The sequence below is a fragment of the Flavobacterium sp. PL002 genome (assembly GCF_054165825.1).
In genome coordinates, this window is record NZ_CM135110.1 from 521,543 (window position 1) to 579,213 (window position 57,671).

General features: G+C 32.3%; 56 protein-coding genes, 4 tRNA genes and 1 pseudogene (2 of these 61 running past the window's edge). 34 read left to right on the top strand and 27 right to left on the bottom strand.

Going from position 1 to position 57,671, the window contains the following annotated elements:
- On the bottom strand, positions 1–2,098 hold the 5' portion of the coding sequence (locus ACVEGE_RS02175; protein ID WP_192501920.1) for a valine--tRNA ligase. It extends 536 nt beyond the left edge of the window; only the first 2,098 of its 2,634 coding nucleotides appear in the window; the start codon lies at positions 2,096–2,098; the stop codon falls past the left edge of the window.
- Between the two features lie 227 nt (positions 2,099–2,325).
- Between ACVEGE_RS02175 and ACVEGE_RS02180 the strand changes: the two genes are divergently transcribed.
- Positions 2,326–2,715 carry a DUF1573 domain-containing protein gene (locus tag ACVEGE_RS02180; RefSeq protein WP_173852979.1) on the top strand — a complete coding sequence of 130 codons (390 nt, stop codon included), beginning with the start codon at positions 2,326–2,328 and terminating at the stop codon, positions 2,713–2,715.
- Between the two features lie 57 nt (positions 2,716–2,772).
- Here ACVEGE_RS02180 and ACVEGE_RS02185 read toward each other — a convergent pair whose 3' ends face one another.
- Positions 2,773–4,101: a PDZ domain-containing protein gene (locus ACVEGE_RS02185; protein ID WP_192501919.1), complete on the bottom strand. Its 1,329-nt coding sequence runs from the start codon at positions 4,099–4,101 to the stop codon at positions 2,773–2,775.
- 182 nt (positions 4,102–4,283) lie between these two features.
- Between ACVEGE_RS02185 and ACVEGE_RS02190 the strand changes: the two genes are divergently transcribed.
- The 8 genes from ACVEGE_RS02190 (at position 4,284) to ACVEGE_RS02225 (ending at position 11,814) form a co-directional block, all read left to right on the top strand.
- The gene (locus tag ACVEGE_RS02190; RefSeq protein WP_173857104.1) at positions 4,284–5,246 is read left to right on the top strand and encodes an IS30 family transposase; all 963 of its coding nucleotides are present in this window, start codon (positions 4,284–4,286) and stop codon (positions 5,244–5,246) included.
- A 118-nt stretch (positions 5,247–5,364) separates the two neighbouring features.
- Complete coding sequence (locus ACVEGE_RS02195; protein WP_173852977.1) at positions 5,365–6,558, top strand: pyridoxal phosphate-dependent aminotransferase; 1,194 nt, start codon at positions 5,365–5,367, stop codon at positions 6,556–6,558.
- Positions 6,559–6,793: 235 nt separating this feature from the next.
- On the top strand, positions 6,794–7,465 hold the full coding sequence (gene folE / locus ACVEGE_RS02200; RefSeq protein WP_173852976.1) for a GTP cyclohydrolase I FolE: 672 nt from the start codon (positions 6,794–6,796) through the stop codon (positions 7,463–7,465).
- Between the two features lie 128 nt (positions 7,466–7,593).
- Positions 7,594–9,072, top strand: a complete 1,479-nt coding sequence (gene cysS / locus ACVEGE_RS02205; protein WP_192501673.1) for a cysteine--tRNA ligase — start codon at positions 7,594–7,596, stop codon at positions 9,070–9,072.
- A 23-nt stretch (positions 9,073–9,095) separates the two neighbouring features.
- Entirely contained in the window at positions 9,096–9,341 is a 246-nt protein-coding gene (yidD, locus tag ACVEGE_RS02210; protein WP_173856307.1) for a membrane protein insertion efficiency factor YidD, read from the top strand.
- 100 nt (positions 9,342–9,441) lie between these two features.
- Positions 9,442–10,392 (top strand): prolipoprotein diacylglyceryl transferase, encoded by a 951-nt coding sequence (gene lgt / locus ACVEGE_RS02215; protein ID WP_192501672.1) that lies wholly within the window; start codon positions 9,442–9,444, stop codon positions 10,390–10,392.
- A gap of 166 nt (positions 10,393–10,558) precedes the next feature.
- Entirely contained in the window at positions 10,559–10,930 is a 372-nt protein-coding gene (locus ACVEGE_RS02220) for a hypothetical protein (RefSeq protein ID WP_192501671.1), read from the top strand.
- Between the two features lie 80 nt (positions 10,931–11,010).
- Entirely contained in the window at positions 11,011–11,814 is an 804-nt protein-coding gene (locus ACVEGE_RS02225) for an endonuclease/exonuclease/phosphatase family protein (RefSeq protein WP_192501670.1), read from the top strand.
- 36 nt (positions 11,815–11,850) lie between these two features.
- Here ACVEGE_RS02225 and ACVEGE_RS02230 read toward each other — a convergent pair whose 3' ends face one another.
- The 12 genes from ACVEGE_RS02230 to tgt form a co-directional block, all read right to left on the bottom strand.
- Complete coding sequence (locus tag ACVEGE_RS02230) at positions 11,851–12,762, bottom strand: glutaminase (protein ID WP_192501669.1); 912 nt, start codon at positions 12,760–12,762, stop codon at positions 11,851–11,853.
- A 26-nt stretch (positions 12,763–12,788) separates the two neighbouring features.
- Complete coding sequence (locus ACVEGE_RS02235; RefSeq protein WP_192501668.1) at positions 12,789–14,051, bottom strand: asparagine synthetase B; 1,263 nt, start codon at positions 14,049–14,051, stop codon at positions 12,789–12,791.
- A 396-nt stretch (positions 14,052–14,447) separates the two neighbouring features.
- A complete protein-coding gene (locus ACVEGE_RS02240) occupies positions 14,448–15,107 on the bottom strand; it encodes a response regulator transcription factor (protein ID WP_173852968.1) in 660 nt (219 codons plus the stop codon).
- Between the two features lie 3 nt (positions 15,108–15,110).
- Entirely contained in the window at positions 15,111–15,902 is a 792-nt protein-coding gene (locus ACVEGE_RS02245; protein WP_192501667.1) for a sensor histidine kinase, read from the bottom strand.
- A 3-nt stretch (positions 15,903–15,905) separates the two neighbouring features.
- Positions 15,906–16,532 (bottom strand): hypothetical protein, encoded by a 627-nt coding sequence (locus ACVEGE_RS02250; protein WP_225738170.1) that lies wholly within the window; start codon positions 16,530–16,532, stop codon positions 15,906–15,908.
- A gap of 9 nt (positions 16,533–16,541) precedes the next feature.
- Complete coding sequence (locus tag ACVEGE_RS02255) at positions 16,542–16,916, bottom strand: hypothetical protein (RefSeq protein WP_173852966.1); 375 nt, start codon at positions 16,914–16,916, stop codon at positions 16,542–16,544.
- 152 nt (positions 16,917–17,068) lie between these two features.
- Positions 17,069–18,613 carry a replicative DNA helicase gene (gene dnaB, locus ACVEGE_RS02260; RefSeq protein ID WP_192501666.1) on the bottom strand — a complete coding sequence of 515 codons (1,545 nt, stop codon included), beginning with the start codon at positions 18,611–18,613 and terminating at the stop codon, positions 17,069–17,071.
- 142 nt (positions 18,614–18,755) lie between these two features.
- Positions 18,756–19,709: an acetyl-CoA carboxylase carboxyltransferase subunit alpha gene (locus tag ACVEGE_RS02265; protein ID WP_192501665.1), complete on the bottom strand. Its 954-nt coding sequence runs from the start codon at positions 19,707–19,709 to the stop codon at positions 18,756–18,758.
- A gap of 186 nt (positions 19,710–19,895) precedes the next feature.
- A complete protein-coding gene (locus ACVEGE_RS02270) occupies positions 19,896–21,830 on the bottom strand; it encodes an LTA synthase family protein (protein ID WP_173856299.1) in 1,935 nt (644 codons plus the stop codon).
- A gap of 66 nt (positions 21,831–21,896) precedes the next feature.
- Positions 21,897–22,799: a DMT family transporter gene (locus tag ACVEGE_RS02275; RefSeq protein WP_173856298.1), complete on the bottom strand. Its 903-nt coding sequence runs from the start codon at positions 22,797–22,799 to the stop codon at positions 21,897–21,899.
- The gene (locus ACVEGE_RS02280) at positions 22,786–23,874 is read right to left on the bottom strand and encodes an LptF/LptG family permease (protein ID WP_173856297.1); all 1,089 of its coding nucleotides are present in this window, start codon (positions 23,872–23,874) and stop codon (positions 22,786–22,788) included. Before ACVEGE_RS02280 ends, ACVEGE_RS02275 begins: the two co-directional genes overlap by 14 nt.
- Before the next feature lie 66 nt (positions 23,875–23,940).
- Entirely contained in the window at positions 23,941–25,071 is a 1,131-nt protein-coding gene (gene tgt, locus ACVEGE_RS02285; protein WP_173852960.1) for a tRNA guanosine(34) transglycosylase Tgt, read from the bottom strand.
- A 610-nt stretch (positions 25,072–25,681) separates the two neighbouring features.
- Between tgt and ACVEGE_RS02290 the strand changes: the two genes are divergently transcribed.
- The 6 genes from ACVEGE_RS02290 (at position 25,682) to ACVEGE_RS02315 (ending at position 31,122) form a co-directional block, all read left to right on the top strand.
- The gene (locus tag ACVEGE_RS02290) at positions 25,682–27,310 is read left to right on the top strand and encodes a long-chain fatty acid--CoA ligase (RefSeq protein WP_173856296.1); all 1,629 of its coding nucleotides are present in this window, start codon (positions 25,682–25,684) and stop codon (positions 27,308–27,310) included.
- A gap of 323 nt (positions 27,311–27,633) precedes the next feature.
- On the top strand, positions 27,634–28,164 hold the full coding sequence (locus ACVEGE_RS02295; protein WP_173856295.1) for a hypothetical protein: 531 nt from the start codon (positions 27,634–27,636) through the stop codon (positions 28,162–28,164).
- A gap of 63 nt (positions 28,165–28,227) precedes the next feature.
- Positions 28,228–28,653 (top strand): YidH family protein, encoded by a 426-nt coding sequence (locus ACVEGE_RS02300; protein WP_192501664.1) that lies wholly within the window; start codon positions 28,228–28,230, stop codon positions 28,651–28,653.
- A gap of 338 nt (positions 28,654–28,991) precedes the next feature.
- Positions 28,992–29,909: an ABC transporter permease gene (locus tag ACVEGE_RS02305; RefSeq protein ID WP_192501663.1), complete on the top strand. Its 918-nt coding sequence runs from the start codon at positions 28,992–28,994 to the stop codon at positions 29,907–29,909.
- Entirely contained in the window at positions 29,906–30,586 is a 681-nt protein-coding gene (locus tag ACVEGE_RS02310; protein ID WP_192501662.1) for an ABC transporter ATP-binding protein, read from the top strand. The genes ACVEGE_RS02305 and ACVEGE_RS02310 overlap by 4 nt, the downstream gene beginning before the upstream one ends.
- Positions 30,587–30,765: 179 nt before the next feature.
- On the top strand, positions 30,766–31,122 hold the full coding sequence (locus tag ACVEGE_RS02315; RefSeq protein WP_192501661.1) for a DoxX family protein: 357 nt from the start codon (positions 30,766–30,768) through the stop codon (positions 31,120–31,122).
- A 141-nt stretch (positions 31,123–31,263) separates the two neighbouring features.
- Here the strand turns inward: ACVEGE_RS02315 and ACVEGE_RS02320 are convergent, their stop codons facing one another.
- Positions 31,264–32,106: an alpha/beta hydrolase family protein gene (locus tag ACVEGE_RS02320; protein WP_192501660.1), complete on the bottom strand. Its 843-nt coding sequence runs from the start codon at positions 32,104–32,106 to the stop codon at positions 31,264–31,266.
- A 412-nt stretch (positions 32,107–32,518) separates the two neighbouring features.
- Here ACVEGE_RS02320 and ACVEGE_RS02325 point away from each other — a divergent pair, with 412 nt between their 5' ends.
- The 4 genes from ACVEGE_RS02325 (at position 32,519) to ACVEGE_RS02340 (ending at position 36,519) form a co-directional block, all read left to right on the top strand.
- Positions 32,519–32,815 (top strand): hypothetical protein, encoded by a 297-nt coding sequence (locus ACVEGE_RS02325; protein ID WP_192501659.1) that lies wholly within the window; start codon positions 32,519–32,521, stop codon positions 32,813–32,815.
- A 97-nt stretch (positions 32,816–32,912) separates the two neighbouring features.
- The gene (lgt, locus tag ACVEGE_RS02330; RefSeq protein WP_192501658.1) at positions 32,913–33,746 is read left to right on the top strand and encodes a prolipoprotein diacylglyceryl transferase; all 834 of its coding nucleotides are present in this window, start codon (positions 32,913–32,915) and stop codon (positions 33,744–33,746) included.
- Positions 33,747–34,364: 618 nt separating this feature from the next.
- Positions 34,365–34,691, top strand: coding sequence for a DMT family transporter (locus tag ACVEGE_RS02335; protein ID WP_173852951.1), 327 nt, complete (start codon positions 34,365–34,367; stop codon positions 34,689–34,691).
- Between the two features lie 124 nt (positions 34,692–34,815).
- Complete coding sequence (locus ACVEGE_RS02340; protein ID WP_192501657.1) at positions 34,816–36,519, top strand: amidohydrolase; 1,704 nt, start codon at positions 34,816–34,818, stop codon at positions 36,517–36,519.
- Positions 36,520–36,537: 18 nt separating this feature from the next.
- Here ACVEGE_RS02340 and ACVEGE_RS02345 read toward each other — a convergent pair whose 3' ends face one another.
- Positions 36,538–37,374, bottom strand: coding sequence for an alpha/beta hydrolase (locus tag ACVEGE_RS02345; protein WP_173852949.1), 837 nt, complete (start codon positions 37,372–37,374; stop codon positions 36,538–36,540).
- Between the two features lie 137 nt (positions 37,375–37,511).
- Here ACVEGE_RS02345 and ACVEGE_RS02350 point away from each other — a divergent pair, with 137 nt between their 5' ends.
- The 5 genes from ACVEGE_RS02350 (at position 37,512) to ACVEGE_RS02370 (ending at position 40,448) form a co-directional block, all read left to right on the top strand.
- The gene (locus ACVEGE_RS02350) at positions 37,512–38,060 is read left to right on the top strand and encodes an RBBP9/YdeN family alpha/beta hydrolase (protein WP_192501656.1); all 549 of its coding nucleotides are present in this window, start codon (positions 37,512–37,514) and stop codon (positions 38,058–38,060) included.
- A 480-nt stretch (positions 38,061–38,540) separates the two neighbouring features.
- Positions 38,541–39,308: a COG4705 family protein gene (locus ACVEGE_RS02355; RefSeq protein WP_173856285.1), complete on the top strand. Its 768-nt coding sequence runs from the start codon at positions 38,541–38,543 to the stop codon at positions 39,306–39,308.
- Positions 39,271–39,678, top strand: coding sequence for a DUF1003 domain-containing protein (locus tag ACVEGE_RS02360; protein WP_192501655.1), 408 nt, complete (start codon positions 39,271–39,273; stop codon positions 39,676–39,678). Before ACVEGE_RS02355 ends, ACVEGE_RS02360 begins: the two co-directional genes overlap by 38 nt.
- A gap of 170 nt (positions 39,679–39,848) precedes the next feature.
- The gene (locus ACVEGE_RS02365) at positions 39,849–40,136 is read left to right on the top strand and encodes a rhodanese-like domain-containing protein (protein WP_192501654.1); all 288 of its coding nucleotides are present in this window, start codon (positions 39,849–39,851) and stop codon (positions 40,134–40,136) included.
- The gene (locus ACVEGE_RS02370) at positions 40,137–40,448 is read left to right on the top strand and encodes a rhodanese-like domain-containing protein (RefSeq protein WP_173852944.1); all 312 of its coding nucleotides are present in this window, start codon (positions 40,137–40,139) and stop codon (positions 40,446–40,448) included.
- Between the two features lie 146 nt (positions 40,449–40,594).
- Here ACVEGE_RS02370 and ACVEGE_RS02375 read toward each other — a convergent pair whose 3' ends face one another.
- The 3 genes from ACVEGE_RS02375 to ACVEGE_RS02385 all read right to left on the bottom strand — a co-directional run bounded on the left by ACVEGE_RS02375 (position 40,595) and on the right by ACVEGE_RS02385 (position 42,910).
- Positions 40,595–41,689, bottom strand: a complete 1,095-nt coding sequence (locus ACVEGE_RS02375; protein WP_192501653.1) for an alkene reductase — start codon at positions 41,687–41,689, stop codon at positions 40,595–40,597.
- A gap of 20 nt (positions 41,690–41,709) precedes the next feature.
- Positions 41,710–42,225 (bottom strand): hypothetical protein, encoded by a 516-nt coding sequence (locus ACVEGE_RS02380; RefSeq protein WP_173852942.1) that lies wholly within the window; start codon positions 42,223–42,225, stop codon positions 41,710–41,712.
- Positions 42,226–42,328: 103 nt separating this feature from the next.
- Entirely contained in the window at positions 42,329–42,910 is a 582-nt protein-coding gene (locus ACVEGE_RS02385) for a Crp/Fnr family transcriptional regulator (RefSeq protein WP_173852941.1), read from the bottom strand.
- A gap of 198 nt (positions 42,911–43,108) precedes the next feature.
- Here ACVEGE_RS02385 and ACVEGE_RS02390 point away from each other — a divergent pair, with 198 nt between their 5' ends.
- Complete coding sequence (locus tag ACVEGE_RS02390) at positions 43,109–43,957, top strand: transketolase (RefSeq protein ID WP_173856281.1); 849 nt, start codon at positions 43,109–43,111, stop codon at positions 43,955–43,957.
- 86 nt (positions 43,958–44,043) lie between these two features.
- Positions 44,044–44,997 (top strand): transketolase family protein, encoded by a 954-nt coding sequence (locus tag ACVEGE_RS02395; RefSeq protein ID WP_173852939.1) that lies wholly within the window; start codon positions 44,044–44,046, stop codon positions 44,995–44,997.
- 138 nt (positions 44,998–45,135) lie between these two features.
- On the opposite strand, the gene ACVEGE_RS02400 is transcribed toward ACVEGE_RS02395, so the two are convergent.
- Positions 45,136–46,032: a hypothetical protein gene (locus tag ACVEGE_RS02400; protein ID WP_192501652.1), complete on the bottom strand. Its 897-nt coding sequence runs from the start codon at positions 46,030–46,032 to the stop codon at positions 45,136–45,138.
- 345 nt (positions 46,033–46,377) lie between these two features.
- Positions 46,378–47,373 (bottom strand): FKBP-type peptidyl-prolyl cis-trans isomerase, encoded by a 996-nt coding sequence (locus ACVEGE_RS02405; RefSeq protein WP_192501651.1) that lies wholly within the window; start codon positions 47,371–47,373, stop codon positions 46,378–46,380.
- Positions 47,374–47,451: 78 nt separating this feature from the next.
- Between ACVEGE_RS02405 and ACVEGE_RS02410 the strand changes: the two genes are divergently transcribed.
- Both ACVEGE_RS02410 and ACVEGE_RS02415 read left to right on the top strand, forming a co-directional pair.
- Positions 47,452–47,838: an RNA-binding S4 domain-containing protein gene (locus ACVEGE_RS02410; protein ID WP_173852937.1), complete on the top strand. Its 387-nt coding sequence runs from the start codon at positions 47,452–47,454 to the stop codon at positions 47,836–47,838.
- A gap of 67 nt (positions 47,839–47,905) precedes the next feature.
- Entirely contained in the window at positions 47,906–48,406 is a 501-nt protein-coding gene (locus tag ACVEGE_RS02415) for a phosphoribosyltransferase domain-containing protein (RefSeq protein ID WP_173857638.1), read from the top strand.
- On the opposite strand, the gene ACVEGE_RS02420 is transcribed toward ACVEGE_RS02415, so the two are convergent.
- On the bottom strand, positions 48,398–48,916 hold the full coding sequence (locus ACVEGE_RS02420) for a shikimate kinase (RefSeq protein WP_173857639.1): 519 nt from the start codon (positions 48,914–48,916) through the stop codon (positions 48,398–48,400). The genes ACVEGE_RS02415 and ACVEGE_RS02420 overlap by 9 nt on opposite strands.
- Positions 48,917–49,044: 128 nt before the next feature.
- Between ACVEGE_RS02420 and ACVEGE_RS02425 the strand changes: the two genes are divergently transcribed.
- From ACVEGE_RS02425 to ACVEGE_RS02440, 4 genes are all read left to right on the top strand, one after another.
- Positions 49,045–49,117, top strand: a tRNA-Lys gene (locus ACVEGE_RS02425).
- Positions 49,118–49,153: 36 nt separating this feature from the next.
- A tRNA-Lys gene (locus ACVEGE_RS02430) sits at positions 49,154–49,226 on the top strand.
- A 43-nt stretch (positions 49,227–49,269) separates the two neighbouring features.
- Positions 49,270–49,352: transfer RNA gene (locus tag ACVEGE_RS02435), tRNA-Leu, on the top strand.
- 64 nt (positions 49,353–49,416) lie between these two features.
- Positions 49,417–49,489: transfer RNA gene (locus tag ACVEGE_RS02440), tRNA-Lys, on the top strand.
- Positions 49,490–49,600: 111 nt separating this feature from the next.
- Here the strand turns inward: ACVEGE_RS02440 and ACVEGE_RS02445 are convergent.
- From ACVEGE_RS02445 to ACVEGE_RS02465, 5 genes and pseudogenes are all read right to left on the bottom strand, one after another.
- Positions 49,601–49,702 (bottom strand): annotated as a pseudogene (locus tag ACVEGE_RS02445) (ISAon1 family transposase); the annotation flags it as partial.
- 48 nt (positions 49,703–49,750) lie between these two features.
- Entirely contained in the window at positions 49,751–50,734 is a 984-nt protein-coding gene (locus ACVEGE_RS02450) for an ISAon1 family transposase (protein WP_192501650.1), read from the bottom strand.
- A complete protein-coding gene (locus ACVEGE_RS02455) occupies positions 50,718–51,080 on the bottom strand; it encodes an ISAon1 family transposase N-terminal region protein (RefSeq protein ID WP_458008540.1) in 363 nt (120 codons plus the stop codon). Before ACVEGE_RS02455 ends, ACVEGE_RS02450 begins: the two co-directional genes overlap by 17 nt.
- Before the next feature lie 56 nt (positions 51,081–51,136).
- Complete coding sequence (locus ACVEGE_RS02460; RefSeq protein WP_458008647.1) at positions 51,137–52,024, bottom strand: ISAon1 family transposase; 888 nt, start codon at positions 52,022–52,024, stop codon at positions 51,137–51,139.
- Positions 52,008–52,370 (bottom strand): ISAon1 family transposase N-terminal region protein, encoded by a 363-nt coding sequence (locus ACVEGE_RS02465; RefSeq protein ID WP_458008540.1) that lies wholly within the window; start codon positions 52,368–52,370, stop codon positions 52,008–52,010. Before ACVEGE_RS02465 ends, ACVEGE_RS02460 begins: the two co-directional genes overlap by 17 nt.
- Before the next feature lie 417 nt (positions 52,371–52,787).
- Between ACVEGE_RS02465 and ACVEGE_RS02470 the strand changes: the two genes are divergently transcribed.
- Entirely contained in the window at positions 52,788–55,661 is a 2,874-nt protein-coding gene (locus ACVEGE_RS02470) for a helix-turn-helix and ligand-binding sensor domain-containing protein (protein WP_225738198.1), read from the top strand.
- A gap of 387 nt (positions 55,662–56,048) precedes the next feature.
- Positions 56,049–57,671, top strand: partial view of a glycosyl hydrolase family 8 gene (locus ACVEGE_RS02475; protein ID WP_192501994.1) — the 5' portion only. Its footprint extends 258 nt past the window's final position; only the first 1,623 of its 1,881 coding nucleotides appear in the window; it begins with the start codon at positions 56,049–56,051; its stop codon lies beyond the right edge, outside the window.

The following is a 57,671-nucleotide window of genomic DNA, read 5'->3' on the forward strand; positions in this document are numbered from 1 at the left end:
AAATCTCTTCGGTCAAGAACGGCATAAACGGATGCAATATTCTTAAGTTATTTTCAAGCATTTCTATCGCTTTCGCAAAAGTTACGCTGTCAATAGGCTGTTGGTATGCTGGTTTAATCATTTCAAGGAACCAAGAACAGAAATCATCCCAAACTAATTTGTAAGTTCCCATTAATGCTTCTGAAATCCTGTATTTCTCGAAGTTATCTTCAATTTCTAAAAGCGTTTGTTGCAACTTGGCTTCGTACCATTCGATTGCTACCTTAGAAGATTCTGGTTGCGGTATCGCATCCGAAACTTCCCATCCTTTAATCAATTTAAAAGCATTCCATATTTTATTGGTAAACCCTTTTCCTTGATTACATAATTCTTCATCAAACATGATGTCATTCCCTGCAGAAGCGCTCAAAAGCAATCCTACACGAACTCCATCGGCACCAAATTTTTCAATTAAATCTAGTGGATCTGGTGAGTTCCCTAATGATTTAGACATTTTACGTCTTTGTTTATCACGAACTAATCCCGTTAAATACACATTGGTAAATGGTTTTTTACCTGTGTATTCATATCCTGCAATAATCATTCTCGCAACCCAGAAAAATAAAATATCCGGGCCCGTAACTAAATCATTTGTAGGGTAGTAGTATTTAAAATCTTCGCTTTCTGGATCCATGATGCCACCAAAAACCGACATTGGCCACAGCCAAGAAGAAAACCAAGTATCTAAGGCATCCACATCTTGTTTTAAATCTTTTGTTTCAAGTTTAATGTTTAAAGTTTTCTCACGTGCTAACTTTAAAGCATCTTCAATATTTTCGGCAACTACAAAATCCTCTTTCCCATCTCCGTAGAAATAAGCAGGAATTTGTTGTCCCCACCATAATTGACGAGAAATATTCCAGTCGCGTATGTTATTCAACCAGTGTGCATAAGTATTATCAAAACGTTTTGGATGTAATTTAATATCTCCATCTACTAAAACTGATTTGATCGCTGGTTTTACTAAATCTTCCATTTTTAAGAACCATTGATCTGATAATCTTGGTTCGATTACTGCTTTGGTTCTTTCAGAGGTTCCTACTTTATTTAAATGCGTTTCTGTTTTTGCAAGAGCTCCAATTTTTTCTAATTCTGCAGCAACTTCATCACGAACAACAAAACGATCTTTTCCTTGGTAATGCATACCAAAACTATTCATAGTCGCATCTTCATTGAATATATCAATGATTTCTAAGTTGTGCTTCTCTCCTAGCGTTTTATCATTCATATCGTGGGCAGGAGTCACTTTTAGGCATCCTGTTCCAAATTCGATATCTACATATTCATCTTCGATAATAGGAATCACACGACCACAAATAGGAACAATGGCTTTCTTTCCTTTTAAATGAGCAAAACGTTCGTCATTAGGATTGATACAAATAGCGCTATCTCCAAAAATAGTTTCTGGACGCGTTGTTGCTATCGTTAAAAAGTCTTCACTTCCTTCAATTTTGTATTGTATGAAATATAATTTTCCTTGTCTTTCTTCAAAAATAACTTCTTCATCAGATAAGGTTGTTTTCGCTTCGGGATCCCAGTTTACCATTCGGTACCCACGATAAATCAATCCTTTGTTGTATAAATCAACAAAAGAGCGAATTACAGAAGCTGACATGTCTGGATCCATCGTAAACTTAGTACGTTCCCAGTCACAAGAAGCTCCTAGTTTTTTTAATTGTTCTAGAATAACGCCACCATATTTGTCAGTCCAATCATAAGCATGTTTCAAAAACTCCTCACGAGATAAATCTGCTTTATTGATTCCTTCGGCTTTTAATTTAGCCACAACTTTAGCTTCGGTAGCAATAGAGGCGTGATCTGTACCTGGTACCCAACAAGCGTTAAACCCTTTAAGACGAGCTCTTCTAATTAAAACATCTTGAATAGTATTATTCAACATATGCCCCATGTGCAAGACTCCTGTTACGTTAGGTGGAGGAATTACAATAGTATAAGGTGTTCTATGATCTGGCTCTGAGTGGAAATAATTGTTTTCCATCCAGTAGGCATACCATTTATCTTCAATAGTCTTAGCGTCAAATTGTGCAGGAATTGTCATTGTATAGTGGATTCGATTAATCATTAAATTGGTGATCAAAGTACTTAATATTTAACTGACACGCAAGCTATTGAAGTGTCATTAAACGTACTTATTGTACTTTGGTCTAATTATTGTAATTCTTATAGGGAACAAAAGTAAATAATTAAGTAGACTATAAAAAGAGAAATAAAAATTTGTGTAGTAATTAAAAGAAACTATATTTACTTTAACAAATACATTTAAAAATGAAAAAAATAGCAACAGTAATAGCAGTCGTATTATTTAGTAGTATTGGGTTTGCACAAAGCGGAGCTAAAATTGAGTTTAAAGATGACAACAATACACTTGACTACGGAACCGTATCAAAAGCCCAAGATAACGGTGTAAGATCATTTGTTTTTACTAATACAGGAAACGCTCCATTAATTATAACAGGAGTACAATCTACTTCTAGCTGTACGATTTTATCAAAACAAAATGACAGTGTATTACCGGGAAAATCAGGCAAGATAGAGGTTAAATACAATATGGTTCCAGGACCAATTAGGAAAACAATTACGGTAGAGTCTAATGCCATTAACTATCCTGAAGGTAGAATTCCTTTAAAAATTAAAGGGGAAGTTGTAGCCAATTAATCCTTATTAAATAATAACACCAAAGCTTCTTGACATAAAATCAAGAAGCTTTTTTTATTACAGCAAATTTTTTAATTGAAAGCTAAATTTCAATAATTGACTGTTACGCTCTACTTCTAAACTGATCCACTTTTCCTCTTCTGATTTTAAAAAACGACTTAGCTCCTGTAATGAAAAACGGTGTGTGAGTTTCTCATTTATTTTTATCAAAATATCTCCTTCCTGCAAACCGCAAATTTCGGCAGCTGATTTCCTTCTTATGTTGCTAATTACATAGACTGGTTTGAGTTTAAATTTATACTGAAAATCTGTTTTCTTTTCTTGGATTGCAATTTCTTTATATTCAGTAATTTTAGGTTCTAATTTTAGATGAACGGTTTCCTTGACCCATTGCATTCCAATATGCTTAATTTCTACACCACTCTTATTATAGGTAAAAGGTGCACTATAGCTCCTATTCTTTTTTAAAAACAATGCTTCATTTTTATAATCTAAAACAACTGTGAAACGTTTAAAAATTTCTCCCCCTACAGACCCTAATCGATCAGGAACCATCTTGACATGTTTGGTAGAAACACTATCAGGGAATGCTGTTATAGGATTTTCAAATTGGAATCCTGCCATTTCAAAAGCTTTTATTTTAGCTCTTTTACCTATAACTTCGCCACTAAAACCTTGACCTAGATAATCTTCAAAGTTTTTTGGAGGCAACTCAATCGTTGCTAATTTATGTTGAAAAAGCCAAACAGCATCACTGTTTCCTATATCTACTAATAGTTTAACGGGGATTTTATAATTTTCTAAAACTACATTACTATATACATATGGCTTAGCACCTTCTATAGTTATAGGCACTTTAGTAAATTTTCTATTTATTCTTTTTCTCCGTTTAGCTGTTTCTTTATAAAAGAATATTTTACGTTTTTGATAATTAATTTCGATGAGATTATTTTTAAAAAATGAGTAGCCTATTATTCCGTTCACAGGAATTCCAACATGCGAGGACAAATTAAAATCCTGATCTAGTATTACATATAAAAGGTGGTTTCTAGAAATCATCCCTTTTGTTTCAAGAAGATTTCCTGTAGATTTTAATCCTTCAATTTTCTCTTTACTTCCTAAACCTACAAGACTTACAGTTTCTTTATTTTTAAGATCAAGTCCTTTTGTGTCTTCTAAACTGAACAAAATAGTTTCTTCGACTCCTGAATCGAGTAAAAAAGTCAATTCGACTCCATTGACCACTAACGGAATAAATACCAGATTATTAATTGATTGAAATGGAATTCCAACTTTATTCACGTCTTTTTTAAATAAAAAACCAGATTGAGCAGTAAGAGTGCCATTGGATAAAAATAAAAAAACAAATAAGATGATTTTCTTCATAAAGGATCATTTTCATAAATTTAGCAAAAATTAGTCTCTTAGATTCAAGTGATAAATGCAACACTCCTTATTTGTTTAAATAAAGCCTACTGATAAGTCTTGAAGATCTAGATCTTCAAGACTTATCAGTAGGCTACGAAAAAAATTTCTCTTATTTTTGGGTTACTAAGCACAAAAAAAAGATGTCACATTTAACGATTGAACAAAGATACGAAATTGCTACACTTCGTTCACAAGGATTTTCAATGAGTAAAATTGGAGAGGTTATAGGTAGAGATAAATCTGTAATTTCAAGAGAGCTATCCAGAAATTCCGATCAAAGAAATAAAGTTTATAAAGCTAAATTAGCCCAAAGTAAAGCCAGTATTCGACAGCATGAAAAAGCTAAGAAAATACGCTTTACTGAACAGATAAAAGCACATGTTATTCATCTTTTAGAAGAAGATTTCAGTCCTGAACAAATAGTAGGATATTGCAGTGATAAAAACTTTGAATGTGTTTCGATTGAAACAATTTATCAATTCATTTGGAGCGACAAAAAGAAAGGCGGACAACATTATAAGCACCTACGCACAAAAGGAAAGCGATATGCTAAAAGAGGGGCTTTAAAAGGCTCAAGAGGTATTATTAAAGATAGAGTTGGTATTGAAAACAGGCCGTTGGTTGTAGAAGAAAAGCAAAGAATTGGGGATTTAGAAATTGATTTGGTAATAGGTAAAAATCACAAAGGAGCTTTGTTAACAATAAATGATAGAGCATCAGGTGTGCTTAAAATGGCTAAAATAAACAGTAAGGAATCACAAGAAATTCAGGAGAAATTAATTGAATTATTAATGGATTGGAAACCCATTTTGCACACCATCACATCTGATAATGGGAAAGAGTTTGCAAACCATAAAAAAGTATCTGAAATACTAGAAATCTCATACTTTTTTGCCAACCCATATTGTAGTTGGGAAAGAGGTGCTAATGAAAATTTAAATGGTCTAGTAAGACAATATTTTCCAAAAAAATATAACTTTGATTTAATAACAGAAGAAGAGGTTTTAAGAGTAACAAATAAATTAAATAACAGACCCAGAAAAAGATTTGGTTTTAAAAGTCCAAATGAAATTTTTGAGCAAAAACTTAAACAATGTGCATGAGGTTGCATTTGTTAATTGAATCCACCTCTTATTAATTCTTATTTAACACTAAATAGATAGATTACGAATTTTAAGTTCGAAAAAAAAATCGCAAATTTGCAATTCAACAATTAGAAATATGCCAAAGATATCAAACAAAGGTGCTAAAATGCCTGAATCACCAATACGTAAATTAGTACCTTATTCAGAAATTGCTAAGAAAAAAGGAAATAAAGTCTACCATTTAAACATAGGTCAACCGGATATTAAAACTCCTGAAGTTGCCATGGAAGCTGTAAAAAATATTGATATAAAAGTATTAGAATACAGTCACTCAGCTGGTTTTGAAAGCTATAGAAATAAATTATCTGAGTTTTATAAAAAATCAGGATTACCTATCAATCCAGAAGACATTATCGTTTCAACAGGTGGCTCAGAAGCCTTATTGTTTGCAATGGGTAGTACTATGGATCAAGGTGATGAAATCATTATTCCAGAGCCATTTTACGCAAATTACAATGGTTTTTCTACTGCATCTGGTGTAACTGTAGTTCCTGTTATTTCATCAATTGACACAGGTTTTGCATTGCCTCCTATTGCTGATTTTGAAAAATTAATCACACCAAAAACAAAAGCTATTCTTATTTGTAATCCAGGAAACCCAACCGGTTACTTGTATTCAAAAGAAGAAATGATGCAACTTGCTGAAATCGTGAAAAAACATGATTTGTTTTTGATTGCTGATGAAGTATATAGAGAATTTACTTATGATGGAGATATTCACTATTCTGTAATGAATATCCCTGGACTAGAAGAAAACGCAATCATGATTGATTCGGTTTCAAAAAGGTACAGCATGTGTGGCGCAAGAATAGGTTGTATTGTTTCTAAAAACAAAGAACTTATGGCTACTGCAATGAAATTTGCTCAAGCAAGATTAAGCCCACCTACATTTGCACAAATTGCAAGTGAGGCAGCTCTTGATACACCACAAAGTTATTTTGACGAAGTAATCTCAGAATATAGAGAACGTAGAGATACACTTATAACCGAACTTAAGAAAATTGAAGGCGTAAAAGTAGCCAACCCAAAAGGAGCTTTCTACTGTATCGCTGAACTTCCTATTGACAATGCAGATCATTTTGCACAATGGCTTTTAGAAAGTTACGATTTTAACGGAGAAACAGTTATGGTAGCGCCTGCAGCTGGTTTTTATTCTACTCCTGGAGTAGGTTTAAACCAAGTAAGAATTGCTTATGTATTAAAGAAAGACGATTTGATCAAAGCAGTACGAATCTTAAAAGAAGCCATTACTACCTATAACGCAAGATAAAAAAGACTTAGTTTACTTTTATAAATACAATTTACTAAGCTATTTTTAATATCATAAAAGGCAATAACATAATTACTGTTATTGCCTTTCTTGCTTTTATCGAACGACCCAAAATCCATGCATTTAATCTGGCTTTAAAAAGAGATCATTAATTAATAAAACCTTTAGAAAATCTTTAGTTTTTATTAATTATCTTTACGCCCTGAAATTATACACAAAATAACAGTAGCTTTTAATGATAAATAAGGAAGAATTACATGATGAAATAGGTGATAATCATATCGCTTCATGTGCAACAAACCCAGTAAGAGACGACGCATTTGACATTACTGACGAGGAAAAAATTGAAAAAATAAAGAAAGACGTTGAAAGCATTCTATTGACTTTAGGAATGGATTTAACTGATGATAGCATGAAAGGCACGCCTAATCGTGTAGCAAAAATGTTTGTTAAAGAGATTTTTGGTGGATTGAATCCTGCTAAAAAGCCCAAAGCATCAACATTTGACAACAATTACAAATACGGAGAGATGTTAGTAGAAAAAAACATCACTTTATATTCTACTTGTGAGCACCATTTATTGCCTATTATTGGTAGAGCACATGTTGCTTATATTTCTAATGGGAGAGTAATTGGTCTTTCAAAAATGAACCGTATTGTTGAATATTACGCTAAGAGACCACAAGTACAAGAGCGTTTAACAATGCAAATAGTTCAAGAACTACAAAATGCATTAGGAACAGAAGATGTTGCTTGTGTAATTGATGCGAAACACCTTTGTGTAAATTCAAGAGGGATTAACGATATTGAAAGCAGTACGGTAACCTCTGAATTTGGTGGTAAATTTAAAGATCCTCAAGCAAGAAGAGAGTTTTTAGATTATATTAAATTAGAAACAAAATTCTAGATTAAATAAATTATTTGATTAATTAAACAATAGCTTAGACCTGAATACAGTGTAAAATCCTTTATAATTTTTCATCAAAAATAAAAAGAATTGAAACAAAATGCAGGAATAGCTACTAAAAAACAAACATGCCTTTATATACAAGTCAAACACTGAAAATATACAATTCTCTTTCGGGAGAAAAAGAAACTTTTGTACCTATCAACGAAGGAAATATTGGAATGTATGTTTGTGGCCCTACGGTTTACAGCAATGTACACTTAGGAAACGTACGAACATTCATGTCATTTGATGTGATTTTCAGGTACCTGTTGCACCTTGAATATAAAGTGCGCTATGTACGCAATATTACAGATGTAGGACATATTGTGGATGACGCAGAGGATGGTGAAGATAAAATTGCTAAAAAAGCGCGTTTAGAACAATTAGAACCGATGGAAGTTGTACAACGCTACACCATTGATTTTCATGAAATTTTAAAAGCTTTTAATTTCTTACCTCCCAGTATTGAACCTACTGCAACAGGACATATCATTGAGCAAATTGAAATTATTAAAAAAATCATTGACTCGGGAATAGGTTATGAAGCAAATGGATCTGTCTATTTTGATGTTGTAAAATTCAATAAAACAAATCATTACGGACGTTTGAGCGGAAGAAATATTGAAGACATGTTAGCTAACACCCGCGATCTTGACGGACAATCTGACAAGAGAAACCCGCAAGATTTTGCCTTATGGAAAAAAGCCGAACCGCAACACATCATGCGTTGGCCTTCTCCATGGAGTGATGGTTTTCCAGGATGGCACTTAGAGTGTACTGCAATGAGTACTAAATACCTAGGAAATCATTTTGATATTCACGGTGGTGGAATGGATTTAAAATTTCCTCATCATGAATGCGAAATTGCTCAAAACGAAGCTTGTACGGGTCAAACACCAGTAAATTACTGGATGCATGCTAATATGCTTACGCTAAACGGTAAAAAAATGGCAAAATCTACTGGTAATAATATTTTACCAAGAGAAATCTTGACTGGAGAAAATACAATTCTTAGCAAAGCCTTTTCTGCATCTGTAGCACGTTTTTTCATGTTGCAAGCACATTATCGTAGTATTCTTGATTTTTCTGATGATGCTATTGTAGCTGCCGAAAAAGGATACAAAAGATTAATGGAATCTCTTGACACTCTTAAAACTTTAAACAGTAGCACTAAAAGCTCACTAGATATTGCAAGTTGGAAACAAGCTTGTTACGATGCAATGAATGATGATTTTAATACCCCTATTTTAATAGCACATTTATTTGAAGGGGTTCGTTATATCAACTTGATAAACGACAATAAAGAAACCCTAACTACTGAAGATTTAGCTTCTTTAGCAGCTACGATGCATGCTTTTATATTTGATGTTTTAGGTCTAGAAGATGAAAAAGTAGCTGACAGTAGTACTGATAAGTTAGAAGGAACTGTAAACATGCTTATTGGTATGCGTAATCAAGCGCGTGCTGATAAAAACTTTGCTTTGTCTGACCAAATTAGAGATCAATTAATTGCTATAGGAATTCAATTAAAAGATGGTAAAGAAGGTACTACTTTTACTGTATAGTACTAACTGTAATTAAGAAAAAAATGTTGAAAAAAATACTCATATTTCCATTTTTAGTACTGGTTCGTTTTTATCAACTTGTTATATCACCTTTAACACCCGCTGCATGTAGATTTGAACCTACTTGTTCTACTTATATGATTCAAGCTTTGAAAGAACATGGTTTATTTTACGGTGGATTTTTAGGCTTAAAAAGAATTGTGAGTTGCAATCCATGGGGAAAAACAGGTTATGATCCTGTTCCTAAAAAGAAATGTACTCATGAGTAAAAATCACAATGTAACTTTGAAAATTAAAGTCAATTTTTAACGTAAATTTCATACCGAAACTCTTGACAAAAAATGTATTTTTACATAAAATAAAAAAATAATGACACACGCTTTAAATATAGTTTGGAACCCATCAGAAGGAATTGATCTTGGTTTTTTTATGATTCGTTTCTACAGTCTTATGTTTGTAATCGCATTTGGGTTGGGATGGTATATCATGAAAAACATCTTTGAACGTGAAGGTGAATCTATTGAAAAATTAGACTCTCTTTTTATCTGGACAGTACTTGCTACTTTGTTGGGGGCTCGTTTGGGTCATGTATTTTTTTACGATTGGGAATATTTTCGCAATCATTTAATTGAGATTCTTTTACCAATAAGAGAAGACATAAATGGTCTATTATTTGGCTTCATACCTGGTTGGGAATTCACAGGTTTCCAAGGATTAGCAAGTCATGGCGCAGCTATTTCAATTATAGTAGCAATGTATTATTTTAGTAAAAAAGTACTACACAAGCCACTATTATGGATTTTGGACCGTGTAGTCATCCCAGTAGCTAGTGGTGCAATATTTGTAAGACTAGGAAACTTTTTCAACTCTGAAATCATAGGTAAAGAAACAACCTCACCTTTTGGAATCCGATTTATTCGTGATCAGTTTAGCCCTAGAGATGTAGTAAACGCTACAAAAATGGCTAACCCAAATGATGCTTATAAAGCAATAGTACACGATCCGCAGTTTGCGAGTTATTTAGCGCAAGTTCCAGTTAGACATCCTGCTCAATTATACGAAGCTTTTTGTTATGTATTTGTATTTGCAATTCTGTTCTTCTTATATTGGAAAACAGAGGCAAGACTTAAATCAGGATACTTATTTGGTCTTTTCTTAGTATTGTTATTTACAGTTCGTATGATTGTAGAATCGGTTAAAGAAAGTCAAGGAGGTTTTGAAAGTGATTTAGGTAATATTCTTTCAACAGGACAATGGTTGAGTATTCCTTTTATATTAATTGGACTCTATTTTGTCTTAACTGCAAAAAAAACAGCGTAAATTTAACTGCCGCATATTTTAAAAAAAGCTTGTAAGATCTATTCTTAGAAGCTTTTTTTTATTCCTTATAACAAGCTAAGAAAATTATTTTCGAAAAAAAAATACCAAAATGAGGTTTCCCGTAAAGTAAATCTTTTTCGGCGTCGTATTTTTGCGAAAAAACAAAATGCAAACCTCTAATATCATTATAAAAACAATACTATTATTAGTTATATTCACAAATATTAGTTGTGAACACAAAGAAAAAAATAACGACAAACCGCCTGAAAGACAAGTACCTATAAAAGAAACTAGTCAAGTTACGATTGACAGTTTTACAACTCCTAATTCAGTCACCATAACGGGTACTGATGAAAGCGGAAACACAGTTCACGGAGAAGGAATTATTGAAGGGAATACTGGTCTTGGAACGCTAATACAAAAAGATGGAAGAAAAAAAGATATTATTTTTGAACAAATAAACGCCAATAATATTATCGCTACTGATGATGATGGTTTCAAGTACAAACTAAAATTAGTTCTTAAGGTTAAAAAATAATATTAACCTGTTGTTTAACTGTTTTTGGATTTAAAAAGTATTAAGTTGCATACTTCCAAAATTAGCGACCAATACCCACAATGAAACAATACTTTAGCCTTTTATTTTTCTTTTTTTATGTAATCCTTTGTGCGCAGACAAAATTACTTTCATGGAATATTGAAAATATTGGTCGTTCAAAATCACCCGCAGAAATTGAGTTCATTGCTACAATTGTTCGTGATTATGACATTATTGCTATTCAAGAAGTTGTTGCAGGTTACGGCGGTTCACAAGCAATTGCAAGACTCGCTGATGAATTGAATAGAAAGGGAAGTAAATGGAATTATGAAATTAGCGAACCCACAACTAGTAGCGCCTATAAAACGGAACGATATGCTTTTCTTTGGAAAACAGCAAAAGTTAAAAAAATAGGCAATGCGTGGCTTGAGCAAAAATACCATTTACAAATTGACAGAGAGCCATTTTACTGCACCTTTGAAAGTGAAGGAAAACAATTTACCGTTGTGAATTTTCATGCAATTACTAAAAATAAACAACCAGAAACTGAAATTAAATATTTTAAATTCCTTCCAGAAGAATACCCTAATTTGAACCTGATTTTTGCGGGTGATTTTAACTGTCCGCAATCGCACTCTGTTTTCAACCCATTAAAAAAAAGTGGCTATTTACCAAGTTTGGTAAACCAAAAAACGTCATTAAAACGTGCTTGTAAAAAAGGAAAATGCTTGGCATCAGAGTACGATAATATTTTTTACAATACTTATAAAATTAATAAGAAAAACAGCGGTAGCATTCATTTTTACAAAACCTTCCGTTCACTTTTAGAAGCTAGGAAAATTTCAGACCACATTCCTATTTGGCTGGAGTTTAATGTGCGATAGATAAACTTCAATTGTAAATTACATCAAGATAAAAGTCTAAAAAATAGACATTTCTGTTTTTGTTGTCAATAATTCCAAAGCATGCATCCCTAGCTCTGAATTGCCTTTTTTATTTAATTTAGGTGACCATGTTGCTACTACAAAGTTTTTAGGATACAGCGCTACGATTCCTCCGCCTATTCCGCTTTTCCCTGGCAAACCTACTTTATAAGTAAACTCACCTGATTCATCATAAAAACCACAAGTTTGCATAATGGCATTTAATCTTTTTACCTGACTTGTTGTTAAAATTGATTTTCCATCTCTAGTCTTGCCTTCGTTTGCAAAAAAGAAAAAAGCACTCGCTAGTTCTACACAATTCATCTCAATAGAACATTGATAAAAATAAAAATCTAAGACTTCATCTACATCATTTTCGATATTACCAAAAGACTTTAAAAAATTACCTAAAGCAGCATTCCTAAATCGTGTGTCTTTCTCTGATTGTGCTACTGAGAGATTAAAATCAATGTTTGGGTTTCCAGAAATCAATCTAATAAATCTTAAAAAATCATCTTTTGGATTTTCTAAACAAGAAACAAGCATATCTGCAATTACGATTGCTCCTGCGTTAATAAATGGGTTTCTTGGAATTCCTTTTTCATATTCAAGTTGTATTAGCGAATTAAATGCAGTTCCCGAAGGTTCAACACCTACTCGCTTCCATATTTTTTCACCTAAAAATGAAAAAGCTAAGGCAACTGTTAAAGCTTTAGAAACACTCTGAATCGAAAATCGCTCCTGACTATCCCCTATTCCAAAATCACCTCCCTCAATAGTGGTTAAATGAATTCCGAATTTATCTGGGTTTATTTTCGCTAGTTCCGGGATGGTGTTGGTAACCTGACCTACCGTAGTATAACTTTCTAACTCAAGAGTAATCTCTTCTAATATTTTCGAATAATTCATTGTAATCCTTTGTATTTAAATCTAGTCTAGGTTTTTTGTTTTTTCTTGCGCGCTGCAGGAAACAAAACGTTGTTCAGGATTAATCGATAGCCTGGTGAATTTGCGTGTAAGTCTAAAACAGTAGGCGAATCACCCACTCTATGCTGAAAATCTTCAGGATCATGGCCACTATAAAAAGTAAACATTCCTTTTCCTTTTTCACCATGAATGTAACGCGCTTCTCCATTCAATTCACAACTCCCCATCACTAAAACATTAGACTTAATCACTGCAGGATTAAAAGCTGTAGTTTGCCCCATAAACCCTTTTATAAGCTGTGTATGATTTTGACACAACATACTCGGAATAGGATCCCACTTAGCTGAATATTCCATTAACGTAAAATAATCTTTCTCCATAGGAATTCGTCGGGAATCAGTATCATCAATATCCGAGAACTCGTATTTATCCGGTCTGCGTTCTAAGATAAAATCTTTAAACGCAAAAGAATTGTTATAATCTAACTTGGCTTGATAGTTAGGATCACTGCTATCGCCATCAAACATAGGCTCGCAAATATCAACACCATCAGCAGCTAAGGCAATATCAAAACTATCCGTTGCAGAACACATTGCAAACATGAATCCGCCCCCAATTACAAAGTCTCGTATTTTTTTGGCTACAGCCCCCTTTTCCTCAGCAACTTTAGCATAATTTAATTTGTGTGCTAGTTCTTCGGCCGCATTTTTTTGTTCTATATACCAAGGTACATTTTTATAAGAACCATAAAATTTACCGTATTGACCTGTAAAATCTTCATGATGTAAATGCAACCAATCGTATAGAACTAGTTGATCACTTAAAACTTCTTCATCATAAATAGCGGTAAAAGGAATTTCAGCGTAAGTTAGAACTAAAGTTACAGCATCATCCCAAGGTTGTTTTCCTTTAGGAGTATAAACTGCAATTTTAGGCACGCGTTCTAAAATAACGGTCTCCATATTTTGCGATGGACTTGCTATTTCATTACTGATTTTCTCTTGTTCGCTGTCTGATAAAATTTCAAAACTTACACCTCGAATTTGGCATTCTTTTCTGATTTCTTCAGCATCAGGAAGCAAAAAAGAACCTCCTCTATAATTTAACAACCAACTCGCTTTATAATTTTTATTCAGACACCAATAGGTAATTCCGTAAGCTTTAAGATGATTTTTTTGAGTAGTTTCATCCATTGGCAACAAAATAAAAGAAGCCTTAACAGTGGCAGAAATCAGAATAAGGAATAAAAAAAGAATTCTTTTAGCAATCATTATTTTTATTTTTTATCAAATATAAAACTAACTTGATACAATCTACTAATTATACCAATACTATTTATAAAACAGATCAATTGTCAATTTGAGCAAAGTTGAGAACCACTATTGCTTTACCACAATATTCGATCCTACACAATTCAGCTTGTAGTATAATAAAATACTGAAATAAACAGCTATAGTAATAAAATCAGGTATTTATACGCTTACACATTTTAAGTTAAAACAATAAATTTGAATATTATTTAACTAAAGTAATAAGAGTATGGAAAATTCTAAAAGTATTTCAGAAACAAGACTTATGAAGTTTATAAAAAAAGGTGGCTTGTGTTTATTAGTAATGACTATCATTTTATATTTTATTTTAGCCATTAAATTTATGATTGCATAAAATCAATCATAAATAAGAATTATTTTATTTTGAATGGCAAAAACCACTAATCCAGCGATATTTTTTGACGTTGTTTTTAGTAATAAGTTATTACGGTGTCCTTCTACTGTTCTTGGGCTTAGGAATAATATTTCGGCTATTTCGGCTGTGGTTTTTTGATCACAAATTAACTGCAGCACCTCATTTTCTCTATTCGTAAGAACAATTTCAAAAGGTCTTTTATTAGCACCATCTAAAACTGTTTCTTTGATGACTTCCATCACGTAATTATTATAATAGAAACCCACGTTATGAACTTCTCGTATCGTTTTTAATAACTCTTGTGGAGTAGCGTTTTTAACTAAATAAGATACTGCTCCTACATCAATCATATTTGCTACAAAAGATTTCGAATCGTAACTTGACAAGGCAATAATTTTAATATTAGGAAAATTAACGTGTATTAACTTAGTTGCTTCAACACCATTTAATAAAGGCATTTTTAAATCAGTAAGAATAATATCAGGATGTTCAGTAGTAGTTTCTAAAAAATCAATCAATTCTTTTCCGTTTGAAGCTTCGTAGACAACTTCAATATCTTCTTCTCTTTCTAGAATAAAGGCAATTCCTTTTCTAAAAAGCACCTCATCATCAACCAATAACACTTTAATATTATTTTTCATAAATTAAAATTTAAAAACAACTTGCACCCCATGGCCCACAGCCGATTCTATTTCAATAGTTCCTTTTAAAACACTAATACGGCTTAAAATATTTTTCATTCCCAATCCATGTTGATTTTTAGCATCTGTAGTATCAAAACCTTTCCCATTATCCTTATAATGACAAACCACATGCCCTTGTTCTTCTTCAAAAAGCAACGAAATTGAAGAGGCTTTACCATGACGCAACGAGTTGTTCATCAATTCTTGTAAAACTCTAAAAACATGTAAATGCTTGTCCTTATCATTAACCGCAAACACCGCTTTATTATGATAATCAACCTGAACTTGCTTGCTGCTAGTAAACTCTGAACACAATTCTTCAATACCAGCATGGAGACCAAATTTATCTAAAACAGCTGGTAATAAATCATGAGCAATACGTCTTGTACTTTCAAGCGCTTTAGCAGTTAAATTTACAATATTTGAAGTGATTTCATTCGTTTCCTGTACTGTTAAATTTGGCGTTTTTAACAAATGACTGTTTAACGAAACAACATTAAGCTTAGAACTAATATCATCATGAAGATCTTGAGCAATGCGTTTACGTTCCTCTTCTTGTGTAGTAATTATAGCATGAAGTTGTTGTTGTTGAAAATGTATCTCTAAATCTTTTTTCTCTAATTCCTTTTTAATAATTTTCTTTCTCGAAAAATAGAAAAACACTACTAATCCAACGGCTAGAATTATAAAAAAAAGAGAGGTGTACAAAATAATTGCAACAATTTCTTTTTCATAGAGTTGGTTTATTTTCATTTTTTAATATTGATTTATATAAAAACTTTTTTTCCATTCGAATAGAATAAATAGCTGGTAAACGATAATCAAGAGCGCATTTAAAGTCCAAGGCAATAATTGGTATTCTTTACTCAAAAGAGCCGATAAATTACCTACAAAAAAAAGAACTGTACTACTAAATAGATAAAGTAGCATTCCTACTGTACAATAATAAAACACTTTTTTTTCTGTCAATAAATTATATAAATGTACTACAGCTAATATGATAATTAAAAAAGAAGTTAAAAATATTTCGAATAAATTAAATCTAAAAAAAACATTAGGACTTAAAGAGTATTGAACTGCTAAAACAGCTATTCCAATTAATAATATCCAATTTGCCAATAATTTTTGTTTCTTTATTTTAAATAAGCTCTTAAAAAACAAACTCAACATCACAAACTGACCTATAAAATAAAAATGAGATAAAAAAAGATTATCATTATTTAGCATCAAAAGTGTTTTTGATGCTATTTGAATTAAAACTGTGCCTAAAAGATAAACTGTAAAAATTTTAAAGGTTTTTCCTTGATTAGAAAAACCTTTAAAATAGAGTACCGTATTCATTAATAATAAGGCATATCCGATATTAACGAAAAATAAATTCAAAATAGTATTTTAATTTAATGGACTTGTATTATCCGGTTTACAAGGAGGACTTGGTTCCGAAAAATCGTAAACAACTTTTGATGCTGCACCATCAGCTCCCATAACCTCTGATCCAAAAACATCACGATAAATACCTGTAGCTTTATCTAATTCTGATCCTACAAAAATTAATGTTTTTTCTTTTTTATCATTTACTCCCACATAAGCTCTCACTTTAGAGGTACCTAACTTCAAAACCATTTCTAATGTTTCTTTTGGTATCAAATAAGAATCTACTCTTTTTTTAGAACCTTCATCAGAAAAATTATCTCGGTGATTTTTTGTCCAAACTTCTGCAGTTGATAAAGGAATTGCAACATTTTTAGGTGATTTTTCTTCTGCCATTTTTTGCGTTTTATTGGTTAATAGTTAAAAGGTTTGTTAATAGTTGTGCTAAACTACAAATTTTTAGCGTTTCAACACACAAAAAGCAGCTATTTACACAGTTAACTATTAATTAAACGTAAAAAAAGCTTAAATTAATAAGCTTTTTTTTTCTAAAACGGCATATCATCGTCGTCGTCGTCGTCATTTAAATTACTTCCAAAAGCTTCATGTGCAGAAGGAAGACTTTTAGTGATGGCTGAATTATCATCCTGATTCATTGAAGACGGTAAATCATCATAACCCCCTGTAAAGTCTTCTAAGTTGTCAAATTTACCAAGATGTCCTATAAATTTAAGTCTCACGTTTTCAATACTACCATTACGGTGCTTTGCAATCATAATCTCTGCTTGGCCTGCTGTAGGGGAAGCTTCATCATCATCCCATTCGTCTATTTTATAATATTCTGGACGGTATAAGAACGATACGATATCGGCATCTTGTTCGATAGCTCCTGATTCACGAAGGTCAGATAGTAACGGTCGTTTACTTGATCCACGTGTCTCTACCGCACGCGATAGCTGGGATAATGCAATAACAGGAACATTCAATTCCTTTGCTAATGCTTTTAAGTTTCGGGAAATTGTAGAGATCTCTTGTTCACGGTTTCCTCCTCCTTTACCGTTCCCACCTGCAGTCATTAATTGCAAATAATCTACGATGATAATTCTGATTCCGTGTTGTGATACTAATCGTCTTGCTTTTGCTCTTAAATCAAAGATAGAAAGCGATGGCGTATCATCTATAAACAAGGGGGCTTTTTCTAAGTTCTTTACTTTAGTACTTAATTGCTCCCATTCGTGTTTTTCTAATTTTCCAGTACGTAATTTTTCAGAAGACAAACCTGTTTCTGACGAAATTAAACGCGTAATTAACTGTACCGATGCCATCTCCAGAGAGAATAATGCGACTGGCATCCCAAAATCAATAGCCATGTTACGCGCCATAGACAATACAAATGCTGTTTTTCCCATTGCAGGTCTCGCTGCAATGATAATTAAATCACTTGGTTGCCATCCTGAGGTAATTTTATCTAATTTTTCAAACCCGGTTGCTACACCACTTAATCCTTCTTGACCAGCAATTTCTTCAATACGTTTCTTTGCTTGCAATACTAAACTTTGTGCCGTTTCTGAACTACGTTTGATATTCCCTTGGGTAACTTCGTATAGTTTTGATTCGGCTTTATCTAATAAATCAAATACATCAGCAGAGTCATCATAAGAATCTTCGATAATTTCTGATGAAATACGAATCAAACTCCTTTGAATAAATTTTTGAAGAATGATACGGGAGTGAAATTCAATATGTGCCGATGAGGATATCTTTTGCGTAAGCTGGATTAAATAAAAATCACCACCCGCTAAATCTAATTTTCCGTTTTTCTTTAATTGTGCTGATACAGTCAATAAATCGATTGGCTGTGTCTCTGTAAACAATTGTACAATTGCTTCAAAAATATGCTTGTGTGCGTCTTTATAAAAGGCATCTGGTTGTAGAATATCAATTACATCATCAACCCCTTTTTTATCAATCATCATTGCTCCAAGAACTGCTTCTTCAAGTTCAAGTACTTGTGGTGGCAATTTTCCTTTTTCTAAGCTAATTATTGTTGTTTTATCAACCTTTACAGGGTTTATATTTTTGAAATTCTCCATACTGCAAAAGTAACATAAATTTAAAAATTATTTCTTTTGAGTTATTACAAAAAATTGTTTATAAGTGCTTTATTTTTGTTCATAACTCCAAAAAAAAATCCGAAACTAAAGAGTTTCGGATTTAAATTTAGTTTGTAACATATTATTCTTTGTATTCACCCATTTTACTGTATTTATCCATCCTTTGAGTGATTAATTTTTCTGTTGACAAGTCTTTCAACTCACCGTATGCTTTTAAAACATATTCCTCTACAGCCTTAAATGTGGTAGGTCTATCATAATGAGCACCACCTAATGGCTCAGGGATAATATCATCAATAAGTTTTTGTCTTTTCATATCAGATGAAGTCAATTTCAAAGCCTCAGCAGCTTGTTCTTTGTACTCCCAACTTTTCCATAAAATAGAAGAGCATGACTCTGGTGAAATAACCGAATACCAAGTGTTTTCTAGCATATAAACACGGTCACCTACACCTATTCCTAAAGCTCCTCCAGAAGCTCCCTCACCTACAATAATAGTAATGATAGGTACTTTTAATCGTACCATTTCAAAAATATTTCTAGCGATCGCTTCTCCTTGTCCACGCTCTTCGGCTTCAAGACCTGGATAAGCACCCGGAGTATCTATCAATGTTAGTACTGGAATACCAAATTTCTCTGCCATTTTCATCAAACGCAAAGCTTTACGATATCCTTCAGGATTTGCCATCCCAAAATTTCTATATTGACGTGTTTTAGTATTGTATCCTTTTTGTTGTCCAACAATCATAAATGACTGTCCGCCTATTTTACCTAAACCACCTATCATGGCTTTGTCATCAGCAAAACCTCTATCACCATGAAGCTCTAAGAAAGTTTCTCCACAAAGTGCTTTTATATGATCTAAAGTATAAGGTCTACTAGGGTGTCTTGATAATTGTACACGCTGCCAAGCAGTCAAGTTCTTATAAATATGCTTTTTAGTATCTATAAGTTTCTTATTGATTTGTTTGCAAGTAGTTGAAACATCAACATTTGATTCTTGACCAATAACTTGACACTTTTCTAACTGATCTTCTAGTTCTTTTATTGGAAGCTCAAAATCTAAATATTCCATAGTATTTGTGCGTTTTAGTTGTTTATTTGGACTGCAAATATAAAATATTAAATCATTTACAACCTCTTATTTTTTACTTTAGTACGTGACTATAAAGATACAATCAAAACAATTGCTCTTTGTTAAAACTGGTTTAAAAGAATAAAACACTAATAATCAGTCTTAAAACACGTATTTATTATCGTTTTATTTTTGTTCTTTAGTCTTGTATTTTCGCTCTTTATACAAATAAGAAGCTGCCGTAATATGTGCCAAAGCATCTTTTGCCATTTCTGGATTTAGTTTTGTTGGTATCAAAACAGTATCATTTTCCATTTTAAACTGCAATGGTTCTTTATTAGGCTGTAAAATTACAACTTCATTACCTACTCTAAAAGCATTATTGTTATGAAACTGCATAATCGCCCTTCCAGTTGTGGTTGCAGGTAATTTCATCAGGTTTCTACCTGGCATTGGATTATTTAAATCCATCCCTATAAAATTCAATAACGTAGGAGCAATATCAATTTGACTACACAATTTTGCATAATCAACTCCTTTAGGAACATCTGGCCCTATAATTAATGCTGGAATATGAAATTTATTAATAGGCACTAAATTTTTACCGTAAGTACGCGTATTGTGATCTGCTATAATTAGGAAAATAGTGTTTTTAAAATAAGGCTCCTTCTTAGCCATTTCAAAGAACTTACCAATTGAGAAATCAGCATATTTCATTGCATTATGGACGGTATTTTTCTCTTTATCATATAATTTAATTCGGCCATCAGGAAATTCAAATGGTTCGTGATTTGAAGTTGAAAACATCAATGAAAAGAAGGGTTTATCACCTTGAGATTTAAAATATTCATTTGCTTTCACTACTAAATCCTCATCAGAATATCCCCAAGTCCCTTTAAAAGCAGCTTTTTTACTATCGTAATCATTTTCTTCAATTATTTTCGAAAAACCATTTCCATTAAAAAAGGAAGCCATATTATCAAAGTTAGCCATACCACCGTAAATAAAACTCGTTTGGTATCCTTTTTCTTTAAAATTTTGCGCAAGCGTATAAAAACCCGTTTGAGAGTTACTCAATTTCACCACACTTTCAGATGGTGATGGCAAGAAACCAGTAATCACCGCTTCGATTCCGCGAACACTTCTCGTTCCTGTTGCATACATGTTTGTGAATAACATTCCCTCTTTAGTTAGCTTATCAAATTCTGGCGTTAACGGCAATCCACCAAGACTCCCTACATATTCCGCTCCTAAACTTTCTTGTAAAAAAACCACTACATTGTAAGGTCTAGCAATAGCACTATCCGTTTTTTGTAAGTGCATTAAAGGCAAATCGGGATCGGTGAAGGCGGCTTCATCAACATTCATATATTTCTTCACACGAGATAGCGCTTCATTAGCATCCATCTTACCATACATTTTTTCAGCATTTCCTTCATTCTTTATTGAATACAAAGCAAATCCTACTGTGTAAAGTGAATTCAATCCTAAATTATTAGTCAATTGGTCTGTAGAAAATATAGCATTACTAGCGTTTATAGGTCGCTTAGAAATTAAACTAGATCTTGCTCCCAAAAATAACAAAAAAGCAACTAAAGGAAATAACATTAATTTTGTACGATACATTGTAAATTTTGGAAAGAATAATACCCCCGCTTTTTTAATACTAAAGTATAATGCTACGGTTAGCAACAAGAAAGAAAAAATCATAGATCCTAAATAGCTTTTTACCAAAGTGCCCATTACTTCTTTAGGATAAATTAGATAGTCAATAAATAATTTATTTGGTCGCGTATCGTATTCATTAATAAAATCGTGACTCGCTAATTCCATAAACAGAATTAAAAACAAAAAAGTCAGAAAATAAACTGTAAAAAAACGTTTGATTTTTTGCAAATAATTATCTGGCAAAACAGATAATAATAAGGCTGGTAAAAACGAAATATAAGATAACAAAATGATATCCATACGCAAACCTATTGGAAAAATCATCCAATAATCTTCTGTTTGTACCACACGGTCCTTAAATATAATAAAGAGAACAAACCTACTTAAAGTTGTGATCAGTAATCCAATTAAAAAGAAGTTTAATATTGGTTTTAAAAAAAAGAGTTTTTTCATTATAAAAATTTTTGTTTTTAGTATTGATATATTAAAAAATTCAGACCAGACATTCAGTAACAACTATTAATTGCTTACAACTGGAGTGTTTTTTGGTTTTATTCGGTGTTTTATAATTCCGTTAAGGATAACGGTTATGATAATTATGACGGCACCTACGTAAAAGGAGAAACTCATTTTTTCTTTTCCTCCAATGATAAAATAAGCTAAAATGATTCCGTAAACAGGCTCTAAATTTGTAGTCAGCATCACTGTATATGGACTTAATTTCTCCATTACTTTAACCGAAGCAGTAAAAGCATAAGCAGTACAAATTGAAGCTAGAACTAACAACAACGCCCAATTTTTAAGGTTGATTTCAAAAAAGTCTGCTGTGAATTTATTTTGGAATAAAAAGTAAATAGTTATGAAAAAAACTCCCGCCATGAATTCGTAAAACGATATAACTGCTGAATCATGTTTATGAATCAACTTGCCATTCATAAGCGTGAATAAAACCCCTAATATTATGGATATTAATGCAAAAACCATCCCTTCGTAATAATTCACTTCTACTTTCATAATCATCGCAAGACCAGCGATAATGATAAGTCCAAAGAAAACTTCGTACCAGAGTATTTTTCGACCATAAAAAAGTGGCTCCAATAAAGACGCAAAAAAAGCCCCTAATGAAAAAATTGATAAGGTTATAGAAACATTAGAAACGTGAATGGCGTGAAAAAAAGTAATCCAATGCAAGGCAATCAATAGCCCAACAAAAACGAGTTTAAAAAAAGCCGTAGTAGGAATTTTAAAAGATTTTTTCTTAAAAATAATAAACAACCCTAGAAAACCTCCAGCTAATAACATTCTAAACCATACAATAGCATCAGCACTTATGGTTATCAACGCCCCTAAAATGGCTGTAAATCCCCAAATAAACACAATTAAATGAAGGCTTAGGTAACTTTTGAACTTATCGTTTTGCATTGCGTAATAAAAATATAGCTAATATTCCGAAAAAGATGTTGGGAAACCAAACCGCTAAAAAGGGTGAAAAAGTAGATTTCTCTGCAATGGTTCCAAATATCTTGTCAAAGAAAACATATCCGAAAGCAATAGCAATCCCAATGGTTAAATTCATTCCCATCCCTCCCCTTCTTTTCATAGAAGAAACCGAAACAGCAATAATGGTCAAGATAAACGCCGAAACAGGCACACTGTATTTTTTATACAAAACCACCATATATACATTGATATCTGAGGAACCTCGTTTTTTTTGTTTATCAATAAATTTATTTAATTTATCTAGACTCAACGTTTCTGCAATATAGACAACAGGAGTCAAGTCTTCAAGATCAAAAGTAAACTTCGTCTTTTTCTCAGGTGATTTTTCAATCTTATCTCCTAACGCACCTATCGTCCTTTTGGTATAATCAAACATCGTGTAGGTACTGTCCTTTGGGTTCCATTTTATCCTGCTAGCAGTAATTTTAGAAACTAATTTCTCTTTTTCAAATCGCTCTAAAGCAAAATTAAAAGCTACTTTAGACTCTGTATTGAAACTATTGACATAAATAAACTCATTATCATTAATTTGCCGGTAGACATCCGTATTATTCCCCATCATGGCTTGTTTACCGCCTCCTTTAAGATAAGTGTACCTAAAATAATTAAACCCTTCACTGGATTTAGGAACAACATAAAAACCCATAATCAGTACAAATACTGAAATAATTGAAGCCCCTATAATATAGGGTCTTAAAAAACGTGTAAACGAAATTCCGGAACTTAGAATAGCTATAATCTCTGTGTTGTTAGCCAATTTTGAAGTAAACCAAATAATGGATAAAAACAGGAATATAGGAAAGAGCGAATTAGCAAAATAAATAGTGAAATGATAGTAATAGATCGCAATTTCCATCAACGGAATCTTGTTCTCTATCATTTTATTCACTTTCTCTGAGACATCAATAATAATCCCAATAGGAATAAACATCAACAACATAGCCGCAAATGTGGTTAAGTATCGTTTCAGGATGTATCTATCTATTATTGTTAACATAGGAAAATTTAATCGTTTATTTTTTTCATCATTTAACCGCATAACGATGAAACAAATCAATATATTTTAAAGTCTTTGATCCATATTTTTTACCATCATTTCTTTCCAAGGCTTAAAATCACCTGCTAAGATATGTTTTCTAGCTTCACGAACCAACCACATATAGAATCCAAGATTATGAATCGTAGCAATTTGTTTTCCTAAGTATTCATTAGCGGCAAAAAGATGACGCAAATACGCTTTAGTATATTCAGTATCTACAAATGTAATTCCCATCTCATCAATAGGAGAAAAATCAGCCTCCCATTTTTTATTTTTGATGTTAATCGTACCATTTGCCGTGAACAACATTCCGTTTCTTGCATTACGCGTAGGCATTACACAGTCAAACATATCCACACCTAACGCTATATTCTCTAAAATATTAATAGGTGTTCCTACTCCCATTAAGTAACGTGGTTTATCCTCAGGCAGGATTTCACAAACTACCTCAGTCATGGCATACATTTCCTCAGCAGGCTCCCCTACAGAAAGTCCTCCAATAGCATTTCCTACTTGGTTTGAATTTGCAATATACTCCGCTGATTGCTGGCGTAAATCTTTATAACAACTCCCTTGAACAATAGGGAAAAACGCTTGGTCATAACCATATTTTACAGGCACTTTTTCAAGATGATTCACACAACGGTCTAACCATCGGTGCGTCATTTTCATAGAGCGTTTAGCGTAATTATAATCGCATGGGTATGGCGTACATTCATCAAAAGCCATGATAATATCAGCACCTATGGAACGCTGAATTTCCATTACATTCTCTGGTGTAAAAAAGTGGTAAGATCCGTCAATATGTGATTTAAACTTTACTCCTTCTTCCTTAATTTTTCGGTTAGCCGATAGTGAATACACTTGGTAACCACCTGAATCAGTCAAAATATTGCGATCCCAATTCATGAATTTATGCAATCCGCCCGCTTTTTCTAAAATTTCAACTTTCGGACGTAAATATAAATGGTACGTATTTCCCAAGATAATATCTGGGTTAATATCTTCTTTTAATTCTCTTTGGTGCACCCCTTTTACCGAAGCTACAGTACCTACAGGCATAAAAATAGGCGTTTCAATAACCCCGTGATCCGTAGTAATACTTCCCGCTCTGGCTTTAGACAACGGGTCTTTTTTTAATAAATCAAATTTCATAGTAACGTTTTTCTCCCGATAGTTCGGAAGCGCAAAGATAGGTTAATTACACAATTTGAAAATTACATAACAACAAAAATTAATTAAGATTTAGCAATTACCCTAAAAACTAATACGCAATGCCAATTTATTCGCATTTTAAGATACTCCTAAACATCCAAAAATTCAACAATCAAAAACCACTATTTGATTAAAACCTCCTTTTGGGCGTTCCCTGCCTTAGCGCTTTGTCGTCCCTCCACGCTGCTAAGTTGGGCGGGCTATCCACTATATCTTTGTGTCGCAAAAAAGCGACACAAAGGATGCCGTTACTATCCCTAACGCAAAACTACACTATTACAATTAAAAATAAGTCTTCAAAGCCAAAACGACAATTTGAACTAAAAAAGTTTTTAATGCTACTGAATTTATTTTTAAAAATAAACTTAGCAGCAAATTTTGATTCCTATTCTTAACCTGATTAAAAAATGACTAAATTAGCAAGAGGTATCATAAATTTGACACTACTAACAGTAAATAATTACTATCGTTAAAGTCAAATAGAAAACCGATTGCGTATTCTACAGCAATTATCATAATGGGATTGAACACTAATTTTAATTTTTTTGGAATGGAAAGCTTAATGATGAATTATCCACTTACAACTACAACTATTCTTGAATATGGCAACAGCGTTTACCATCATAAAAAAATAATAACCTATCTGCCTGACGGAACTCGACACGAGTATCTTTTTAGCGATATGTACAAGCGCTGTAAAAAATTAGCTAATGCGTTGACAAAAAAATTAGGAATCAATCCTGGAGATATAGTCGGTACTTTTGCGTGGAACCATTCCTCCCATGTCGAATTATACTATGGAATATCAGGTATTGGAGCCGTTTGTCATCCTATAAATATTAGACTATCAAGTAGCCAAACCCAATATATAATCAATAATTCCGAAGACCGAGTTATTTTTGTAGACGCAACCTTAGTCCCATTACTAGAAAAAATTGCACCACTACTCGAAACAGTAGAGTGTTATGTGTTGCTAAATGCCCCAAAAGATTTTAAAACAACCTTGCAAAATACAATACACTATGACGATTTACTGGCAGACCAGTCCGAAGAATACCAATGGCCAATATTAAACGAAAACGACGCCTGTGGCATGTGTTATACCAGCGGAACAACGGGTTTACCAAAAGGGGTTTTATATTCGCACCGATCGACTTATTTGCATGCAACTAATATTATATCACCCAATGCCGGTAATTTCAGCAATGAGGATACACTCCTATTAATTGTCCCACAGTTTCATGTCATGGCTTGGGGGTTCCCCTACTTGTGTTTGTTGTCTGGATCAAATATGGTACTACCTTCCTCAAATTTACAACCCGAGGCGCTTATTTCTATTCTCCAAGCAGAAAAAGTTACCAAAGCAAATGGAGTACCGACCATCTGGCTAGGCGTGTATCATGCTATGAAGGAAAACCCACCAAAAGAAAAACTAGCACTTCAAGAATATCTAGTTGGCGGTTCTGCCTTACCCAAAAGCCTTATTGAAGGATTTGAAAAAGATTTTGGAATCAAAGGCGTACAAGCTTGGGGAATGACAGAAACATCTCCTTTAGGCACTGTTTCTAGATTACAACCTCAGCATAACAATTTATCCACTACTGAGAAATTAGACATTCGCGCCAAGCAAGGGTTTGCTTTTCCTGGAGTCGAAATTAGAATTATGACTGATGAAGGGACACTAGCTCCTTCGGATGGTAAGACCATGGGAGAACTACAAATAAAAGGAGCTTGGGTAATCAATTCCTATTTTAAAACTAATAATCAAGAAAGTTTTACAAACGATGGTTGGTTTAAAACAGGTGATGTAAGCACGATAGATCCTGATGGATATATGGAAATTAAAGACAGAACCAAAGACCTTATAAAAAGTGGTGGTGAATGGATATCAAGCGTAGCATTAGAGTCGGCATTAATGGCACATCCAAACATTCGAGAAGCAGCTGTAATTGCCATCCCAGACGAAAAATGGGTCGAAAAACCACTAGCTACAATTGTCTTAGTCAATAAAGAAAAACTGACTACAGATGCCGATTTAATAGCTTTTCTGGACAGAGAGTTTGTAAAATATCAAATTCCTAGAGACTATGTTTATCTGAATGAAATTCCAAAAACAAGTGTGGGTAAATTTGACAAAAAAGAAATTCGTAGACTTTTTTCACAAGGAAAACTGAAATAGGTAGCAAACTTAAAAATTCCTAAAAGCAGCTAGTATAACAACTTAAAAGTCCGATTTATAAATAATAATTCGGGCTTTTATTAGGATACTTTGGGCGTATCCTCGCTTCCACTCCGTTACAGTGAGGTTAGGCTATTCACTATATCTTTCTGTCGCAAAAAAGCGACAAAAAGGAAGCCGTTACTAACCCTAACGCAAAATACGTAGTTGTAATTAAAAAGAGCTATAATAACCCAAATGATTATTTATACTAAAAATATTATTAATATATTTGGATTTTAAGATACATATCACCTTAAATAACATTACAACATTAAAAAAATATGAAAACCAAATTACTATTCCTTTCTATATTCTTTAGTATAGCCTCATTAGCACAAGAAACCCCTAATTCATTAAAACTGAATTCACTTCTAAACGCCAACAAAACAATCACACTACCTACTAATGCAGGTTTTTTTACTAAACATTTAGGTTTTCAACCTAGACCGCTAGATTGTTCTTCTTGTGAGCAAGGCTTTTATTTTCAATGGTCACAAAGCAGTGATTTTTTCTTAAACTTTGCTCAAATGAATGATGGTAGTGAAAGCATTACAATTAACAATTTCACTAAAACGATTGTTGCAGGATTGCCATTAGGGCTTCAATTTAATCAATCTAACGCAGAAGAGTGTTTTTATAAATTTAAAAAATACAAAGCAGTCCGTTATCAAGAATCTTATGAAGTAAGCGATACTGAAAGTAGCGCATTCATGGTTGTAGAATTCTCAATAGATACCATTTATTACAAACTATCATTTGTAAATGACGACCTATTAACTGGAATTGTAATTAGTACCAAGCCCATAGAATAGCTAGGCCGTAAAGTTTATTTTTGTAGTTAACTAAATTGTCAATAGGTATTATATAACAAAAAAATGGAAGAGATAAAAAATAACGACAGCAGCAAAACAAAAAAACCAATTAATCCACAAAATGCAAGAGAGCACCTCGCTAACGAACGCACGCTTCTAGCTTGGATTAGAACCAGTATCGGAATCATGGCTTTTGGATTTGTAGTGGTAAAGTTTTCTTTGTTTATCAAGCAAATCTCACTTCTACTTGGTAAAAACACCACACTTCCTCCGCAACATGGTTATTCATCGATTATAGGAATAATATTAGTAGCTGTAGGAGCAATTGTACTATTACTCGCCTACATCAAATTCAAAAAAACAGAAAAACAACTCGATGACGAGGCTTTTATACCATCTTCAAAACTTACTTTTTGGCTCACAATGATTATCCTTTCAATAAGTATATTACTCATTTTGTATCTAATAGAAAACACTAAAAGGTATTGATACAATAACAGTTGAATCATCCAAATTGTATATTCTTGTATCAGTAAACTTTTTCTATTAAAATTTAAAAGAAATAATACTAACTTTCTTCAAGCAGATCATCATAAATCTTCAAGCATACATTTTTATTTCATTTCATTATTTTTTTGTCAATACGCCGAAGTAAAAAAAAGTAAAGTAGTCAGTAAAGAATATAAATAATAGCGGAAATTTCAATAATAAAAAGTATCCATTTATTAATCTATTCTTCAAAGTCAGCTCGGCTTCAAGTATCAAATTAAAATTTACCTACATTTAATTTAGAGGAAACAATAATCAATCTGAACTAAAACAAAAGCATGATAAATTACTTCCAACTTCAATTTAAAATGCTCAATAGACAATTAATTGACTTTGGACTAGCGCTTTTAATTGCCTATATAGTGATCCCTTGTGTTTTCGTGTTGCTATCGAGTTATTTATTTTCTAAAACAGCGTTCGCTGGTTATGTTTATATTTTAATTGCATGGAGCTTTATCTCAAAACTTAATGAAAAGGCACGAAATGATTTTTTGAAATCTATTTTTGATAAACAGAAATATTTCAAATTGCGAATTATAGAAAACTTAATTTTCGCGACTCCTTTCATTCTTTTTGCGATTTACAAACAGGAAATTCTCATTGCCCTCATTCTAATAACATCACCATTATTTCTTGTAGTTTTTAATTTTAATACTCGATTGAACTTTACAGTTCCCACACCTTTTGGTAAAAAACCTTTTGAGTTTACTGTAGGTTTTAGAAACACCTTTTTTGTTTTTCCATTTGCTTATTTGTTGGCTTTTATCGCTGTTAAAGTGAGCAACTTTAATCTTGGAATTTTTGCTATTCTAGTAATTGGTCTTATTTGCTGTTCTTATTATTCAAAAATAGAAAACGAATACTATGTATGGAATTTTAGTTTATCCCCTAAAGAATTTCTTTTAAAGAAAATCAAAATAGCCTTATTTAATTTTACACTATTAGTGATCCCAGCAATAACACTGCTAAGTATTTTCTTTTTTGATCAAGTCGATTTTATAATTGGATCTATTTTATTATGCTATGCTTATTTAGTTATGGTTATCTATGCCAAATATGTTTCTTTTCCTAATGACAAAAACCTAACTCACGGAATAATAGTCGCCTCAACTTTTATTTTCCCTCCAATAATACTTATCGTAATTCCGTTTTTTTATTTCCAATCTATTAAGCGATTAAATACTATTTTAGAATGATTAAAATCAACAAGCTTTCCAAATCTTTTGGAAAAAAACAAGCACTAAACAACATTGACATTGAATTTAAAAAAGGTAAAGTATATGGTATCGTTGGAGAAAATGGAGCAGGAAAAACCACTTTATTTAGGTGTATAGCAGGGCTAGAATCATATGATGGCACAATAGAGTCTGAGTTTGACACTTTAAAAAATCATTTAGGATTACTACTAACTGAGCCTTTCTTTTTTTCGAAAATAACAGCTAAAGAATACATTCAATTACTTGCAAATGCACGAAATCAAGTAGTTCCAAATATTGAAAAACAAAATATATTTGATTTACCCCTGAATCAATATGCTTCAACTTACTCTACTGGAATGAAAAAAAAATTAGCGTTAACGGCTATTTTAATCCAAAAAAACGATTTATTTATTTTAGATGAACCTTTTAACGGAGTAGACATTCAAAGCAATGTAATTATTACCGAAATTATTCATAAACTCAAGGAATTAGACAAAACAATACTTATGTCATCTCACATATTTTCGACATTAGCCACCACTTGCGATGAGATTTACTTGATGAGAAACGGAGCTATAATTAGAAAAGTACAACAAGAAGATTTTAGTATTCTGGAATCAGAAATGAAAGAATTTACTATTGGCAACCGTATTGAAAGATTGGAATTAGAGTAACCCTTTTTAATTTTTAAAACATACCGGTTATTTCAATTAGGTAAGTACTTTATACACACACAGTCTAACTAAACTAGCAAAAAAATTACTTACGGGTGAAAACTACTTATTTATTGGTTACTTTGATATCTTTGGCCATGATCAATATTTATTAACACCTAAAAAAAAAGCATACTATTATGAATAAAAATAAAATAATATATTACGCAGCAACTATCATTTTTACAATGGTGATATTACTATCTTCTGGAATGTATTTCTTTAATCACGACTATGTAAAAACTGAATTCGTAAAATTAGGTTATCCTACCTATATCATTTACCCGTATGCTACAGCGAAACTTTTAGGTTTGATTGCTATTTGGAGTCCAAAATTCAATATTATAAAAGAATGGGCTTACGCTGCATTTTTCTTTGCTGTAGTTTTAGCGTTTTTCGCCCATATTATGGTAAATGACGGAGAACAACTTCTAGCGATAATTGCTTTTATTGCACTTATAATCTCTTATATTTTTAGAAAAAAAGCGCTCATTTAAAATAACCTTTCATTATGAAAAAAGCTTCGTTAATTAAATAATTAGCGAAGCTTTTTTATTTTTACAATCTAAATTTGGATTTTTAAGGAAGCTCATTATAATCAAAAAGCAGATTAATATTTACTTTTGACCATATACCATCTACAAGAAAAAATCCTTAGTCACGCGAACCAATTCTTGAGTATGTTCTGGCAAATCTGATCCTTCATAAGGATGTGAACCACCAAAAACATGATTAGCATCATCAATAACATGCGTTTTTGCTTTACTAAAATATTTCTTTAACAAATTAAATTCCTCCATTTTAACCGCTTGATCATTTGTTCCTTGAATAATCAAATAGGGAATTTGGAGTTGCTGACTCGCATTAACCAAACTGTAAATTTCTTTATTATTGTCTAAATCGTTCAAAACGCTTATATCTAAAGGCATCATTTGATTGGTTCGCGCATTTTTAATATACTGCACACCATCTGCTCGCCACTTGTCGATGAATTTTGAATTCCAAGAACGATGAAAATCAAATGGACTCGCCCACGTACAAACCTTCTTAATTTTCGTATCGTATTGGGTACAATACAGCAATGCCGAAACACCTCCTTTACTATGACCAATAATAAAAATTTTATCGGTGTTTATTATGGGTAATATTGTTGGTAATTCGTTTACTATAAACTGTTCTACACTTTGAATATCTTGCATTTCCTTACCCAAAGTATTGGTAGCAAATTTATCTAGTGCGTTAAATTCGACTGAATCTTCTAAACCCATTCCGTTGTGTGAAAAATTAAACTTTAAAAAAGCAAAACCATTATCCACAAAATAATCAGCCACCATTTGCCAACAACCCCAATCTTTAAAACCCTTAAATCCATGACAAAAAACAATTACTCCTTTTTGATCCTGAGATTCAGAATAAGTTAAATCCATAGCAAACTTTTGCTGTAAAGCTCCTTCGAGAATAAATTTACTGTTTAATATCATGCTTTTTTATTTTTCGATTTCAATAAAGTTGTCTAACAAAGATAAGGACTTACTATTGTTAGTTTAGATTAGTAGCTGACTTTTAACATAGTTTATAACGCTAAAAAGGTCTCAAAAAAAGTGAGCTTTATGAGGTATACTTCTGAAATGAAAAATAACAAGAGTGTTTATTAATTAAACCCCATTTGGAAATACAGAATGAATATTATATGTATTCTATTTTTTTTTAGTTGCGAGTTCATTTTTACATTAATAGACTATTTATCACACAATACCGAACTATTTTTACGATGTTTTTTTTTATTTTTCGTAAGCTATTTTTTATAATTTAGCATTGCTAATAAAACTACTAAATTTTCGATTAACAAATTAATATTGAGAATAACTGTACGTAGTTTTATAATCACAAGTTATGCAACAAAAATTAAAATTGAAAATTATAAAAAGTGTTATCATTACACTTCTTGTAGTTTACATTCCTTTTATTCTATTTTATTTAGGTATAGTATTTCCTGAATATTTGGCTTGTGTAAATTATGAAGATGAAGGAATCAGCGATAGAAATAATTGGGGATATGAAAATCCGTGCTTTGGTGAAAATAAATATATTGGAGAATCAATATTTGAATTATTTTCATTAATAATTCTAGGTTTTACAGTTGTATTAGGCATATTATTTTACACCACTCATCAACTAAAAAAAAATTAAAAAACAGGCCTCTAAAATTGACGTACTAATACCATTACTTAAATAGAAAAGCGTATTTAGTGTTCAATTAAAAATTATAAAACTATAAAATTAAATTATGATTGCAACTTACATTAACTGGGATTTCGATCCTGAAATTATCACTATTTTTGGTTTTCCTTTAAAGTATTATGGCCTACTATTTATTAGTGGTTTATTATTATCTATGTATATTTTAAAAGGAATTTTTAAACATGAAAAACTAACAAATGAAGCTCATGAGGCTTTATTTGTTTACGGTATTGTAGGTATATTTGTAGGCGCTAGATTAGGGCACTGTTTTTTTTATGATTTTGACTATTATTCTAAACACCTATTAGAAATTATTTTACCCATTCAACAAAATATAAATGGTGACTATAAGTTTAGTGGTTATGCCGGTTTAGCAAGTCACGGAGGAACAATTGGTTTATTAATTGCTCTTTATTTATATTCTAAAAAGTATACTATAAAATACATCACAATACTTGACTTAATTGCTATTGTTGCTCCACTTGGAGCTACATTCATAAGACTAGCAAACCTAATGAACTCCGAGATGATTGGAAACCCAACTTCCCTACCTTGGGCTTTTATTTTTAAACGAATTGACAACATACCAAGGCATCCAGCACAACTTTATGAAGCAATCTCTTATTTAGTAATCTTCATTATCGTTTTTAGTATTTATAAATCTAAAAAAATAAAGCTAGGTAATGGTTTTTACTTTGGTTTATCCATCACTTTAATTTTTATAATGAGAATGCTAATTGAGTTTGTTAAAATAAATCAAGTAGATTTTGAAGAAGGAATGAAATTAAATATGGGTCAAATTTTAAGTATTCCCTTTATAATAATGGGAATCTATTTTATCATCTATAGCTTAAAAAAAACGAAACAAACTGAATCATAAACAAACAAAAAAATATAAGGCTGCAGTTAACCTAATTTTTTTATCTAAAATAATATTCTCTTTAAAATAAATCCGATTTGCTTATACTGATCGGATTTTCATATTAAAGCAGTACTCCTTAGCTCTTTGTATTTAATATCAAGTTTAAAAAGAATAAAAGTTGACAAGAAACACCTTTACTACTCTACTGATTTATAATTCCAGAAAATAAAGAAACTATACAAGCCCAAACATTAGGATAAATTATTCTTGGAAAAAAAGTAAAAACAGGCTAAGATTTGATCTATTTTTTTTAGGAATAAGCCATTCGCTTATCTTCATTGGTTTTATAACTAAAATTCGTTGTTGCTCATTTCATAGTGCAAAGGTCTGTCTAACTTTTTAGAAATGCTTTCCTCCTTTTCTATATAGGTATACCAAAATGGAAATTTTCATTTTAGCATTTACAAAATACTATTTCCTATTTGAGGTTTCTATTAAGTCTTAATTTTGAAGCAAACCAATTTGTGAAACATACTATAGAAACTGCTACAGAAGAATTAAAATAGAAAAAATTGTGCTAGTAATAAAATTCAATACTAAAAAAAGTGCGCTACCTTTGTAAAAAAGGATGAAATTATGAACTGGATTATTTTAATTATTGCGGGCTTGTTTGAAGTTGGCTTTGCATTTTGTCTTGGTAAAGCTAAAGAAACTTCTGGAACCGAATCTAACTTGTGGTATTTTGGATTTTTAGTCGCTCTAATAATGAGTATGACCTTGTTAATAAAAGCAACACAAGCCTTGCCTCTTGGTACGGCGTATGTAGTATGGACGGGAGTTGGTGCTGTAGGAACGGTACTCGTAGGAATCTTCTTTTTTAAGGATCCAATCACTTTTTGGCGATTATTTTTCTTAACTACCCTAATTAGCTCGATTATTGGACTTAAATTTGTAGCTCATTAAGTTATCCTAATGTGCTTTTGCAAAAGCAAATAGCTGTATTTTATTTATAGCTAAAGTTAGAATAAAACTCCCATAGAGACAACAAATTAACACGACCAAACCAAGCTAATAAAAAACAAGATATATGCATTTTAAAATTAATAAAACTTTTCTACTATTTCCATTTTTAACCTTATTATTACTGTTATCTTCCTGTAAAGAAAAAACTAAAAAAGCCGACTTAATTATTACTAATGCCGTTATATGGACTGGAAATCCTAATCAAAAGGAAGTGCAAGCCATGGCTATTTCTGGTGATGCTGTTTTAGCTTTAGGTACAAATCAGGAAATGAATGAACTTAGAGGTAAAAAAACTAAAATGGTTGATGCCCGAGGAAATTTTATAACTCCTGGATTTATTGATTCGCACGTACATTTATTACAAGGAGGAAATAGTTTATTAAGTGTCATGTTGAGAGATGCTAAAACTCCTGCCGAATTTACAAAACGTATTGCTGATTTCACTGAAAAACTAGCTCCTGGAGAATGGATTCTAGAAGGAAACTGGGATCACACTTTATGGGGAGGTGCACTTCCTGTAAAAGAATGGATCGATAAATATACTCTTGATAACCCCGTTGTTGTTTACCGCCTTGATGGGCACATGCTATTGGCAAATTCGGCTGCATTGAAATACGCCGGAATTGATAAAAACACTCGTGACGTACCCGAAGGAGAAATTGTAAGAGACAAAAATGGGAATCCTACTGGAATATTAAAAGGAAATGCCATGCTATTGATGCAGGATAAAATACCTGAATTAACACAGCTACAAAAAACAAATGCTTTGAAAGCTGCCATGGTGTATTTTGCAGCAAACGGTGTAACATCAGTACACGATTTAGATAGTTTATCGAGTTATAAAACGGCAAAAAAACAAGAAAAAAAACATGATTTAACTTTACGCATCTATGGTGCCAGACCGTTAAATAAATGGATTGAAATTGCCGACACTGATTTGCAAAATGACAAATGGTTAAAAAGAGGACTTCTTAAAGGTTTTGTTGATGGTACTTTAGGCTCTCATACTGCTGCTTTTAATGCTGATTATACTGATAAAGCTAATGACAAAGGCTTCTTGATTACAGATCAAAAGAAATTGTCGGAATGGATTTTTAGTGCTGATAAAGCAAATCTAAACATAACTGTACATGCTATTGGCGATCATGCCATACATACTATTCTAACTATTTATGAAGATTTAATTACTAAAAACGGTAAAAAAGACCGTAGACTTAGAGTAGAGCACGCCCAACATATTGCTCCTGAAGACATGCGCAAGTTTGCTGAATTAGGAATAATTGCTAGCGTACAACCTTACCACGCAATTGACGATGGTAGATGGGCAGAAAAGTTAATAGGACCTGAAAGAATTAAAACGACTTATGCTTTTAAATCTTTGCTAGATGCAAAAACTAAAGTGGTTTTTGGTAGCGACTGGCCTGTTGCACCTACATCTCCTTTATTAGGTATTTATGCTGCTGTTACCCGAAGAACATTAGATGGCAAAAATCCAAATGGATGGATTCCAGAACAAAAAATCACAGTAGAACAAGCACTAAATGCCTATACCAAAGATGCAGCATACGCATCATTTGACGAAAAAGTAAAAGGGACTTTAGAACCTGGAAAATTAGCCGACTTTGTAATCATCAATGGTGACTTAACTAAAATAGATCCTGTAAAAATAAAAGACCTAAGCGTTTTAATGACTTATGTAGGTGGTAAAAAAGTATATGATAGTAGCAAGAAAAAACCAAGAACCGTTACTATTAAAGTGAAACGATAGCAACGATTCCTTATAAATCTACTTTTTATTTTTATCAATAAAGTTAATTACCTCATCAAATCTATTACTACAAGGCCAGAAATACTGCGTAACCATAGGAACGTGTTTTTTATTTAAATGAATTAAATTAACCTCAGGTTGCAATGGTTTTAATGCTTCTAAAAAACGATTGTTAGCTGTAATTATTGAAGAATAAGTTTTATCACCTAAGTAGATTAAAAAAGGCGGTGTGTTTTTATCTAAAAAATAAATAGGCGAAGCGTCTTTCCAGTTTTCAGGACTATTAGTCCAAGTAGCCAAATAATCTTCTTTTACTGTTGGTGGGTTTTCCTCTAGATAATTTTTCATATCTAGTCCTGCTGCATCGTTCAAAATAATTCCAGAGATCGATTTAGGATCGATTCCGTATTTAGGATTCATTACTGCAAGTGCGGCAAGATGTCCTCCTGCAGAATGTCCCGTAATAAAGAGTTGCTTTGGATTTCCTTTATACTGGCTAATATTTTTTTGTGTCCATTTGATTGCTGCAGCAACTTCCTTGGTCATTTCGTCATAACTTACTGCTGGACTCAAAGTATAATCAGGAATTACGGTAATCACACCTTTTTTAGCAAAATTTCTTCCTAGAAGATTATAGGTGTCTTTATTGCCGCTATTCCAGTTTCCGCCATGAACAAAAATTAGAACAGCTGCGTCCTCTTTAATATTCTTTGGAACAAAAATATTTAATTTAGGCAAACTAGTTTCTTTAGCGATTGAAGTCGTTAAATAAGTGGTGTCTTTTATTTTTTTTGAGCTGCAACCTCCTAGGAAAAGAGTGCTCATTATAATTAGTGAAGCTATTGTGTAACGCATTTTTTTATCAAATATATCAATTATCAAACAGACCAATAAATATGCGCTTTAAAATTATATAAGTATTAACAACTGTTTCAACTGCGCATCTTATTGCTTAGTTTTGTAATACTATTACTTACTTTAAAAATCCTTTTATGAAATATACAATCTTAATTGTGCCTGGATTAGGAGATTCTGGAGCAGAACATTGGCAAAGCTATTGGTTAAACCAAATTGAAAATTCAGAGAAATTAATTCAAAACGAATGGAACAAACCCCAGCTTCAACATTGGCTCATTGCTTTAGAATCTAAAATTGCAGCTATAGATGGTAATATTATTATTGTTGCGCATAGCCTAGGAACTATTTTAGTAAATCACTGGACGGCGAAGAACTATAATAAAAAAGTGATTGGTGCGATGCTCGTAGCTCCAGCCGATGTAGATTCAGAAGCGCATACACCTGAAGAAACATGGAATTTTGCTCCTATTCCTGTGGCTATTTTACCGTACGCATCTGTAGTGGTTACAACGGATAACGATCCCTATATTGCTGTTGAAAAAGCAATGGATTTAGCTCAAAAATGGGGAAGTGATTTTGTAAATGTAGGTACAAAAGGGCATTTAAACACCGCATCAAAATTGAAAAACTGGGCTGAAGGACAGGATATTTTACAAACATTGATTAATAAAATAAGTCAATAACTAAAAAAACAGCCTTAACAATAAAGTTAAGACTGTTGTTTATGATTAATTAAGGGAAAATTAATCTTTGTACTAATTAACAAACAAAATCAAAATAATGAAAACAATTTGTCAGTTCTGTATTTTTTCAAAGTGTTGCTAAACGATTTAGCCTTATCTCAAGATATTGCATTTACAGATACACTTATTTTACTGACCTTTTTTAAAACTTAACATAATAACCAATTACAATAAATACCTTATTTTTATATCCCTTATTGCTAACTATACAACAAAGATACAGTAAGACTTGAGTTCAATTATAATGAAATCGCTCAGCTCCCTTTTTAATACCGATGAATGGTAATAATATATAGATGAATGATAAAAACAACATCTTAATCAAACTTTAATTTACTGTATTACTGTTTCCACTACATTTGATAGGTATATTTTGAACACATTCTTTTTTAGATAATAAATTCAAAACTCCTATTATCAATGGAAAAAATAAACAAAGTAGCTAAAGTAACCTTGTTATTTTGGTTAATGAAAATCGTAGCAACTACACTAGGCGAAACTTTAGGTGATTATATTGCGCAAACCTTAAATTTAGGATACACCGTAGCATTACTCATAACAATCGCCTTTTTTCTAGTCGTATTGACGATGCAATTGAACACAAAAAAGTACATCCCTACCTATTTCTGGTTAGTAATTATTGCCACAACTACTTTAGGCACTGAAATTTCTGACTATATAGATCGCACGCTTAAACTAGGGTATACATTAGGTACCTTATTATTATTAAGTGGTTTGCTGATTACGTTATTGCTTTGGTATACAAAATATAAAAACCTCATTGTTTACCCCATTTTAGATAAAAATAAAGAAGGCTACTATTGGATTGCCATTCTTTTCTCGAATAGTTTAGGAACTGCTTTTGGCGATTATCTAAGTGACAACTTGGGATTGAGCTATCTAAACGGTGCTTTTGTAACTGCCACAATGATCGTTATTGTTACCTTATTGCATTATACAACTAAGATCAATCAAGTAGTTCTTTTTTGGATTGCTTTCATTTTCACAAGACCTTTTGGTGCAACTTTTGGTGATTTTTTAACCAAGCCAATTGCAAAAGGGGGCTTGGATTTAGGAACTTTAAATGCGAGTATATTATCATTGTTGTTAATGATTACATTTGTGGTATTATCACATAAAAAACAACATCATGTTAAAAGGGAAAAACTGGCATCAAAAACACCATGATAATTTAGACTACGGAAGCCGAATAGCTGATTCCGTAGCGAAAGGAATGGGATCTTGGAAATTTATAATCATACAAACCATCTTAGTTTTTTTCTGGATGGGACTTAATTTAGTTGCCTTTGTACAGCACTGGGATGTGTATCCTTTTATTTTATTGAATTTACTTTTTTCAACACAAGCAGCTTATGCAGCGCCTATAATTATGATGTCTCAAAACAGACAAAACGAAAGAGACCGCGTACAAGCGCAAGCAGATTACCAAACAAATATTGATGCAAAATTAGAAATTGAAGCACTATCAGCAAAATTGAATAGTATTGAAATCGAAAAATTAGACAAAATTATTAAACTGCTAGAAGAAATAAAATAAACATTCAGAATTTTTATAATCTAAAAAGCACCATTTTTATAGTTGTGTAACAAATGTTACTGTGAAACCTTTTTTGATACTTTACTTTTGTACCTAATGAAACCAATGATCGTATTGGTATAAAATACGTCCATTTCGCTTTAAGCAAAAATAACATTAAAATTATAACTATGAAACTAGAAGAAATCATAAAACAAAATTTAGGAACAATTGTAGATGTTCGCTCGCATGCTGAATTTATGGGCGGTAGTGTTCCTGATGCAATAAACATTGCATTGAACGAACTACCAGAGCGACTTGAAGAAATTAAAGAACTTAAAACACCTTTAGTTTTATGTTGCGCTTCAGGAAACAGAAGCGGACAAGCACAGCACTTTCTTTCTCAAAACGGAATAGAATGTTACAACGGAGGCTCCTGGTTAGACGTTAATTATTACAAATCTCAAGCAACAGAATAAATGATAGCATTCTTAAAAAAAATATTCGGAATTGGTCCTGCGGTAAATTTTAGTGAATTAGTAAAGCAAGGCGCAGTGATAGTAGATGTTCGTTCCCCTGCAGAATATAAACAAGGTCATGTAAAAGGAGCCATTAACTTACCACTTAACGAACTAAGTAAACATTTATCAAAATTAAAAAAAGACGCTACAATTATTACCTGTTGCGCATCAGGAATGCGAAGCGCATCGGCTAAAAGTATTTTAAAAACAAACGGCTATACTACTGTCTACAATGGCGGAGGCTGGAGTAGCTTACAAAATAAACTATAATTTTTTAGTCTAAAAAATAAAAAGCCCCATTTAATTTGGGGCTTTTTTTTATACTTAATGAGATTTAAACATTCAAACGAGTACTGCATTGCATCACTAGCAATCGTTTTAAAAATAAATCTCATTCACAAATTAAATTTTAATTATTAGGCCTCCATTTTTGGGTAGTCATTATACCCTTTTTCTGTAAAAGTGTAAAAAGTACTTGGATCAGGCGTATTTAAAGGCGCATTTTTTTCAAAACGAGCTACTAAATCAGGATTTGCAATAAAAGGCACTCCGTAAGCAACCATATCAGCATAACCATCTTCAATAATTTTATTCCCTGTTTCTTTAGTAAATCCTTTGTTGATCATTAACAACCCTTTATAAATAGGTCTAAAATGTTTTGCTATTTCAGTTACTGCATAAGGAACTTCACTTACATCAGTAAAAGGTTCCGTTAAGTGAACATAAGCTAAGCCATAGTCATTTAACCTATTCACAATATATTCATGTGTGTCAATAGTGTCTTTATCTACTGTCATTCCTTGAACTCCATGCATTGACGGATTTAAACGCACACCTACTCTAGAATAATTGATAACGTCTTTTAAAGCATCTAAAGTTTCGAATAAAATACGGGCTTTGTTTTCAATACTTCCACCATATTCATCAGTACGCGCATTAGAACATCCGTTAAAAAATTGATGAAATAAATACCCATTGGCAGCATGCAATTCTATTCCGTCAAAACCAGCTTCTACAGCATTTTTAGCACTGTTTTTAAAATCGATAATTGTTGCTTTAATTTCACCCACAGTCATTTCTTTTGGAGTAACGGTATCAATAAAACCACTTGCAACATAGGCTTTAGCTTCAGGATTAATTGCTGATGGTGCGTGAGGCAATTCTCCGTTATGTAGTTCAGGGTGTGATAACCTTCCTGTATGCCATAATTGTACAAAAATCTTTCCGCCTTTATCATGAACTGCATGCGTAACCTGTTTCCAGTTTTCTGTTTGTTCTTTACTATAAATTCCGGGAACATTAATAAAACCAACCGCTTTTTTACTCACTACAGTTCCTTCGGTAATCAATAAACCTGCAGCAGCACGATCAGCATAGTAGATCGCCATTTCTGCTGTAGCCAAGTTACCTTCGTTTCCTGCACGGCTTCTTGTCATTGGGGCCATAGCCATACGGTTGTTGTATTTTGTAGCCTTGAAAGTATACGGTTGTAATAATGTAATTTTACTCATCGTGGTATGTTTTATATTTTTTAATTTATTTGCGAAACGTAGGTTGTAAAACCTATATTTTCAAAAATATGCGAAACAGTGTCTAAGGCATAAGAATCATGTCCTTCTAATAAAAATTCGTTTTCATTATCATCATCACTATTAATATTGATTGCTTCAACAATTCTAGAATGAGGAAAAATAAGATCAAAACTCACCTGATGGTTGATTGACTTAGTAAATTCATCGTCATTTTCCATAATAATGATTGTTTTAGCTGTAGCAACTTTTTTTATTTTTTGCACTACATTAGAATCATTAATACAAAAACCCGAAAGAATAATAATATCAGCTTCCCAACTTGCATTAGTTGCGCATGCCATTTTCTCGATTTTAGCGTAGCGATTTTGAGCTAAGAGTGCTTGATGAATCTCTAAAAGTGCTTTCTCATTATTATCAAATAATAACATTTGGTAGCGGGCAGCAAGTTCGTTTAGAACCGCAAAATTTCTTTTATCTGACGCGCCTATTACGGCAATTGTTTTTATGTTTTGCATTTTTTTGATTTTAATAATGCAAAACTACAACAAGAGCACGCTTACTATACTTGAGGTATAATAAGAAATAGCATTGATCTAAATCAAGTATTTTGAGTAATCTTTATTTGCGAAGATTAATTTGTTTTCGCACTCGGCTCAGTGTTTCTGGGGTTAACCCAAGGTAAGAAGCGATCATGTGCTGTGGTACACGAGCAATGACATCAGGATAGGAAACGGTTAGCTTTATGTATTTTTCCTCAGCCGAAGCATTTAAAGCAGCATTAATTCTAGTTTGTAATGCTATAAATGCGTTTTGTAACAAAATTCTCTGATAACGTTCAAAAACAGGCAACTGAATCATCAACTCTTCTCGAGCGCTATAGGTTAACAATAAAAGTTCAGAATCTTCAATGGCTTCAATCGTATAAGTTGAATTACTTCCTAGTAAGAAACTAGATAAATCGCTAATCCACCATCCTTCAAATGCAAATTGAATGACTTGCTCGTTTCCTTTTTCGTCCGTGGTATAGGAACGCAGTACGCCTTTTTCGATAAAAGCATTGTAAGAGCAAACGTCACCTTCGAGTAATAAAGTTTGTTTTTTACGGAGTTTTTTTGGAATAAAAAAAGTCTTGCATAACTCAAATTCTGCCGCTGTTAAAGATACTTTTTCTCCGATGCTTTTTTCTAATTGTTGATACATTCTTGCAAGATAATAATTCGTCCAAGATTTAAAAAGAGTAGCGTTAAAAAACAACTGTTAAATTGTAGAAATTGTGGTATTTACTCGTCTAGATAGCTCAAAGTAAACCTTAAATTAGCATCACAACAAAATCCAAAATCATTTGTCTTACGCCAAAATAAAAATTACATTTGCAATAGTTTAACTTTTACACACAAAATGAAGCCTAACACACAACAATTAAACGATTTAACTATCCAAGTAAGAAGAGACATTCTTCGAATGGTACATGCCGTAAACTCAGGACATCCTGGAGGTTCACTTGGCTGTACTGAATTTCTAGTAGCTTTATACCAAAACCTTATGGAACGCAAAGAAGGGTTTGATATGGACGGAATAGGAGAAGATTTATTCTTCCTTTCAAACGGACATATCTCTCCAGTATTCTATAGCGTATTAGCACGTTCTGGTTATTTTCCAGTTGCTGAATTAGCTACATTTCGTTTAATCAACTCGAGATTGCAAGGACACCCTACAACTCATGACCATTTACCAGGAGTAAGAATTGCATCAGGTTCACTTGGTCAAGGTATGTCAGTAGGTATTGGTGCTGCTCAAGCAAAAAAATTAAACAATGACAACCATTTAATTTACACACTTCACGGTGATGGTGAATTACAAGAAGGACAAAACTGGGAAGCAATTATGTATGCGTCTGCTAAAAAAGTAGACAATCTTATTGCTACTATTGACCTTAACGGAAAGCAAATTGATGGTTCTACTGATGAGGTTCTACCAATGGGAAGCATCAAAGCTAAATTTGAAGCTTTTGACTGGGACGTTCTTGAAATAACAGAAGGTAACAACATTGAAGCGATTATTGCAGGTATGAACGAAGCAAAATCTAGAACAGGAAAAGGAAAACCAGTTTGTGTATTATTACATACAGAAATGGGGCACGGAGTTGATTATATGATGCACACTCATGCTTGGCATGGTAAAGCACCAAATGATGCACAACTAGAAAATGCATTGACTCAAAACCCAGAAACTTTAGGTGATTACTAAATAATTTTAAATTTTGAATTGTAAATTTTGAATTACCACTCAAAATCTTTCAATTATTAAATTTTTAAATCTTTGAATTTAAAAAAATGAAAAAATATACAAATACAGGAAGTAAAGATACGCGTTCAGGTTTTGGAGCGGGAATGACTGAATTAGGTCAAAAAAACGAAAATGTTGTTGCCCTTTGTGCGGATTTAATTGGATCATTAAAATTTGATGATTTCAAAAAAAATCACCCAGAACGTTTTTTCCAAATTGGAATTGCTGAAGCAAACATGATTGGAATTGCTGCTGGTTTAACTATTGGAGGTAAAATTCCTTTCACTGGTACTTTTGCTAACTTCTCTACAGGAAGAGTTTACGACCAAATTCGTCAATCAGTAGCTTACTCTGATAAAAATGTAAAAATCTGTGCTTCACATGCTGGATTAACATTAGGAGAGGATGGAGCAACACACCAAATTCTTGAAGACATTGGGTTAATGAAAATGCTTCCTGGAATGACTGTAATCAATACTTGTGATTACAATCAAACTAAAGCAGCTACGTTAGCGCTTGCTGATCACCAAGGGCCAGCTTACTTGCGTTTTGGACGTCCAGTTGTACCTAACTTTATGCCTGCAGATGAACCTTTCGTAATTGGGAAAGCAATTTTACTTAGTGAAGGTACAGATGTGACTATTGTTGCTACAGGACACTTAGTTTGGGAAGCATTAATTGCTGCCGAAGCGCTAGAAGCAAAAGGAATCTCTGCTGAGGTTATCAATATCCACACGATCAAACCACTTGACGAAGAAGCAATTTTAAAATCGTTAGCTAAAACTAAATGTATCGTTACTGCCGAAGAGCACAACATACTAGGAGGTCTTGGCGAAAGCGTATCAAGAGTATTAGCCTTAAACCAGCCAGCTCCACAAGAGTTTGTTGCTGTTAATGATAGTTTTGGAGAATCAGGTACTCCTGCTCAATTAATGGACAAATACAAATTAAACAACGAAGCAATTGTTGCAGCTGTTGAAAGAGTTATTGCTCGAAAATAATTCTATTTGTTTACATCATAAATAAAGCCGTTAACTATAAAGTTAACGGCTTTCCTTATTATATCAATGACCTTATTACCATGCAAAACTCACATTTCTATTTCGTGAAACGATTAAGGTAATATATTTTACGAAATCTTAAAACGTCTGAGTCCAATCAAAACCATTTGAAACCATCATTCTAACATTCCCATCCATGTTAAAATCATTACTTTGAAAAGGGCCGCTCATTAAATTTGCCAATAAAATAGTTTGCACACCACTACCTGCATAAGTATAACCACTACTAACTACAGAGACCCATGGCTGTACAAAATTCACATTAAAATATAAATATCTACCAGTAGTATTATCATCCTTATTGGTGCATCTCCAAAATGAGCAAGATCTGTAAGTCATATAAGCTTTTAAATACATTTTTGAAGTTGAATTGCCATTAAGTGCTATTGTTTCATTATAGACTACCATATAATAATTTTTATCATTGGCGGATTTAGAATAAGTAAATGAGCGTCCATTTATATTAGGAATAGTAAGTCTACTGGTTATTTTAGGGACATCTTTTAACTTATTAGCATTAAATACGCTACCATAAATACTTAAATTTTTTTCTAAAATTAATAATTCAGATGTAGTCTTATTTTCATCCTCTGTTTTTAATTCATATAAATTTAACCCATGTAACCAAAGTACTTTTCCCCCTATTTTAACTTTTGACTCTACATTAACAATTGCCTTTAGTGCATCTGAATAAATTATACGATTTTCATCCAATACATCTTCCAATATATCAGAGTTAGAATTCAAAAAACCTACATGACCTTTTTTTGAAATCCAACTTATTCTTTCTTCACCTGATTTCAATTCAGATAATTGTGAATACTCATTGATGAAAGATTTATCATCTTTAAACGATAATAATTTACCCTCCAAAACTGATGATGACGGGTCGCTTGACTGGGCAGCTGAATCAACTTGATCTTGACTGCAAGAAATCAGCAAGGCAGTAACAAAAAAAAATAATAATTTTTTCATTTTTAAAAATTTTATGATTAAGCAGTAAAAATAATACAATAACCAAAAAAAAATTTTAAATTAACATATTTTTAACAAGTAAAAAACTTATTAAAAACATCACATACTACAAATGATACGCCAGATCTGATAACCACTAATAGCACTAGATATAGTGTCAAACCAAAAACATGTAAAACCTTCAAAAATTTTATTTATTTTTATGATACTCTTATTATTTTAATTCCATTATTTTTTACCAAATCTAGCCATCATTTAATTTTAAAAATTAAACAAAATTAGAAGCATAAAAAATCCTATTCACAACAAAATGAATAGGATTAGTACTTCACAAAAAATGTATTATTAATGACAGTTTTTATCAAAATACTTTTTAATTCTCGCAGCATCTGTTGTATTCCCATCACAACTTGGTATACTTGAAAATGGTATAACCACCCCGTCTGCACCAGTAATCTCTATTTTTGTACCGAAACCATCTCCATCATCATCTATATCTAAATAATTAGGAATACCATCTCCATCAGTATCATCAGCATTAACCGCTGGCGTTACAGGGTAATTAATTGTACTTCTAAAATCATACATATATCCATCATTATTCAAATCTTCTAAATAATTAGGAATTCCATCCGCATCAGAATCTAATCGTTGAATTTCATATAATTTAAAACTAAATACTAGTGGCGCATAAGAAGGAATCACCCCCTGCCCTTGTGAGTAATAAGCTAATCCTGAAGGAATAAACATTACACCCGCCCCAAAATCCTGATAACTCACAGATCCATCCGCATTTGCGCTGTATGTTCCAGTTTTAAATTGTGGGAAAATTTCAGGCCACGCCTTAACTCCTCCAGAAATTGTTAATTGATATAAATTAAAAAAAGATTGAGGAAATTTCACCTCTTCGAAAGCAGTTGAAGTTAGTGTTGTCGTGGCGTCTGTGCCAGTAACTTGTTGTAAATACTCTCCTTTATAAGCTGTTAAAACTGCGTCTGTATTTGTTGGAGACTCTCCTACACCTTCATTCAATACTAAATAATATACTTTATAATCTATACCGTGTAAATTAACTGTTCTGAACTTTAGTTCATATTCCGTTTGGTCCCAAATTGATTTTTGAGTTCCTCCATCTGGAATTTTAGTTATTGTTGCATCTAAATCAGCTGAAACACTAACATAATATGTTTTTAAATATTGCTCAATATCATTAATATCAGTCGGGTATTGATCAGCATACTCTCTTGGTGGAGTAAGTTCTACTGAGTCATCACTTTTCGAGCATGAAAATAAAGACAGTGTTGTAATTGATAAAATAAAATAATACTTAAATTTGTTCATTATAGCTGATTTTTAAGTGCGCAAGATACAATATTGATTTATTTTTGTAAACTATTTAACTCTGATTTTAGAATATTTATGAGAATCGATAAATTTTTATGGTGTGTCCGATATTACAAAACCCGAAACATGGTAACTGAGGCTTGTAAAAAGAATCATGTTACTGTAAATGGTATGGTTGCAAAACCGTCAAAAGAGGTTTTTCCTACGGATAAAATCACCTTCCGAAAAGACCAAATAACCCAAATTATAACCGTATTAGACATTCCGGAAAGTCGTGTTGGAGCTAAATTAGTCGATATCTACAGACGAAACGATACTCCAGCAGAAGTATACCAACACTTAGAATTACTTAAATTATCGAAAGATCATTATAGGAAAAACGGTACTGGAAGACCTACTAAAAAAGACCGAAGAGACATTGACGAATTCGGTAACGAAATAAAAACGGACGAGGAGGATTAATTCAAGAGGTATAAGACTCGAAGTGTATAAAATCTCTTGAAATTTAAAATTACTAAACAAAACAATAATGAGCAAAAACATCATTTTAACCAATCAAGAAATTGAGCACAAAATTACCAGAATTGCTTATCAAATTTACGAAACATTTGTAAACGAAAAAGAAGTTGTTCTTGCTGGAATTACTTCTAACGGCTATATTTTTGCTGAGAAAATCGCTGTAGAATTAAACAAAATTTCACCTCTTGAGGTTTTATTATGCGAAGTATACATCAATAAACAAAATCCAGAGCAAGCTATCACGACTTCTTTAGATAAAGAACTTTACACTAATAAAGGCTTAATCCTTATTGATGACGTATTAAATTCAGGTACAACATTAATCTATACTGTAAGGCATTTTTTAGACGTACCCTTAAAAAAATTCAAAACAGCGGTACTTGTAGATCGTAATCACAAGAAGTATCCCGTTAAGGCTGACTTTAAAGGCATCTCTCTTTCTACATCATTATTAGAACATGTACAAGTAGTATTTGATGAAAACAATGAAAGTTATGCTTATTTAAGCTAAAACCGCCTCGATGTCTACTACCGTTTGCTCAATAGTTCTTTCGTCTACAGAAACCACATAAGTAGCCTGATTATAAAAATAGCTTCTTTCAAAAAGATGCATTGCAATAAACTCCTTCATTTGCTCGTCATTCATATGAGCAATAAGGGGTCTTTTGCTTTTATTAGGAGACAGTCTACTAAATAAAGTAGCAATGGATGCTTTTAAATAAATAGCCTCTACATTTTCCCCTTTTAATAACTCATGATTATTTGCATAGCATGGCGTTCCTCCTCCTAAACCAATAATTATCGATTGGTTTAATTGTAATAGCTCAACAAAAGCTTCGTGTTCCATCTTTCTAAATTTGATTTCTCCTAGCTGTTCAAAAATAGCTTTCACTGATAATTTAGCCTTTTCTTCAATATATTCGTCCAAATCTATAAATGGAATCTGTTTTTTTTGAGACAAACTTTTGGCAATAGTTGACTTTCCGCAACCCATATAGCCTAATAGCACAATTTTCTTCATATAATAAATCCCTATAAGTTAGACCGTTATAATTAATTGATAAAAAAAGACAAATTTAAAGCAAAAAACTTTGGAAAACATCAAATAAAGTCCTTATATTTGCACCCGCATTCAAGCAAAGAAATTATGACTCGATAGCTCAGTTGGTAGAGCACATCACTTTTAATGATGGGGTCCTGGGTTCGAGCCCCAGTCGGGTCACAAATTGTGATCAACACATAATTTACTTGAAAGCAAGACTCGATAGCTCAGTTGGTAGAGCACATCACTTTTAATGATGGGGTCCTGGGTTCGAGCCCCAGTCGGGTCACAACATGGTCGAGTAATTCATTACTTGACCATTTTATTTTCACGGCCACGTGGAGAAACGGTAGACTTGCCAGCTTGAGGGGCTGGTGCTCGCAAGGGCGTGTGGGTTCAAATCCCACCGTGGTCACAAATAAAAAAAGAATAAAACACAAAGAGGACAAACCAATTATCCTTTTTTAGAAATACATAATGACTCGATAGCTCAGTTGGTAGAGCACATCACTTTTAATGATGGGGTCCTGGGTTCGAGCCCCAGTCGGGTCACAAAAGGTCAAGTAATTTATTACTTGACCTTTTTTATTTTATACCACTTTTAAGATCTACATAAAACAAGAATTAAATGGATCATAACGAAAACCTGTGGGGAAGTAAAAATTAGGCATATATATTTGTTAGCCTAAAAAGGAAGAACTCGATGTTTCTTACTCCTCTAAATTGAGACCTAAAAGCTTTTATCTTTGCGTTAAAAGATTCTGCAGACGCATTTGTACTGGATCATAACGAAAACCTGTGGGGAAGTAAAAATTAGGCATATATATTTGTTAGCCTAAAAAGGAAGAACTCGATGTTTCTTACTCCTCTAAATTGAGACCTAAAAGCTTTTATCTTTGCGTTAAAAGATTCTGCAGACGCATTTGTACTTCTGTTATCAAAGTAGTTTAGTATTGTTTGATAATGATTCTGTATCGTTCTAGATATTGTATTAAAGGATTTAAATTCTGCTTGATTTACTTTTTCATGCCATTTAGCTAATCTGGTTAGTGCGTATATTTTATCAGTTGTGTTTTCAAAAACATTTCGTAAATCTTGAGCTAATCCGTACGCTTTTTCAATATCGGGGTATAATTCGAATAGCAATTTGGCTCTTTCCGTTTGTTTTTCTGACCATTTTGATTTGTTTTTATACAAGATGTATCGACTTCGGGCTAGTAATTGCTTAATGGTATCTCCATTTGATAAAATTGTAGGTTCGAATTTTTTCTTGTTTTTCTTAGCTTTTTCTATAGCCTCGTTTTCGTGGTCTATTGCTTGCCAACGGTATTTTATTCTTATTTCTTGTAAAGCCTCTGTAGCTAGTTTTTGTACATGAAATCTATCAGTAACTCGTGTTGCATTTGGGAAGCATTTCTTGGCGATTAGACCCATATTTCCTGCCATATCTAAAGTGATTTCAGTGACTAAATTTCGTCGCTTAATTGGGATTTTTTCAATGATTGAAATTACTGTTTCAGCTTTAGTGCCAGCAATCATAGCTACTATAGCTCCTTTTCTTCCTTTTGCAGTTTTGTTTGTCAAAATAGTATAGAGTTCACCATTGGATAGTGAAGTTTCGTCTATAGACAAACGTTTGCCAATATTTTGGGCAAATAGAAGCCATTGTTTAGCATGTGGTTTTTGATCCCAAATTTTAAAATTACTTAAAAAATCCTTGTATTGATGTTGTAGATTTTTTCCTTTAACTCCATAAAAAGAGGCTATGGCATTACAGTCATTAGCCTTGGAATCTATTGATCTCTTTTAAAAAAGACGCAAACTCTTGTGTTACTCGAGTTCCGTCTGCTACTAAATTCCAATCTCTAAATACAACTTTACTAGTGTCTTCATTAAGCCATCTTCTGCGTGTGATATGAAGATAAACCTGATGTCCTCGAATGGGAAAATCTTGAACTGTTATTTCATCAAAGAATCCCTTGGAACTTAGTTTCTCATTACGATATTCTTTAGGGGGGGAATTAATCTCTTTTAAGTATAAATGCAAAACTTCATCTGCTTTCTTGTATGAGGTTAACTCAAAATAGTCAACAATAATTTCGGGTAGTAATAATTTGAGAAGTTCGGTAAAAGAATCTTGCATTTGTATCTTATTTTTAAAAACACAAATATCCCTTTTTTAATATTTCCCCACAACTTTTAGACTTGATCCTTTGTACTTCTGTTATCAAAGTAGTTTAGTATTGTTTGATAATGATTCTGTATCGTTCTAGATATTGTATTAAAGGATTTAAATTCTGCTTGATTTACTTTTTCATGCCATTTAGCTAATCTGGTTAGTGCGTATATTTTATCAGTTGTGTTTTCAAAAACATTTCGTAAATCTTGAGCTAATCCGTACGCTTTTTCAATATCGGGGTATAATTCGAATAGCAATTTGGCTCTTTCCGTTTGTTTTTCTGACCATTTTGATTTGTTTTTATACAAGATGTATCGACTTCGGGCTAGTAATTGCTTAATGGTATCTCCATTTGATAAAATTGTAGGTTCGAATTTTTTCTTGTTTTTCTTAGCTTTTTCTATAGCCTCGTTTTCGTGGTCTATTGCTTGCCAACGGTATTTTATTCTTATTTCTTGTAAAGCCTCTGTAGCTAGTTTTTGTACATGAAATCTATCAGTAACTCGTGTTGCATTTGGGAAGCATTTCTTGGCGATTAGACCCATATTTCCTGCCATATCTAAAGTGATTTCAGTGACTAAATTTCGTCGCTTAATTGGGATTTTTTCAATGATTGAAATTACTGTTTCAGCTTTAGTGCCAGCAATCATAGCTACTATAGCTCCTTTTCTTCCTTTTGCAGTTTTGTTTGTCAAAATAGTATAGAGTTCACCATTGGATAGTGAAGTTTCGTCTATAGACAAACGTTTGCCAATATTTTGGGCAAATAGAAGCCATTGTTTAGCATGTGGTTTTTGATCCCAAATTTTAAAATTACTTAAAAAATCCTTGTATTGATGTTGTAGATTTTTTCCTTTAACTCCATAAAAAGAGGCTATGGCATTACAGTCATTAGCCTTGGAATCTATTGATCTCTTTTAAAAAAGACGCAAACTCTTGTGTTACTCGAGTTCCGTCTGCTACTAAATTCCAATCTCTAAATACAACTTTACTAGTGTCTTCATTAAGCCATCTTCTGCGTGTGATATGAAGATAAACCTGATGTCCTCGAATGGGAAAATCTTGAACTGTTATTTCATCAAAGAATCCCTTGGAACTTAGTTTCTCATTACGATATTCTTTAGGGGGGGAATTAATCTCTTTTAAGTATAAATGCAAAACTTCATCTGCTTTCTTGTATGAGGTTAACTCAAAATAGTCAACAATAATTTCGGGTAGTAATAATTTGAGAAGTTCGGTAAAAGAATCTTGCATTTGTATCTTATTTTTAAAAACACAAATATCCCTTTTTTAATATTTCCCCACAACTTTTAGACTTGATCCAATTAAATTTTAAAAGCGATACAGTCTAACACTATCTTATTTTGAATTTTCAACAAAAAATCATAATCATATCAAATACAATAAAAGAATACGCTACAGAGTTATAATTACATAAATTTAAAAAATTAACACTCCTAAAACATTTTTTTATATTTAAAGCTACAAAATCTATTAAAACACATACTGTTTATTTTATTAAAATAATAGCTCACATATAATCCTTATCCCCCGAATGATTATAAATAATAGTATTACAACCAAGAAATTAGATAACCCACAGCTCTAGACAAAATGATTAAATTTTTATCAAAATTTACAATCCTTATATTACTCTTTGCAAAATTAACAATGAGTTCACAGATTAAAAAAATTGGCGTTCCATTTATAACAAATTACACTTCAAAAACATACAATGCAGCATCGGAAAATTGCGACGTCATTCAAGACAATGAAGGGAAAATGCTTTTTGCTAATCATTTTGGAGTGCTACAGTTTGACGGAGTAAGATGGAACATAGTAATACAAACCAATAATAAAAGCATGGTTCGTTCTCTTGCTATAGACAAGAACAACAAGATATATATAGGAGCGCAAGGAGAATTTGGGTATGCGATTCAACAAGTAAATGGCCAATATAAATACACTTCATTATTAAAATTAGTACCTGAAACTAAAAAAAATTTCGGAGAAGTAATACACACAATTATTAGGGATAATGAAGTAATTTATTTTTCAAGAGAAAAAATATTCATTTACAAAAACAATGAAATAAAAGTATTAGAATCTGACACCAATTTTAATGATTTTTTTGAAGATAAAAAAACCATCTACGTCTCTGACAATAAAAAAGGATTGTTTTTATTAAAAGATGACATGCTTGTATTAATGAAAGATGGTGAGAAATTTGCTGGAATGAAAATTCGGAAAATTTTTAAAAATAAAAACAGCCTAACTATCCTAACCCAGAAAAACGGAATTTATACTTATAAAGACAAACACTTTGAACCTTTTAAGACCGAAGCTGATTTTTTATTAAAAAAAGGACAAATATCAGTTGCTATTTTACTCCCTAATGAATATTACGCCATTGGAACTCGTCAAAAAGGAGTAGTTATTATTGACACATCAGGAAAACTCATACAACATATAAACAAACAAAAAGGACTACAAAACGAATATGTAACTAATCTAAAACTAGACATTGAAGGTAATTTATGGACAACCCTAAAAGAAGGTATTGATCTCATCAAAATCTCAAGCCCCTTATCAAGAATATTAGATACGACAAGCTTTGAAGCTAAAATATATAGTAGCCAAATTTTCAACAAACATCTTTATGTAGCAACTGATAATGGTTTATTTTACTTAGACTGGGAAGCATATAAAAACAAAGAAGACAAAAATACCCATTTTAAACCCATAATCGGAATGTCGGAAAATGTTTGGAATATTGGAGTATACAATAATACACTTCTTGCGTTTGAAAACAACGGAATATTTGAAATAAAAGATAATATTGCTAAACTAGTTTCTAAAACTGACGGCTTCTGGAAAGCAATAATAATACCTGATCACCCAAATATAATAATAGCTGGAGGATACACAGGGCTACATTTATTAAATAGAATAGGTGATTCTTGGGTATATCAAAAAAAGATAAAAGGATTTAACGAAAGCTGTAGAGTAATCGAAATAGATGACAATGAAAATATCTGGATAGCGCATGGCTATAAGGGCATATATAAAATAAAATTAAACAATCTTTTTGACGAGATAGCTAGCGTTAATTTTTACACAAAAAAAGATGGATTCCCTTCTAGTACCTTTTTAAGTACTTTTAAAATTAATAACAAAATAGTATTTGGTACCACAAAAGGTGTTTATAAATATGATAATCTTTCAAAAAAAATGATTTTAGATCCTTTTTTTAAAAAAATATTAGGCAACCAAAATCATGTTCGTTTACTTCAGGCAGATTCAAATCATACTATTTGGTACACAGCTGACGAAAATACCGGAAATATCATTAAAAACAACAACAAGAGTTTTACTGTTGAAGAAATGCCTTTTAAAAAATTAAGATATTTCCAAATTCCAGGTTTCGAAAACATACAAACAACTAAAAGCGGTGATGTGTTTTTTGGAACACAAGGAGGTTTGATTCATTTTAATAAATCTAAAAATAAAAACTACAAATCTAAATACAAATCAGCAATCTCTGAAGTCAAATGTATTTTCCCTACAGAAAGCTTACTATTTTCTAGTACTTACGATGCGGATATAAAAATACCAAAATCTGATAAAAAACCTATTTATCCAATTTTAGAATTCTCAAACAACGCAATAAAATTTTCATTTGCATTATTATGTTATGATGATACAGATGCTACAAAATATGAATATTGGCTTGAAGGTTTTGAACCCAAATGGTCTGAATGGAGTTCAATAACTGAAAAAGAATATACTAATTTACCTGAGAATGAATACATTTTTCATGTTAGAGCAAAAAACATATATGATGTAATTAGTGACGAAACAACTTTTAAATTTCAAATATTACCACCTTTGCATCGAACTAAGTGGGCTTATTTTTCTTATTTTTTACTTTTTAATATTTTAATTTACAGTATAATAAAGTATCAAAAAACAATTGCTAAAAGAGAACGTGAACAATTGATGATCAATCATGAAAAACAAACATTATTGCATCATGCAAAAGCAAAACAACAAAAACTAGCTTTAGAACATCAAAAAATAATTAATAAATGTAAGAATTTAGAAGCTACAATAAATATTAAAAATGCTAAAGTTGCCTCAAACACTGTCAATCTCATCCATTTAAACAAAATACTATTATCGATAAAAGAATTGATTAATAAAGTTAATGTGCATAATGATTTAGATACAAACTTTAGTTTGTTAAAAAAAATCAACCGTATCATAGATTATGAATTGCAAGGAGATCAACAATGGAATGAATTTGAAGAAATTTTCAATCAATTGCACGACAATTTCATACAACGATTAAAGAATAGCTACCCTGAGTTAACGCCACGAGATATGCGTTTATGCGCTTATTTAAGAATGAATTTTAACACCAAAGAAATAGCTCCTCTATTAGGTATTTCAGTAAGAGGGGTTGAGGACACTCGATATAGAATTCGTAAAAAACTACAACTTTCCTCGGATGTAAATATCACAGAATTCATTTTAAACTTTTAGACAAAAACATTAACCTCCAGTATTTACAGCACCTGGCATAGTTTTTTTTCAACACCGTAGTCAAACCGTAGTCCAATTTTAAGCTAAGTAAACTTTGAATATTAATATTGTTAAACCATTAACAAATACCTGCTTGTTGCAGATATAATTATTTCAATTTAATCCTTAAACTTAAAATCATGGAACAAAAAAAATCCTATCAAATCATGATAGAAGAGGCTTCTACCACAAGCACTATATATATGATTTCTTCACAATGTGATTGGTACAATAAGCATTCTCAAACTTGACCGCAAAAAAAGGAATTCAAAGTTATTAAAATCCCGAAATAACTTTTCCTAATCGCACTTTTTAAAAAGTTTATGAGAATCTAAAAAACCTACAATCATGAAAAAAACAACTACTATAACTAAGAATTTCTTAATAATTCTATTTACAGTAATGAGTTTAAATATTACTGCACAAACGCAAGTATTCCCCGCAAATAAAAATTACAATCAAGGGCTGATGCCTAGCAATCGAAATAGTCAAGATGCAATTGCCAATTATACTATTTGGAAAACAAACTTTTTAGAACAATGTGGTAACGGCCGTTATAGAGTAAAGTTTGATGACCCAAGTAAAACAGTCTCTGAAGGTATTGCATACGGAATGTTGCTAACTGCTTATGCTGGCGAAAGAACCATTTTTGATGGTCTTTGGAATTATTATAAAGATAATAGAGATGCCGCAGGATTGATGAATTGGAAAATTAACGGTTGTATTGGCGGTGCGGCTGGAACAGGTGGCGCGACAGATTCTGAAGTTGATGCTGCCATGGCACTCATTGTAGCTGATTATCAATGGAATTCTTCGGGGGTTATTAATTATAGTAATGACGCCAAAACTTTAATTAATGCCATAAAAACACACGAAGTTGAGCAAACTACATTTGTACTTAAACCCGGTGAATTTGGTGGCACATCTATTACCAACCCTTCTTACTTTGCTCCTGCTTATTTCAGGAAATTTGCTTTGTTTATGAATGACTCATTTTGGGATAATGTTGCTAGCAAATGTTACCAAATAATCAACAACAACCTCTCTGTAAACGGAGCAACTGGAGGATTAGTTTCTGATTGGTGTACAGCCTCAGGAACTCATTCAAGTGAAGCTTATAACTATGCCAACGGAGGTACTAAATACTCTTATGATGCAGCACGCACTCCTTGGAGAATAGCAGTAGATTATGTATGGTATGGTAATGCAGACGCTAAAAATTATTCAAAAAAAGCATCTGAATTTGTAAGGGTAAATCTGGGTGGGACTAAAAATATTGTTGATGGTTATAATCAAAATGGGACTAAATCAGGCCAATATCACAATGCAACTTTTGTGGGTGCTTTTGCAACGGCAGCAATGGGAGGTGATAATCAAGATCATTTAAACAACTCCTATTCTGATTTAATTACTCTAAACGAACCTTACTCTTACTACAATCAAACACTTAAAACACTGTATTTATTTCTTTTAAGCGGAAATTTCTATTTGCCTGATTCAGCTGCTGTAAACCCACCAGGTAACGGTATTTCAAATGGAGTTACCTATAAAATTATTGGAAAACAAAGCGGTAAAAGTGTTGATGTCACTGATATTTCAGTAAATAACGGTGCAAATATTCAGCAATGGACTTACGGTGGTAGTGGTAATCAACAATGGAAAGCCGAGAGTATTGCTAATGGTTATTGGAAATTAATAAACAGCAACAGCGGAAAATGCTTAGAAGTTGGTTCCTACTCAAATGCTGACGGAGGCAATATACAACAATGGGATTATGCAAATCATGCCTATCAGCAATGGAAAATTGAAGCTACCGGAGATGGCTCATATAAATTAATCAATAGAGGAAGTGGTAAATCAATGGATGCTGCCGGAAATAATGATGGCTCTAATATACAGCAATGGTCATATGGTGGTGGTGGTAATCAAAAATGGTTTTTTGATAAGGTAGACGGTATTTCTAAAAAAAAT

What these genes read in the sequence shown, in the direction of transcription:
- ACVEGE_RS02180 (WP_173852979.1), top strand. Translation starts at nt 2,326, where the DNA reads ATGAAAAAAATAGCAACAGTAATAGCAGTCGTATTATTTAGTAGTATT.
- ACVEGE_RS02185 (WP_192501919.1), bottom strand. Translation starts at nt 4,101, where the DNA reads ATGAAGAAAATCATCTTATTTGTTTTTTTATTTTTATCCAATGGCACT.
- ACVEGE_RS02190 (WP_173857104.1), top strand. Translation starts at nt 4,284, where the DNA reads ATGTCACATTTAACGATTGAACAAAGATACGAAATTGCTACACTTCGT.
- ACVEGE_RS02195 (WP_173852977.1), top strand. Translation starts at nt 5,365, where the DNA reads ATGCCAAAGATATCAAACAAAGGTGCTAAAATGCCTGAATCACCAATA.
- folE (WP_173852976.1), top strand. Translation starts at nt 6,794, where the DNA reads ATGATAAATAAGGAAGAATTACATGATGAAATAGGTGATAATCATATC.
- cysS (WP_192501673.1), top strand. Translation starts at nt 7,594, where the DNA reads ATGCCTTTATATACAAGTCAAACACTGAAAATATACAATTCTCTTTCG.
- yidD (WP_173856307.1), top strand. Translation starts at nt 9,096, where the DNA reads ATGTTGAAAAAAATACTCATATTTCCATTTTTAGTACTGGTTCGTTTT.
- lgt (WP_192501672.1), top strand. Translation starts at nt 9,442, where the DNA reads ATGACACACGCTTTAAATATAGTTTGGAACCCATCAGAAGGAATTGAT.
- ACVEGE_RS02220 (WP_192501671.1), top strand. Translation starts at nt 10,559, where the DNA reads ATGCAAACCTCTAATATCATTATAAAAACAATACTATTATTAGTTATA.
- ACVEGE_RS02225 (WP_192501670.1), top strand. Translation starts at nt 11,011, where the DNA reads ATGAAACAATACTTTAGCCTTTTATTTTTCTTTTTTTATGTAATCCTT.
- ACVEGE_RS02230 (WP_192501669.1), bottom strand. Translation starts at nt 12,762, where the DNA reads ATGAATTATTCGAAAATATTAGAAGAGATTACTCTTGAGTTAGAAAGT.
- ACVEGE_RS02235 (WP_192501668.1), bottom strand. Translation starts at nt 14,051, where the DNA reads ATGATTGCTAAAAGAATTCTTTTTTTATTCCTTATTCTGATTTCTGCC.
- ACVEGE_RS02240 (WP_173852968.1), bottom strand. Translation starts at nt 15,107, where the DNA reads ATGAAAAATAATATTAAAGTGTTATTGGTTGATGATGAGGTGCTTTTT.
- ACVEGE_RS02245 (WP_192501667.1), bottom strand. Translation starts at nt 15,902, where the DNA reads ATGAAAATAAACCAACTCTATGAAAAAGAAATTGTTGCAATTATTTTG.
- ACVEGE_RS02255 (WP_173852966.1), bottom strand. Translation starts at nt 16,916, where the DNA reads ATGGCAGAAGAAAAATCACCTAAAAATGTTGCAATTCCTTTATCAACT.
- dnaB (WP_192501666.1), bottom strand. Translation starts at nt 18,613, where the DNA reads ATGGAGAATTTCAAAAATATAAACCCTGTAAAGGTTGATAAAACAACA.
- ACVEGE_RS02265 (WP_192501665.1), bottom strand. Translation starts at nt 19,709, where the DNA reads ATGGAATATTTAGATTTTGAGCTTCCAATAAAAGAACTAGAAGATCAG.
- ACVEGE_RS02270 (WP_173856299.1), bottom strand. Translation starts at nt 21,830, where the DNA reads ATGAAAAAACTCTTTTTTTTAAAACCAATATTAAACTTCTTTTTAATT.
- ACVEGE_RS02275 (WP_173856298.1), bottom strand. Translation starts at nt 22,799, where the DNA reads ATGCAAAACGATAAGTTCAAAAGTTACCTAAGCCTTCATTTAATTGTG.
- ACVEGE_RS02280 (WP_173856297.1), bottom strand. Translation starts at nt 23,874, where the DNA reads ATGTTAACAATAATAGATAGATACATCCTGAAACGATACTTAACCACA.
- tgt (WP_173852960.1), bottom strand. Translation starts at nt 25,071, where the DNA reads ATGAAATTTGATTTATTAAAAAAAGACCCGTTGTCTAAAGCCAGAGCG.
- ACVEGE_RS02290 (WP_173856296.1), top strand. Translation starts at nt 25,682, where the DNA reads ATGGAAAGCTTAATGATGAATTATCCACTTACAACTACAACTATTCTT.
- ACVEGE_RS02295 (WP_173856295.1), top strand. Translation starts at nt 27,634, where the DNA reads ATGAAAACCAAATTACTATTCCTTTCTATATTCTTTAGTATAGCCTCA.
- ACVEGE_RS02300 (WP_192501664.1), top strand. Translation starts at nt 28,228, where the DNA reads ATGGAAGAGATAAAAAATAACGACAGCAGCAAAACAAAAAAACCAATT.
- ACVEGE_RS02305 (WP_192501663.1), top strand. Translation starts at nt 28,992, where the DNA reads ATGATAAATTACTTCCAACTTCAATTTAAAATGCTCAATAGACAATTA.
- ACVEGE_RS02310 (WP_192501662.1), top strand. Translation starts at nt 29,906, where the DNA reads ATGATTAAAATCAACAAGCTTTCCAAATCTTTTGGAAAAAAACAAGCA.
- ACVEGE_RS02315 (WP_192501661.1), top strand. Translation starts at nt 30,766, where the DNA reads ATGAATAAAAATAAAATAATATATTACGCAGCAACTATCATTTTTACA.
- ACVEGE_RS02320 (WP_192501660.1), bottom strand. Translation starts at nt 32,106, where the DNA reads ATGATATTAAACAGTAAATTTATTCTCGAAGGAGCTTTACAGCAAAAG.
- ACVEGE_RS02325 (WP_192501659.1), top strand. Translation starts at nt 32,519, where the DNA reads ATGCAACAAAAATTAAAATTGAAAATTATAAAAAGTGTTATCATTACA.
- lgt (WP_192501658.1), top strand. Translation starts at nt 32,913, where the DNA reads ATGATTGCAACTTACATTAACTGGGATTTCGATCCTGAAATTATCACT.
- ACVEGE_RS02335 (WP_173852951.1), top strand. Translation starts at nt 34,365, where the DNA reads ATGAACTGGATTATTTTAATTATTGCGGGCTTGTTTGAAGTTGGCTTT.
- ACVEGE_RS02340 (WP_192501657.1), top strand. Translation starts at nt 34,816, where the DNA reads ATGCATTTTAAAATTAATAAAACTTTTCTACTATTTCCATTTTTAACC.
- ACVEGE_RS02345 (WP_173852949.1), bottom strand. Translation starts at nt 37,374, where the DNA reads ATGCGTTACACAATAGCTTCACTAATTATAATGAGCACTCTTTTCCTA.
- ACVEGE_RS02350 (WP_192501656.1), top strand. Translation starts at nt 37,512, where the DNA reads ATGAAATATACAATCTTAATTGTGCCTGGATTAGGAGATTCTGGAGCA.
- ACVEGE_RS02355 (WP_173856285.1), top strand. Translation starts at nt 38,541, where the DNA reads ATGGAAAAAATAAACAAAGTAGCTAAAGTAACCTTGTTATTTTGGTTA.
- ACVEGE_RS02360 (WP_192501655.1), top strand. Translation starts at nt 39,271, where the DNA reads ATGTTAAAAGGGAAAAACTGGCATCAAAAACACCATGATAATTTAGAC.
- ACVEGE_RS02365 (WP_192501654.1), top strand. Translation starts at nt 39,849, where the DNA reads ATGAAACTAGAAGAAATCATAAAACAAAATTTAGGAACAATTGTAGAT.
- ACVEGE_RS02370 (WP_173852944.1), top strand. Translation starts at nt 40,137, where the DNA reads ATGATAGCATTCTTAAAAAAAATATTCGGAATTGGTCCTGCGGTAAAT.
- ACVEGE_RS02375 (WP_192501653.1), bottom strand. Translation starts at nt 41,689, where the DNA reads ATGAGTAAAATTACATTATTACAACCGTATACTTTCAAGGCTACAAAA.
- ACVEGE_RS02380 (WP_173852942.1), bottom strand. Translation starts at nt 42,225, where the DNA reads ATGCAAAACATAAAAACAATTGCCGTAATAGGCGCGTCAGATAAAAGA.
- ACVEGE_RS02385 (WP_173852941.1), bottom strand. Translation starts at nt 42,910, where the DNA reads ATGTATCAACAATTAGAAAAAAGCATCGGAGAAAAAGTATCTTTAACA.
- ACVEGE_RS02390 (WP_173856281.1), top strand. Translation starts at nt 43,109, where the DNA reads ATGAAGCCTAACACACAACAATTAAACGATTTAACTATCCAAGTAAGA.
- ACVEGE_RS02395 (WP_173852939.1), top strand. Translation starts at nt 44,044, where the DNA reads ATGAAAAAATATACAAATACAGGAAGTAAAGATACGCGTTCAGGTTTT.
- ACVEGE_RS02400 (WP_192501652.1), bottom strand. Translation starts at nt 46,032, where the DNA reads ATGAAAAAATTATTATTTTTTTTTGTTACTGCCTTGCTGATTTCTTGC.
- ACVEGE_RS02405 (WP_192501651.1), bottom strand. Translation starts at nt 47,373, where the DNA reads ATGAACAAATTTAAGTATTATTTTATTTTATCAATTACAACACTGTCT.
- ACVEGE_RS02410 (WP_173852937.1), top strand. Translation starts at nt 47,452, where the DNA reads ATGAGAATCGATAAATTTTTATGGTGTGTCCGATATTACAAAACCCGA.
- ACVEGE_RS02415 (WP_173857638.1), top strand. Translation starts at nt 47,906, where the DNA reads ATGAGCAAAAACATCATTTTAACCAATCAAGAAATTGAGCACAAAATT.
- ACVEGE_RS02420 (WP_173857639.1), bottom strand. Translation starts at nt 48,916, where the DNA reads ATGAAGAAAATTGTGCTATTAGGCTATATGGGTTGCGGAAAGTCAACT.
- ACVEGE_RS02455 (WP_458008540.1), bottom strand. Translation starts at nt 51,080, where the DNA reads ATGCAAGATTCTTTTACCGAACTTCTCAAATTATTACTACCCGAAATT.
- ACVEGE_RS02465 (WP_458008540.1), bottom strand. Translation starts at nt 52,370, where the DNA reads ATGCAAGATTCTTTTACCGAACTTCTCAAATTATTACTACCCGAAATT.
- ACVEGE_RS02470 (WP_225738198.1), top strand. Translation starts at nt 52,788, where the DNA reads ATGAGTTCACAGATTAAAAAAATTGGCGTTCCATTTATAACAAATTAC.